Origin of the sequence: Kitasatospora sp. NPDC058190, from assembly GCF_042883685.1 — a bacterium.
Taxonomy (GTDB): Bacteria; Actinomycetota; Actinomycetes; order Streptomycetales; family Streptomycetaceae; genus Kitasatospora.
The window spans coordinates 1-44,333 of the sequence record NZ_JBHVVI010000076.1; the positions used below are offsets into that span (position 1 = coordinate 1).

Consider the following 44,333-nt stretch of genomic DNA (forward strand, 5'->3'; position numbering starts at 1 on the left):
GAACACCCGGCCCTGTCACCGAAGTGACCGATGAGGCCTACCAGGCCACCTTCGACACCAACGTCAAGGGAACACTGCTCTGTCTGAAGCACGAGTTCCGGGTCATGAGGGAACAGGGCGGCGGCAGCATCGTCAACGTCAGCTCCACCCTCGGCCTGATGGGCTACCCCGGGGCGGCCCTGTACGTCGGGAGCAAGCACGCCGTCGTCGGCATCACCAAGTCGGCCGCGCTCGAAGGCGTCGCTCACGGTATCCGGGTCAACGCGGTCGCGCCCGGCTACACCCGGACCGCCATGTACGACCGGTTCACCGGCGACGACACGGCGCGTGCCGCGGTCGATTCGGTGCTGCCCATGCACCGGGCGGGTGCCCCGGAGGAGATCGCCGAGGCCGTCCAGTACCTGGGTTCCGACAAGGCGAGCTACGTCACCGGGCACATCTCCTTGTCGACGGCGGCCTCATGGCGGGTGGCCCCCTGTTCCCGAGCGCGTGAATCGCGAGGTCGGCGCAGGCCGTGTCGGCCTCGGCGACGCGCCCGCTCGACGGGATGTTCCGGTGCTCATCATGCCCAAGCGGGGGCCCGCTGGGGCTCAAGGGGTCGCAGGTTCAAATCCTGTCGTCCCGACGTAAAGTCGCAGGTCAGAGGCTGTTTTTCTCTGACGGTGCGACAGCGTCGATGCTAGCCTCTCACAACTTCTCACAATGGCCTGCACTTGATCTTGTCAAGTGCGGGCCACCTGTGGTTCTGTCGGTTCCAGTGCCGGTTGGGATGAGTGGGGCGAAGTCTGGATGTGCCCTGCGTCCCCACTTCGCATTCTCGCGGGCGAGCTGCAGGATCAACTTCTTGAGTGCCGACCTGATTGGTGGTCGTCCGGTGCGAATGCGCCGCGCGCTGTAGTCCCACTTCGCCGTGACGAGTCTGCGATGCCAGGCCAGCAGAGTACCGGGCGTGATCGCGAAGACCGCGTGCCACCGGGGACGGGGTATCAGGCTGGAGAGCGCGGCCAGCCGGAAGCGGTCCGCGGGCTCGTAGTGGACTGGGTCGGTGATCTGACGACGCAGTGCAGCGTTCGCATGCCGGAGCACGAGTAATTCGGCATCCTTCGCTTGTGTCGCGGCGTGGCAGCACCCTGGGGACGAACAACAGCTTGCGGGCCACCTTGTACAGCATCGAAACGATCAAGCGGACGTGGCGTCAGTCGAAATTGCCCTATCGCTGCCACCTGCAGCGATGACTTTTCGAGCCCAACAGGCTTGACGCATCATCCGAGGTCAGCCGCAGTGAAACCGCTTGGAGCTCTACGGACGGGCAGCAGCTCCGGCACCGCAGACGCCGGCCTGCCACCTGGGTCCTCGCCGTGCCCATACGGCTCACGCGGCCTGGTCGGAGCCGACAGCGCTCAAGGCCCGGCCTCCCCAGCCGTCAGCGAAATCACCAGCCCTGACGTGCCCTGTCCCACCTGGTCGGGGAGGAACACGCCCCCGACTACGCTCAGAACAGCGCCAGGCCCTCGCTGTTGGTGTCCGGAACGACGGGGCGGAACTGCGCTGGGGCGGTGTCATGGCGGCCGGGTCCTGCGGCAGCGGCCACCGCCGGGGCTGTCTCGGCCAGCCAGGTGCGGAATCGGTCGACGGCTTCGCGGTAGGGGACTTGGGCCAGGATGCGGTGCTCCCCGCTGGGACAGTAGTCCACACTCAGGGTGATCATGCAGGAGCGGGGAGCGTTGTGACTGCCTGTCCAGGAGGCGCGCAGTTCACCGCAGGGCTTGCGTCCGCGGGAGCTGTGGGGGGTGCGGTGGGTCGGGCGCAGCGGTTCGCCGACCAGGAGTGCGGTCAGTGCTGCCAGGTGCGGCAATGGCAGCGTGGTGCGGGCGCGGCAGCCGGGGCAGCGGTGCCAGTGTCGCAGCCAGTCCTCGGCGTGGGTATGGAGGAGGGGCGCGTAGCGGCTGGTCACGTAGACGTCGTTGCGGTAGAGGTAGTTCGGTCGTTCCCGCGTGTTGCAGGACTGGCAGAGGGGCGCGCGGACGTAGCCGTGCTCGTGGCAGTGGTCGACCGCGAGGGCAGGTGCTTCCTGGCAGACGGCGCACCTCCACCCGGACACCTCCAACTTGGCGCGCTTCTTGCTGAGCACCGAGTAGACGTGGCCTTCCAGCTCCCCGTTGTACGGGCGCAGCGTGGTTGTGCGGCAGTCGGGGCAGATCGTCTGCCAGCTGCTGCCGGCCGGGATCCGCCACTGCTCGGGCTGGTCCGCCACGGAGCCGCACCTCTGGCAGGTCCGCGCGGCCAGCAACCACCGCTGCTCGGCGTGCTCGGCCGCGTCCAGCACCTTCACCAGCGTGCGAGGTAGCCACCACGTGTCCCCTGCCCCCGCTCCGGTCCGCTCCATCAGAGACCGGCGCCAGTCGATCCCCGCCAGATGCGGCAGATGGTCGCTGTCGCGCAGTAACCGCCCAGGGGCAGCATCGACGCGGGCTCGGGCCCATTCCTGGCCCAGGCGCCGACGCCACTGCAGCGCCGGCGCCTCCCTCTGCCCCGCTTTCAGTGACCCGCGGAAAGGAGCGACACGGACCAGGCCGACCCCGCTCACCGTGACCGCACGCAGCTCCTCGGCCGCCCGGTGCACATCGGCCTCTTGAACATGCCACCGGCCGCCGACTCCCTTCACCGTCGGCACCGCACGTGCGCCAAGCAGCACGTACCCCACCCGCGGATCGGCCGGGGAGCCGGTGAACGCTTGCCCAGCGGCCGGGAACACACTGTCGGCCATCAACTCGGGCCACAAGGCATCGGCGACGGCCAGGGGCAAAAGGTGGCCCGTGCGGCGCGGAGTGGCGCGGTGCGGCATGCCCGGCACGCTATCAGGCACCACGGACACGAAGGTCCGACACTGGTAGTGCTTGCGGCCCTGCGGGCTCGTGAGGTAGCTCGCGAGCCCGCGGCCAACGCCCGCCCAGGCCAGCTCGCTGGCTCGGCGACCCGACCGAGAAAGGCAGCGTGAAGCGGTTCTGGAGCGCTACGCGTTCCAGGCCGCTGGCATCCGTGCTGCACATGCACTGCAACCGGATCTTCGCCTCCGATCCCCGGCGGCTCGAGTTCCTGACCCATGAACCGTGCGAGCGGGCGGGTGGCGGGCCGTGGCGTTCGCCGATTGCGCCACTCGTGTGAAGCCGGTGGCATCGCGGCTGTCGGCGTGGTCAGGGCCGCGGCCGCGGCGGAGCGGCCGTGGGCTGGGGAATCCGGCTGACAACCGAGCCGATCAGCGTGCCGATGGAAACCCCGAACATGGCGGACACGGCTGCGAGCACGGCGTGTGCCCCGTTGGCGACCTCGATCTGTGCGGTGTTGAGCAGGCCGAAGGAGCCGGGCACCACGACCCAGAACGCGGGAAGGTACAGCACCTGCCAGGATGAGCCGCCCCATAGCCAATGCGCGACGGTGGCCGCAGCCGCGGCGGCGACCGCGCCGGCCAGGCCGCCCACTGCCGCGCCGTTGGCGGAGCCCACCGTCACCTGGACGCCGGCCGCCACCGCGATCACCGCGACGATCCACGGGATGGCCGGCGGCGGCGTGTTGACGTTGATCACGAGCCCGGCCACGGCGAGCGCCAGTCCCAGGCAGATCACCCACCAACTGGGTGTGGCCACCTGGGTGTCGGCCAGCGCGGAGACGGGAACACCGGTGACGGTGGCGGCGGCCACCACGCCGGTGAGGAAGAGCGCCAGTTGCACGGAGCCGGACACCAGCCTGGCCGTTCCGGCGCTGGCCGCACCCGCAGCGATCTCCGACAGTCCGGTCACCAGAAGAGCGCCCGGCAGCAGGACCGCCAGGGTGGCGACGATCGTGCGCAGCGGACCGTCCAGCAGTGCGAACCGGGCTGCTCCCAGCACGAGAACGGAGACGAGGAAGCCGGCGGTGACCGGCAGTAGTGGCCGCAGCAGCGGCAGCCGGCGAGCCGTCATGGTGAGGCCCGCCACGAGCAGCGAGCCGATCGCGGCGGCGAGGACGTTCGACGCCACCGGTTGCAGGTAGAGACAGAGCCCCACCCCGACCGGCACCATCCCGAGGTCCGCGACCCAGGCGGGCCAGCGCGCCGGTGCCCGGCGGATCGCGTCCAGGTCGCGCAGCGCCCGGTGCCCTTCGAGTCCGCCCGCGCGCAGCCGGTGCACCACGTCGAGGAGGTCGGCCGTCTGCTCGAACCGCAGTGCGGGGCCGACGGGCTCGAACGCGGTTGCGTCGTCCGCGCTCAGCGCGACGAACAGCCCGGTGGTCAGGGCGGCGACCCGCACATCGGGCGCTCCCAGCGTCCGTCCGAGCCCGCGCAGTTCCTCCTCCACATCGTGGACGGGCAGGCCGCCGCTCAACAGGCCTGCACCGAGTTCGAGCAGGAGGCGGCGCCGCGGGTCGGCCGGGGAGTCGGGACCGCGGTCTGGCGGAACTGTGCTGAACATGGCGCGTACGGTCGTGTGCAACCTTTTTCCGTTTTCTACGTGTACGGGGCCGCCGTGGTGGCGATGCGGCGGCTGTGAAGCATGCGCATCGGTCGCGACTGGCCGATGCGCGACCGGTACGCCCGGGGCAGGGCCACCGGCACCGGTGACTGACCACCAAGACAGGGCGAGAGCCCGACTGCTGTCAGAAGTCCGTCATGAAGATCTCCTCGTGATCCGGGACGCGCTGTGTGCGTCGCTCAGCCTGGATGACGGCCCCGGCCAGGCCGATGTTCAGAGGGAAGCCGCGACGAAGATCACTGCGCCGACGCTGAACCGGGCCTCACTGGCTGCGATCAGTCGCCGTAGGCGTGGTGCGCCCACGCAGTCGGCGGCGGGAGGGCAGCGCCGTCCGTCCCAGTCGTTCGACGGCCTGGTGCAGATCGCGGGTGGGGAAGCCGAGCCGGGTGCGCCACGGGACCAGCAGAGCCGTGGCCCGAGCGGTGCGCAGCATCCCGGTCGCCACCGTCGCGGGCCGGCCGGGCCGGCCGTAGAGGTCGTGGGCCCACGAGGGCATGAGCGAGTAGCCGAGGCGGGAGGCCGCGCTCCAGATGGGGCGCAGCGCGCGGTGCGGCCCGTGCAGTGGTGGGCGGGAGACGAAGCGGTGGATGTCCAGTGCCTCGGCGGAGGCGGTCAGCACGGGCCGCATGCCCGCCAGGTAGTCCTCCAGGTCGGCGACCGACCCGGGGGCATCGTCGGGGGCGAGCCCTACCAGTGCCGCGATGCGCCGCTGTTCGCGGACGTAGTCGTCCGCTTGCCGGGCGCGCAGCGGCAGGCCGCCTCGTTGGACGGCGTGCAGGTTGGACCTGACCAGCGCGCAGTGGACCCACAGCAGGAGGTCCGGGTCGTCAAGCCGGTGCACCGCGCCGCTGCGCGGATCGTGGATGCGCAGCCGCTCGTGCACGGCCCGCACCCGGGCGCCGGCCTGTTCCGCCCGGGCACGGGTGCCCCAGGTGGTGGCGACGATGAAGGAGCCGGTGCCGAAGAGCCGGCCGAAGGGGTCCGTCTCGAACGAGGAGTTCTGGACGATGCCGAGAGCCGCGAGGGGATGCAGCGCCTGCAGGTGGAGTGCGCTGATCCCACCGGCCCACATCGCGGGATCGGCGTGCAGGTGCCAGGTCACCGAGGACGGGCCGAAGAGCCCACAGTCGGCGGTGTCCCGGCTGGTCGGGGTGGCAAGGGTCTTCACGGTCGGCCTTTACTGCTCTGCCCGGGCAGGGATTTCCTGCACCCGCCGTCTTACGGACGTGTGCAGACACTGGTTCACCGCGACGAATCGCCGGTCACCGCAGGGTCGATCTCCTCAGATCAGCAGCAACTCTTCCTCCCCTGGTCAGGTACTTCGGTGCTCGAACGGCTCCGGCCGCGAGAGTGCTCACCTGCCGGCGGCTACGGCACCGAGTCTCTCCGACTCGGTAGCTCCCATCAGGCGGCGTGCGGCAGTCCGCCCGGAGGCCGGCGCCAGTGGGCGGTGGGGTCCGCAGGCCGGCGGCGGCCCTCGGGGAGGGCGGGCGGCTGGTCGGTGCCCACCAGGTCGATCACCCACAGCACCCGCCGGGCGACCCGCAGCACGGCCCGCAGTTCTGACGGATCGATGCCGAGAGCGCGACAGATCCGCTGCTCGCTCCAGCCGGCCCTGACCAAGGTGGCCGCGACGGCGGGCCGGTCCTGGCCCCGGACCCGCACCGGCTCGCCGTGCTGAAGCCGGGCCGGCACCCCGGCGGGCAGGCCGCGGAAGTTCTGCACCTGCTTGAGCAGCCCGCGGCGCTCCTGTCCGGTGAGGCCGCCCCACACGCCGTACAGTTCGCGGTCCCGGACCGCCTGACGCAGGCACCTGCGGCGGACCGGGCAGGCCCGGCAGATCTGCTTGGCCCTGGTCACCCGGGCTTCGGCAGGGGGTCCGCCGCCGCCGCGGTTGTCCGGGAAGAACAGCTCCGGGTCTACGTACCGGCAGGCGGCGTCGGCCATCGGGTCCTCGCCGGCCCGGTCCGCCGGCCAGAGCCCGGCGTGCGTTGGGGCACCGGACATGGAACTCACCCTTTCGAGAGAAGGCGTGGACAGCGGAGGGCACGGTGGCCGGTCAGACGGCGCGCCGCTCCCGGGGCTGCTCAGTAGCCGTAGCCGTTGCCGCTCTGGACGGCGCTGGCGGCGGGTGTGGCTGCGGGGGCCTTCGTGCCGGTGGGCGTGCTCGCGAACCAGGTGCCGCCGACGCCCTGGCCCTTGGTGTCGCCGGGCTTGGCGTCCGAGGCGTAGCGGTAGAGCGGCCAGCCGCCCAGGGTGAGCTGCTTGGTGCCGTCGGTCCGGGTCACGGAGCCGATCAGCGCGCTGTCGACGCCCTGTGCCCGGATGTGCTCCGCGGCGGGTACCGGCGGCCAGGTGGTGGCACAGGCACCGGTGCAGTTCGAGGCGGAGGGATTGGCGGTGTCCTTGTCGAACCGGTAGAGCGTGTTGCCGTCGGCGTCGGTGACGATCGGTCCGAGCGTGTTCGAGCCGGCCGCCACGAGCGCCGGGCCGCCGGAGGCCGCGGCGGAGGAGGCCGGGGCGGAGGCGGGCGAAGCGGTCCCCGAGGTGCCGTCGGACCCGCAGGCGGCGACCAGAGTCAGGGCGGCGACGCCGGCGACGGCGAGCAGGGCGGTACGGCTGAACGTGGGCATGGTGGCCTTCCTGGCTGACAGGTAGTGGGAGGCGCGAGGCGGTCTTCGTCGTCGCCCGCATCCCTCCTTACGGACCGAATGGCGGCGGGTCTCAATTCCGTTCGGAATTTCTTCGCCGAATTCGCGTACCCGTCCGGGAAGAGCGCCGCTACAGCGGCAGGCCGTGCTCCTGGAGCGCCAGGCGCAGGGCGCGGATGGCGTAGAAGCATCGGGACTTGACGGTTCCTTCGGGAACCCCGAGCAACTGCGCGGTCTCGGCGAGCGAGCGGTGGTTGAAGTACAGCTCGGTGAGTACGGTCCGGTGCGCTTCGCTGAGCGACGCCAGGGCCTGGCGGACCGACCAGTTGTTCAGCAGCCGGTCGATCTCGTCGCCGAGCGCGGCCTTCTCCGCGAAGACGGAGAAGTCCGGCGCACCCACCTCGGTCGGCCGGCTGCCGCGGGCCCGCAGGTGGTCGATGAGCAGGTTCCGGGCCACCCGGTAGAGCCACGGAAGCGGCGTGCCGTGGTCCGTGGTGAGGATCTCCGGGTGGCGCCAGGCCCGGACGAAGACCTCCTGGGTGAGGTCCTCCGCCAGCTGGGCGTCGCCGAAGGTGCGCTTGACGATGTAGCTGTACACGGCCGGCTGGTGCGTGGTCAGCAGGGCGTGGAATTCGGCGTCGGTCATCCGCGGCCCGGTCGCGGGAGCGGCCTGAGGCTGGCGGGCGAGCTGGGTCATGAGGGTCCTCTGGTGCGGTGGTGCCTGCTCTCTCTGGCGAGGCATACCGAGCCTCCCGGCCGCCCCGATCGCGCACATCCGCCAACTGGCTCCGCAAGCGCGCGGTCCGCGCCGTTTCGCCGGGGTGACGGCACGTCCGGGGCGCCGGCGTGCGCGACGAACGTCGGATTTCGCGGGTCGAACGGTCGCCCGCTCGTCCCGGTGCTCCGGCGGCCGGGCCGCGATCAGGCCTTCGTCACCGCGCTGACCTGCGACGATGTGCCGGTTGGCGGGGTTTCGTGACAGTTCCGTTCAGCGGGCGGCGCCGCCGCGCCGCGGACGGTGGTCGAAAACGCGAGAACGGCCCGGTCCAGTGGACCGGGCCGTCCCCTTCGTCAGGGGCGGAGCGGGTTCAGACGGGTACCGACACCAGCCGGCGGCCGTCCGCGGCGCGGACCTCGAAGTGGTCGAGCTGCGGCCGGGTCAGCGAGGTGCCGCCGTGGACGACCAGCGGATCGGGGTGACCCGCGACGCCGTACCCGGGCGACGGCACCGACCAGTTGGTCACCGGCTCCCGCTCGCCGCTCTTGGACACCGCCACCAGCGAGCAGACCAGCGGCCCGTCGACGCCGCTCAGCTGGAGCGCGACATGGGTGCCCCAGGCCTTGTCCTCCAGGCCGACCGTCCCCGTGACGCCGGTCACCGCCTCGGTGGCGGTGTGCTGTTCACCGGTCATCATCAGCATCGCGGCCGGGCTGGGCATCGAAGTGACCGGGCCGCCGGCCACCGGCCGACCGGAGTCGGACCACAGCGCGACGAAGGGCAGCGCGACCAGCAGCGCGGCGGCAGTGGTCAGCGCCGCCACGGTCCGCCAGGTCGCGCGGTGCCGCTCCCGGGCGACGTCCCGCAGCAGCTCGTGCAGCAGGTCGTCACCCGGCGGGCCTGCGACCGGCGTGCGGCTCTCGCCGGCGACGGCGGGCTCCAGCGGCTGTCCGACGAGCGGGAGCAACAGGTCGCGCACCGACTGGAAGGATCCGATCTCGCTCAGGCACTGCTCGCAGCCGAGCAGGTGCTCCTCGAACCGGTCGGTCTCCGGCTCGTCCAGTCCGCCGAGTACGTAGGCGCCCAGGTCGGCGCAGGCGGGACCCCGGTTCACCGGGCCGACTCCTGCTCTTCGATCGCGAGGACAAGGCGGTGCAATCCGTAGTACAGACGGGACTTCACCGCCTGAGGCGGAACGCCGAGGGCCTCCGCGGCCTGCTGCACGGTCCGGCCCCTGAGGAAGGTCTCGACCAGGGCGTCCCGGTGCTCGGACGGCAGTCCGGCCAGCGTGTCCGCGATGACCGGCGGCCCGACGGGCGGCCGAGCGGGCTCGGGCTCGGCCGGGGCACCGCGGCGCCTTCGCAGCAGCCCGAACCGCGGGCGGGCGGCGGACCGCCGACGCAGCTCGTCGGCCAGCCGGCCGCCGATGTCGGCACCGGCCGCAGCGGCCGGGCGGCGCAGAGCGCCCATCAGGGCAGCCCGGAGCAGCGAACCGGCCCGCTCCCGGTCACCGTCTGCGAGTGCGAGGGCCTGCGGATAGGCCGCAGCGGCGTGCCGCGCGTACAGCTCGCGCACCAGCCGCTCCTGAGCATGCTTCATCAGCCTGACAATCTTCCGGGGCAGCAGTGGGAGCGCCCGGCCGGGCCGCCTCCCACTCGACGTCCTCTCACCTTACGGACGGGCCGGGCGTCCGGTTCAGCGTGATCCCCGTCACGGTCTCGCCACTTCGCTCGCGCCACCGGTCGGCGGCAGGCGGACGTCCGGCCGGTGTCCAGTACCATCCCCGCGTGAGTCTGACAATCGGTTGAACGGCTCTCTTTTCAGGTCAAGGGCGAACAGACAGGGCAGGGCAGCGGCCAGCATGCGGAAGACCATGACGGAATCCCCCTCGGTGCCGCTGTTCGGACGTGACACGGAGCTGGCCCGGCTCACGGAGCTGCTGCCGCAGGCCCGGCAGGGGTACGGCGAGGCCGTGCTGATCGAGGGCGAGCCCGGGAGCGGCAAGACCACCCTCGTCCAGGCACTGGAGGCGGACGCGCTCGCGGCCGGCTTCACCCTCGTGCGCGGCTGTTGCGACGAGGCCGCCGGCGAGTTCCCGTTGCTGCCCGTGCTCGACGCGCTGGGCGTCCACCGCCGTGGCGAGGACGCCGCCCGCGCGGAGATCCGCCAGTTGCTGCGCACCGGCGCGGGGGCGAACCAGGACGCCATCCCGGCCCTGATCGAGCGTCTGCTGGGCCTGGTCGAGACGGCCTGCGAAGAACGCCCGGTGCTGCTCTTCATCGACGACCTCCAGTGGGTGGACGACGCCACCGCCATCTGGTGGCAGCGGCTCGCCCGGCAGGCCGACCAACTGCCGCTGCTGCTGGTCGGGGCGGTGCGCAGCCGGGCGGTCGGCGCCGCCGTCGACGCCCTGCGCCGCGGCCGCACCCGGCGCCAAGGCCCGCTGTTGCGCCTCGGCCCGCTGGACACCGCCGCGTTGACCGCGCTCGCCGAGCACCACCTCGGCGCACCCCCCGGCCCCAGGCTGACCCAGCTGCTGACGGGCACGGGTGGCAGCCCGCTGTGTGCCGTCGAGTTCCTCGGCCACGTCGGACGCGAGGGCCTCCTGCGGCCCGCCGCGGACGGCAGCCGAGCGGTCGACCTCGCCACCGAGCTGGTCGGTGCCACGCTGGCCGGAGCGGTCCGCAACCGCATCAGCCATCTCGGCCCCGAGGACCGCGAGTTCCTGCAGACCCTCAGCGTGCTCGGACCGGAGTTCGGCACCCAGGAGGCGCTGGCCGTCCTGGACGGCTCGGCCCGGGAGCTGGCGCCGAGGTTCACCGGCGCACAGGCGCTCGGCCTGATCGGCCTCCACGGCAGCACGACCGCCTTCCGCAACCCGCTGCTCCAGGAGCGGCTGTACGAGGACATCCCGCTCGCGCTCAGGGCGTCGCTGCACACCAGGGCCGCCGAGCGGCTGGAAGCCGCGGACGCCCCGCTGGACCGCGTGCTGCGGCAGCTGACCAAGGCCGCCGCTTTGTCGGACTCCTGGGCACCGCGAGGCAGTTGGTCGCGCACCTGGCTGCACGAGCACAGTGAGGCGCTGGTCAACCGGGCTCCCGCCATCGCCGTCGAGCTGCTTTCGCCGCTGCTCGACCCGGCGGCTCCGGACGGCCGGCTGTACCTGGCGGTGGTGAACGCCCTGCATCGGGTCCACCGGCTTGAGCAGGTGCCGGTGCTCTGCCGGCAGCTGCTGGCGTCCGACGCCGACCCCGCGACGGTCGGCGAGGCCAGCTTCCACCTGGCGATCCAACTGCACATTGCGGGGCGCCTCGTGGAGTCGGTCGACGTCATCGAGCAGGCTCTCTCGCGCGGTGACATCCCGCCGAGGTGGCTCGCCACGCTGCACGCCCAGCGCGGACCGATCGAGCACCACCTGGGACGGCCCGAGGCGGCGCAGCACCACCTCGACCGGGCGATCGAACTCGGCCGGTCCTGCGAGGCCTGGTTCGCGGTCGGCCTGGCCAACTGGTTCAGCGCGTTCTTCGCGGAGTCGGTGGACCCGCACCTCGCGCTGCAACGGATCGAGGACGCCATCGACGCGCTGCGCCGGGATCCGTCGGAGCGCTACACGCTGGTCATCGCGCTGTCGGGACGGCTCCGCGCGCTGCGCACCCTGGACCGCACCGCGGACATCGAGGACACCGTCGACTCGCTGCGGCGGACGACCGAGCACAGCGGCGGGGTCACCCCGCTCACCACCACGGTCGACCTGGCGAAGCTCCGCTTCCAGCAGGGCCGTTGGGACGAGGCGACGGCGGAGATCGACCATCTCGTCGACCAGGACACGGCCGAGCACTGGCTGCTCTTCGAGGTGCACGCGATGCTGGCCGCGATCGCGGCCCACCGGGGCGACGACGCGGCGCTGCGGCGCCACCTGGACCTCTGCGCCGACCGGCCGACCGGTGAGTTCGACTTCGACACCCGGCAGTTGCTGGCGCTGGCCAACGCGGTGGCGGCGGACCGGGCGGGCGATCGGAGCCGGGCGACCACAGCCCTGCTGGAGTGCCTGGACCCGGAGCGGATCCGCCAGCAGGGGATGCGCTTCCACTGGCTGCCGTACCTGGTCCGCTTCGCGCTGGCCGCGGGAGACCGTGCCGCCGCCGCCCACGCCGCCGAGGTCTGCCGTGCGGAGGCCGAGCACGCTGCGATCGTCTACTGGCAGCAGGCCGCCGCGCACTGCGAGGCCCTGCTCGCGGGCGACGCCGTCGCGCTGCTGGACGTGGCCGCGTACTACCAGCGCACCGAGCGCCCGCTGGAGCACGCCCAGACCCTGCAGGACGCGGCGCGCGCCTTCACCGCGTCCGGCGACCACCGGCAGGCCGAGGACGCGGCGGGCCGGGCCGCCGCCGAGTGCCGCCGGCTCGGGGTCCCGTACGGGGCGGACGCTCCGAGCGCCCGGCGCGAGTGGGGCTGGGAGTCGCTGACCGCCACCGAGCAGCGGATCGCCCGGATGGCCGCACAGGCGATGTCCAACCCCGGCATCGCGGCGGAACTCAACCTGCCGCGGCGCACGGTGCAGACCCACGTCTCGCGGATCCTCACCAAACTCGGGCTGCGCTCCCGGGTCGAGATCCCGCACCACATCCCGGCGGACCCGGCCGCGTGGTAGCCGGGCACCTCACCCGCCGGTCGGGGACTCCTCCCGGCGCACGAGTGCCTGGGCGATGGCGACCCGCGAGGTGGCGCCGAGCTTGCCCAGGATGCCGGAGACGTGGGTCTGCACCGTCCGCGCGGAGATGCCCAGCCGTTCCGCGATCTGCGGATTGGACAGGCCGCGGCCCGCCAGGTGGGCCACCGTCAGCTCGGTCGGAGTCAGCGCCTCCCAGCCGGCCGCCGCGCGCCCACGGCCCGTCCGGCGCCGGGGCACCGCCTCGACACCCGCCGCGCGCAACCGCTGCTCGGCCCGGCGGGCCTCCGCCAGAGCGCCCAGGTCCCGGTACAGCTGGAGCGCCTCGGCGAGGGTCATGCGGGCCGACGCGGTCTGCCCGGTGGCCGCCCGGAGCGCGGCCAGGTCCTCCAGCACCCAGGCCAGCTGCGTGCGCCGCCCGGCCGACCGGAAGTACTCGGCCACCGCACACAGCCGCGCGTCGTCCGCCGCGACCAGCGCCTCGCACCAGGCCAGCACCCACACCCGGTGCGGGAGCGGCTGCGCGGTCGCCGACTCCCGGGCGAAGCCGACGAACCGCTCGGCAAGTTCGAGGTGGTCGCAGTCCAGCGCGTAGCGCACCGCCCGGGGACACCAGACCAGGCGGTACGCCGCTCCCGGAGCGCGTTCGGCGGTCAGTTCCCCCTCCAAAGCTCGCAGGGCGCGGGCGGAGTCCCCCGCCCGTTCGGCCGCGATCGCCTCGGCGGCCCGCAGCAGCGTCGCGCTACGCCCGACGGCCCGGGCCCCCGCCACCTGCTGCGCCAGCCGCAGCTGCGCCGACGCGCCCTCCGGCGGCGCGCACACCGCCTGCTGGACGGCGTAGGCACAGTGCGCGCTCAGCATGGGCTGCGGCTCGTCAGGGCGGCACAGTTCGGCGAGTTCGCCCCCGGCGAGGTCCCAGGCGCCGTTGCGCAGGTGCAGCGCGAATCCGGCGACCGCCGTCCACTGGGAGTTGTGGGTGCGCGACCGCGCGGCCGACGCATTGGCCCGGGCCTGTGCGGCGTCCGACTGTACCCGCTCGTCCGACTCGCCCAGCAGGTCGGCGAGTTCGGAGAGCACCACCGCGCGCAGCTCCGGCCGGCCGTCCTCAGGGCCGGACAGCACGTCGTCGGCCTGCGACAGCAGCGCGAGCGCCCGCTCGTCGTCGCCCGCCGCCCGCGCGGCGACGGCCCGGCACAGCATCAGCCCGCCCGAGGCCCACGGGTCGCCGGACGCGCGCACCAGGGCGTCGGCGGTGGCCTCGGCGGCGGCGAGCCGGTGCTCGACGGGCTCGCCGAGCACCATGAGCGAGTAGACCAGGCAGGCGGCCAGCCGGGCCCGCAACGCAGGCGGCACGCCGTCCCTGGTCAGCTGCTCCTCGCACAGCCGGCCGGCCTCGGTGTGGCCGCCGACCAGGTGCAGGCTGCGGGCGAGGTCCCACGCCACCTCGGCCGTGAGCACCGGGTCGGCCGTCGAGGCGACGATGTTCCGGGCCAGTTCCAGCGCCTGGTCGTACCTCCGGGCGCGGAGCATCGCCCGGGCGAGCGCGGCCTGCAGCACCTTGGCCCGGTCGTCCAGCTGCCCGTCCCCGGCCGCCGCGCGCAGCACCGGCACGGCGAGCTCGGGGGCCTGCTCGACCAGGACGGAAGCGTGCCGCCGAACCCAGCCGACCGCCCAGCCGTCAAGCACCGGCCCGGCCTGTTCCAGCTGTTCGGCGACCCGCACCGGCTCGGCACCGGACTCGGCGAGCCGGCGCGCCGTGTCCACGTGCATCGACCAGCGCAGCACGTCCGGAACACTCTCCCGGATACCGCGCCACAGCATCGGGTGCCGGAAGGTCAGACCGTCCTCGGACTCGGCCAGCAGCCCTGCCGACACGGCCTCCCGCACCGCGCCCACCAGCTCGGTCGTGGACTGCCCGGTGACCGCCGCGAGATCCGCCATCCGGGCTCGCCGCCCGAGCAGCGCCGCCTCCCGCACGGCCATGGCCGCCCCCGGCGACAGCTCGGCCAGTCGGAGCTCGGCCAGCTCGGTGAAGGCCGGCACCGCCCCGCCCTCGGCCAGCTCCACCGCCGCTCCGCTACGGCGCAGCCCGCCCTGGCGGTCCAGCACGTCGAGGAGTTCCAGCAGGTAGCCGGGGTTGCCGCCGGCCTGCGCCAGCAGCGTGGTCAGGCTCTCGCCGGCCGCCGCGCCCAGCCGATGGCCGGCCAGCGCCAGGACGGCCTGCGACGGCAACGGCCCCAGCTCGATCACGTCGCCGGCCAGTCGGGCGGCCACGACCAGCGACTCGACCGGCCGGGACCACAGCCTGTGTCGTACCCCGGCCACCAGCAGCAGCGGCAGGTCCTCGGCCGCGCGGGCCAGCCGGCGCCAGAGCGCGACGGAAGCGTCGTCCAGCCACTGGGCGTCGTCGATCACCAGTGCCAGCGGGCCCCGGGCGCACTGCTCCTCGACCGCCTCCAGCAGCAGGCCGCTGGTGGCGGCGAGCGACACCGCGCCACCGGCGGTACGAGCCAGCTCGGCCAGGTCGGGGCTGGAGCGGTAGAGCGCGCGGCCGTCCCCGGTACGGCACTCCAGGAAGGGCAGCAGCGGCAACCGTCGCCCGAGCTCGTCCGCCGCGCCGCGCCAGACCGGCACGCCCGTCCGGGCCGGCTCGGCCAGAGCGGACGACACCAGGCTGGTCACGCCGGCACCGACCTCACCGGTGACGAGCACCGCGCCACCGGAACCGGCCAGTGCCCGGTCCACCCGCTTGCGCAGGTCGGCCGTTTCGCGCTCCCGGCCGAACAACACCGAGGCCGTGCGTGCCACGCCCTCGCGGCGCGCCGACTCGATGCCCGGCGGGGTGAGAACGACGTCCAAACGGAACTCCTCAGCGGTACGGCGGAGCCCCGGCGTGGCCGGCCGAACCCGCCCACGCTGCTCCCGGCCCTCATCCTCGGATGAGCGGCACCCGGCCGGCATCCGGGGAAACACGTAATCGGGCCGGACCCGACGGACTACGTGTGCGCCGCCGAGGCCACCACGGTCCGTCAGCCGTCGCGCCGGACCACCCAGACCGCGACCTGGGCCCGCGAGCCGAGGTCCAGCTTGGTCATGATGCGGCTGACGTGGGTCTCCACCGTGCGCTGCGAGAGCACCAGGCGCTCGGCGATCTCCCGGTTGCCGAGGCCCTGCGCGACCAGCCCGGCGACCTCCTGCTCGCGCGGGCTCAGGCCGTTGCCCGAGGTGCGGGCGGCGGGAACCGGCGGCTCGGTGTCGCTCAGGGCGAGCTGGACTGCCTCGTCCTGGTCCAGCCGGGTGCCGGCGTGGAAGGCCTCGGCGAACAGCCGCTCGCCGAGCTGGGCGCGCGAACGCCGTACCGCCTCCTCGTAGTACGCCACCATGTCCTGGAAGCCGAACTCCAGCGCGCCGACGGACTGCCAGATCGGTTCGGTCGACCCCAGAAGCCGGGCGGCGAACTCCGCCTTCCCGCCCGCCGAGGCGATCCACCCGAGGATGTCGACCGCCATCGCCAGGCCCAGCGAGTCGCGGAACGGCGCCCGCAGCCGGACGCTGTGCAGTGCCAGGGCCTTCGCCGAGCCCAGATCGCCCGCGCGCCAGGCCGCGAGGCTCAGCATGTAGAGCGCGTAGGACCTGCACCACTGCTCACCCTGCCCCTCCGCGACCTCCAGGCTCTCCTGCGCCACCGCCGCCGACCGCTGGCCGTCGCCGAGGAAGGAGAGCACCGGGGACCACATGTAGAGGCTCTTGCCGAGCCCCAGCAGGTTGCCGGCCGCGCGGTGCAGCCGCACGGCGTCCTCGATCAGCGCGGACGCCTGTCGGAGGTCGCCGCCGCCGAACATCAGCGCGAGCCCGCGGTACTGGCGGGCCCAGGCGAGCCGCTCCTGGTCGTCCAGTTCGGCCGCCATGTCCTCGCACTCCGTCAGCAGGGCCGTCCCGGTGGGGATGTCGCCCTGCAGCACGGCGAGCGAGCCCGAACTCCACAGCGCGCCGGCCCGGGCGGTGGTCCGGGCCGGACCGGCCGCGAGCATCCGGTCGAGCCACTGGCGGCCCTCGCTCAGGAAGCCGCAGCAGACCCAGTACGGCCACAGGTCCGCCGCCAGTTCCAGCCCGGCGACGTCTCCGGCCGGCCCGACCGTGCACACCTCCAGCGCGCCACGCAGGTTGGCGTGTTCCGCGCGCAGCCGGTTCGCCCAGGTCAGCTGCTCGGCGCCGAACCACTCGGCGGTGGCCCGGGCTGCCAGCGCTCGGTAGTGGTCCCGGTACCGGAGCAACAGAGCCGGTTCGCCGCCGGACTCCGCCAGCCGGGCCCGTCCGAACTCCCGGATGGACTCCAGCATCCGGTACCGCCGGCCACCGCCCGGGCCGGAGCCCTCGGTCAGCAGGACCGACTTGTCGATCAGGGCCGCGACCAGGTCGAGCACCTCGTCCGGTTCGATCCCGTCGCCGGAGCAGACCTCGGCCGCCGCGGTCAGGTCGAAGCTCCCGGCGAACACCGACAGTCGGGACCACAGCAGTTGCTCCTGCGCCGAGCACAACTGGTAGCTCCAGTCCACCAGCGCGCCGAGGGTCTGCTGCCGGGGCAGCCCGGCCCGGTTGCCGCCCTTCAGCAGCGCGAAGCGGTCCTCCAGGCGCTCCAGCAGCTGGTCGACGTCCAGCACCCGCAGCCGGGCGGCGGCGAGCTCGATGGCCAGCGGCAGACCGTCGAGCCGCAGGCAGAGCCGCGCGACGGTGGTGCGGTTCCGCTCGGTCAGCGTGAACTCCGGGTCCACCGCGCGGGCCCGGTCGAGGAACAGGCTCGGGGCCTCCCACTCGGCCAGTTCGGCCGGCGCCGGCAGCTGCTCCAGCGGCGGCGAGGCCAGCGGAGGTACGGGCAGGACGTGCTCGCCGGGGAAGCCGAGCAGGTGCCGGCTGGTCGCCAGGACGTGCGCCTGCGGGCAGGCCCGGAGCAGCTCCAGCACGAAGGCGGCCGCCGCCTCCAGCAGGTGCTCGCAGTTGTCCAGCACGAGCAGGATCCGGCGGTCCTTCAGGTGGTCGATCAGGGCCGGCAGCGGTCCGCGCACCGACTGCGGCAGCCCGAAGACGTCGGCGACGGCCTGGGCCAGCAGCCACGGCTCGGCCAACGCGGCCAGTTCCAGCACCCACACGCCGTCCGGGAACCCGGCCCGCAGCTCCGCCGCCGACCGCAGCGCCAGCCGGGTCTTGCCGACCCCGCCGACACCGGTCAGGGTCACGATCCGAGCGGACGACAGCAGCCGGCGGACCTGGTCGAGCTCACGCCGACGGCCGACGAAGCTGGTGAAATCCTCCGGGAGGTTTCCGCTCATCGGATCCGTGACGTGATTTCGCATACGGCACAGTTACCCCGGTCGGCGATCGTATGTCCAATCTCCACCGGGACCGTCACGAGGCGGTACAGGCGGCCCGGACGGCGGCGCCGCGTGGTGGGCGTGCGTCCTGGTGGAGACGTTCCTCGTGGTGGACGACTACGACGTGGTGAGCACCGGCTCGGCGCAGCAGCTGCCGGCCGGACGGGCTCTGCACATCACCCGGCGCCGGAGTGTCCAGGTGCGGACGGCGCTCGTGCCGACGGAGGAGGGCGACTGAGCAGCGGTGGGTGAACCCGCGGCGGTGCCGGCTCGTCAAGAGTCTGCGTGTGCGGCGGCGCTCGCCCGTACGTTCGTCGGGCGGCCACCGCGCGCACGTGAGAACGACCGACGTGCGCCGGGCTTGCCGAGGCCCGGCCGCCCTCTCCTGAGGAGCCGATTGCCGTGACGACGAAGTCCGCCACCGAGCGCTACCGCGCAGTGCGGGATGTGCTGTTGCAGATGACGGGAGACCACGAGACCGCGCTGGAGGAGTTCCACTGGCCCGCCCTCGAAGGGCGGTTCAACTGGGCGGTCGACTGGTTCGACGTGCTCGCCCGGGGCAACGACGCGACCGCGCTGTGGATCGTGGAGGAAGACGGCAGCGAGGCGAAGTACAGCTTCGACGAGTTGGCCCGGCGCTCCGACCAGGTCGCCCACTGGCTGGCCGGTCAGGGCGTACGCCAGGGCGACCGGGTGCTGCTGATGCTGGGCAACCAGGTCGAGCTGTGGGAGTCCATGCTCGCCGTGATGAAGCTCGGCGCGGTCATCATGCCGACCACCACCGCGCTCGGGCCGGTCGACCTGGCGGACCGGATCGAGCGCGGCGGTGCCCGGCACGTGATCGCCAATGCCGCCGACACCGCCAAGTTCGACGCGGTGCCGGGCGCGTACACCCGCGTCGTGGTCGGCGGGCCGGTGCCGGGCTGGGCGACGTTCGCCGACGCGTACCAGCTCGTCGGGCAGCAGCCGTTCGAGGCGGTGACCTCGGCTGATGATCCGCTGCTGGTCTACTTCACCTCGGGTACGACGAGTCGGCCGAAGATGGTCGAGCACACCCAGACCTCCTACCCGGTCGGGCATCTGACGACCATGTACTGGATAGGGCTGCGTCCGGGCGACGTGCACCTGAACATCAGCTCCCCGGGCTGGGCGAAGCACGCCTGGAGCTGCTTCTTCGCGCCGTGGATCGCCGAGGCGACGATCTTCGTCTACAACTACGCCCGGTTCGACGCCGCGCGGCTGGTGGAGCAACTGCGCCGGGCAGAGGTCACGACCTTCTGCGCCCCGCCGACCGTCTGGCGGATGCTGATCCAGACCGACCTCTCCTCGGGCCCGGGCGCGCTGCGCGAACTCGTGGCTGCGGGCGAGCCGCTCAACCCCGAGGTGATCGCCCAGATCGAACGGGCGTGGGGGCTGACCATCCGGGACGGCTTCGGGCAGACCGAGACCACCCTGCTGGTCGGCAACACGCCCGGCGCCCGGGTGAAGCCCGGTTCGATGGGCCGGCCGCTGCCAGGCGTGCCCGTGGTACTCGTCGACCCGGTCAGCGGTGTGCCCGCTGACGAGGGCGAGCTCTGCCTGGACCTCTCCCGGACTCCCGTCAACCTGATGACCGGCTACCTCGGCGACCCCGAGCGCAATGCCGAGGTGACGGCCGGTGGCTTCTACCGTACGGGCGATGTCGCCGTCCGCGACGCCGAGGGCTGGATCACCTACATCGGCCGCAGCGACGACGTGTTCAAGGCCTCGGACTACAAGGTCTCCCCGTTCGAGCTGGAGAGCGTCCTCATCGAGCACCCGGCCGTGGCCGAGGCCGCCGTGGTGCCCGCGCCCGACCCGGTGCGGCTGGCCGTACCGAAGGCGTATGTCGCGCTCGCGCCCGGCTGGGAGCCCACCCGCGAGACCGCGTTGGCGATCCTGCGGCACGCCCGCGAGCAGCTCCCGCCCTACCTGCGGGTGCGCCGGGTCGAGTTCCACCCGCTGCCCAAGACCATCTCCGGCAAGATCCGCCGTGTCGAGCTCCGCGAGCGCGAGCAGCACACGACGACGAACGAACACGAGTGGCGTGACGAGCAGTTCCCCGAACTCCGGGGCTGATCCGTTGAACGCGGCGGCCGCGGCCCTCGTAACAGGTGCGCCGGAACGGACTACCAACCGAAGGAGACAACCGTGCGGGCAGCGTACATCGAGGCGTACGGAGCCATCGACGACGTCGTACGAGTCGGCGAACGACCCGAGCCGACCGTCGGTGCCACCGAGGTGCTCATCGGCGTCCGCCGCGCGAGCGTGAACCCGATCGACCACATCGTCGCGTCCGGGGCCCTGCAGGCCGTGAACCCGGTCGCGATGCCGCTGGTGCTCGGCAACGACGCGGCCGGGGTGGTCGTCGCGACGGGCGAGGCGGTGACCCGGTTCGAGATCGGCGACGAGGTCTACTCCCGAGTCCACCCGACCACCTCCGGCGCCTTCGCCGACTACGTGGCCGTCGAGCAGGACCTCGTCGCGCTCAAGCCGGCGAGCCTCGACTTCGACGAGGCGGCGTCGCTGCCGCTGGTCGCGCTGACGGCCTGGCAGGGCCTGGTCGAGCGGGCCGGCCTGAGCGCCGGGCAGCGGGTGCTGATCCACGCGGGGTCGGGCGGCGTAGGCTCGATCGCCATCCAACTGGCCCGGCACCTGGGTGCCCAGATCACCACCACGGTCTCCGCCGACGCGGCGGAGCAGGCCCGCGAGCACGGCGCTCACCAGGTCGTCGACTACCGGACGCGGAAGTTCGAGGAGGTCGACGGCGAATTCGACGTGGTGCTGGACACCCTCGGCGGCGAGACGCAGGAGCGCTCCTACGGCGTGCTGAAGCGCGGCGGCGTGCTCGTCTCCACCGTGTTCGTCCCGAAGGCCCAGGAGATGGCCGCGCGCCACGGCATCCGGGTCGAGCCGTTCTTCATGCGGCCGAGCGGTGAGCAGTTGGAGAGGCTCGCCGCCCTGGTCGACGCCGGCGCCGTGCGGCCGTATCTCGACCGGTCGTACGACCTGGACGAGACCATGGACGCGCTGCGCTACAGCGCCTCGAAGCGTGCCAAGGGGAAGATCGTGATCAACGTCTCCTGATCAGCTTCCCCCACCCCCACCCGACCGCCCGGCTCGCGCCGGGCGGTCGTCGTTTTCGTGCCCGGACCAACACCGGGCAGTCGGTACCTCCACGGCCGGCCGGGAGCCGAGCGGTCGGCGTTCAACGCCCGGCCCATGCCCGACGGACGGCCTCTCACGGCCGGTGCCCGGCCCGAACTGCGGCGGGACGTCAGCCGGTTCCCGCGCGCCCGAATCACAGCAAGACGCCGCCGGTTCTCCGAGGAGAACCGGCGGGCGTCGGGACTTCGGGGCCTTGTGCCCCGGCTTTCAGTCAGTCGCCGAACCGGATCGAGGCGATCTTCTTGTCGAAGCCGATCTTGGAAAGGTCCGGAATGCTGCTGGTCACCACGGCCGAGGCGCCGGTGCAGTCGCAGCCGGTCCAGATCTTGACCGGGCCGCCGCTGAGGTCCAGGGACAGCGCCAGGTCACCGCGGCCGGTGTTCTTGCAGCCCGGGCCGGCAACGTTCTCGGAGGCGTCGGGCTCGGTGAAGTTGAGGCCGCTGTCCAGGGTGACCACGCCGTTTCCGAGGGCCACCGGGGAGGCAACCGGGCTGGACGGCGCGGTGGCGCTCGGCGTACCGGCGGGAGCGCTCGCCGGCGAGGAGGCTGCGCCCGCCGGCGAGGAGGCGGACGCGGAGGCGCCGGCGCTCGGCGCGGCGGAGGAGGTGGCGCCCGTACCCTCCGTCGGGCGCAGGACCTTCCCGCCGTGCGGGGAGACCGCGAACCAGGTACCGCCGACACCTTCACCGTTGGTCTGTCCTGCGGCGGTGTCCTTGCTGAAGCGATAGACCGGCCAACCCCCGATGGTGACCTGACGGGTTCCGTCGGTGCGGTCCACGATTCCGATCTCCGAGGTGGGCACGCCGTCGACGAAGATCCGCGAACCGGGCTGCACCAGGACCGGCGGCCAGGTGGCGGCGCAGGCGTCGTTGCAGTTGGACTTGGACGGCTTCGCGGTGTCCTTGTCGAACCGGTACAGCGTGAAGCCCGCGCCGTCGTGCACGATCGGGCTGAGCCCACCGGCCGAACCGGCCGTCAGCTGCACCCACTTCATCGCCTCGGGGCTGTTGCGCGGCCCGTTGTACATGTCACCGGTGTTCGGCGGCGCGTCGTGCTGCTTGGCGGTGCCGTTCTGGTAGTCCAGCTGGGTGTTGGTGTCCGTACCCTGCGGGGACTGGCCGGCCTTGCCGCCCTCCGGCGTCACGGCGAACCAAGTGCCGCCCACGCCTTGGCCGTTGGCCTGGCCGGGCGCGGTGTCGTTGCTGAAGCGGTACACCGGCCAGCCGCCGATCGTGATCTGGAGGGCGCCGTCGTCCCGCTTGACGAAGCCGATGTCCGCCCGGGACACGCCGTCCAGGAAGATCCGCGAGCCCGGCTGGACGAGGACCGGCGGCCAGGTGGTGGCGCAGGCGTCGTTGCAGTTGGACTTGGACGGCTTCGTGGTGTCCTTGTCGAACCGGTAGAGCGTGAAGCCGGTGGCGTTGTGGACGACCGGGTTGAGCACGCCCGCCGCCCCGGCGCCGAGCTGCACCCACTTCATCGCGGCCGGCGAGTTCGCGGGGCCGTCGGCGAAGTCGCCAGTGCCGGCGGGGGCGTTGTTCTCCCGCGCCGTACCCGGCACGTAGTCGACGGGGCTGGACGCCGTCGCGCTGTCGGCGGGCTTGGGCTTCGCGGCCGGTCCGCTCGGCGAACAGCCCGTCACTGCCGCCGCGCCCACTGCCAGGGCTGCCGCGAGTACCGCTGCGCGTGCTCGGATCATGTCGTTCCCTCGGTAGTCCGTCGGCCGCCTGTTGTGGTGGCAGCCGTCCGGCGATGTGACGGAACCGGTCCGCGAATTCCTCAACCGCGCCCCAACTCCGGCATGTGAGGTAGGTCACCCAGAGGCTCGGCCAACTGCCGTGGGAAGGAACGCCGTTGGGGCGCGGTCTCGCTCGGGGTGAGCCTGCTGGTCGCCGGGCTCGCCGTGGTCGTCCCGCGCGGGCGTCGGTGCGGTTGGCGGCCTGGACGGCTCCCGGGCAATGAGCTCCTCCACTGCCTGAACCCGAGCCGGTGCACCGCCGTAAGGGTGGGCATGCGCCGGCCGGGAGAGCCCGACCGAGTGGATGCCGGATCAGAAACACGGAGGCTGCACAGATGTCAACGGAAGTCCGTCGAACCAGCGGGGAAGAGGTGTCGCGCAGCCTGCCGCCGGTGACACCGGAACGGGTGCTCGCCGGGCTGGCCCTGGCCGTGCCGGTGGTCACGGTGCTGTGGGTCTCCTCCTACGCCAAGCTGACGCCGGCGTTCGGCGGGATGCCGTTCTTCTACTGGTACCAGATTCTGTGGATTCCGGTGTCGGCCGTGTTCACCGGTGCGGCGTACCTGCTGCTCGGGCGGGACGAGAAGCAGCGCAAGGCTGTCCGGGGCGGTGATGTGTGATGAGCAATCACGTCAATGTGCCGGCCCTCGTGGTGTTCGTGCTGTTCTTCCTGCTGGTGACGGCGCTCGGCTTCCTCGCCGCGCGCTGGCGCAAGGCGGACAACGCGCTGCACCTGCACGAGTGGGGCCTGGGCGGGCGTTCCTTCGGGACGTGGGTCACCTGGTTCCTGCTCGGCGGTGACCTGTACACCGCGTACACCTTCATAGCCGTCCCGGCGGCGATCTACGGCACGGGTGCGGCGGGCTTCTTCGCGGTGCCGTACACGATCATCGCGTACCCGCTCGTGTTCCTGTTCCTGCCCCGGCTGTGGTCGGTGGCCCGGGTGCACGGCTATGTGACCCCGGCGGACTTCGTGCGCGGGCGGTACGGCTCCAAGGCGCTGTCGCTGGCGGTGGCGGTGACCGGCATCCTGGCGACCATGCCGTACATCGCGCTCCAACTGGTCGGCATCCAGGCGGTGCTGGACGTGCTCGGGGTCGGCGGCAGCGGGAACTGGTTCATGAAGGACCTGCCGCTGTTCCTCGCCTTCGCCGTCCTCGCCGCGTACACTTACTCCTCGGGTCTGCGGGCGCCGGCGCTGATCGCCTTCGTCAAGGACACCCTGGTGTACATCGTGATCATCGTCGCGGTGGTCTACCTCCCGATGAAGCTGGGCGGCTACGGGCACATCTTCGACGCGGCGGCGACCAAGTTCAGCACGGTCAGCCCCGTCACCCACAAGCCGACCGGCTCGATGGTGACCGGCCCGAACGCCCAGTGGGCGTATGCCACGCTGGCGCTCGGCTCCGCGATGGCGCTGTTCATGTACCCGCACACCGTCACCGGCGTGCTGGCCGCCAAGTCGCGCAAGACCGTGCGCCGGAACATGGCGCTCCTGCCCGCCTACTCGCTGATGCTCGGCTTGCTGGCGCTGCTCGGCTTCATGGCGATCGCGGCCGGCGTGGGCAAGGACGTCAAGGGCTACAACGCCCAGCTCGCGGTGCCGCAGCTGTTCGACCAGCTGTTCCCGGGCTGGTTCACCGGCGTGGCCTTCGCGGCGATCGGCATCGGCGCGCTGGTCCCGGCGGCGATCATGTCGATCGCCGCGGCCAACCTGTTCACCCGGAACATCTACAAGGAGTTCCTGAAGCCGAACGCCACGCCCGAGCAGGAGACCAAGGTCGCCAAGATCGCCTCGCTGCTGGTCAAGGTCGGCGCGCTGGCCTTTGTGCTCGGCATGGACAAGCAGTTCGCGATCAACCTCCAGCTGCTGGGCGGCCTGTGGATCCTGCAGACCCTGCCGGCTGTCGCCGTGGGCCTGTTCACCCGGTGGTTCCACCGCTGGGCGCTGCTGGCCGGCTGGGCGGTCGGCATGGCTTACGGCACCTGGCAGGCGTACGGGATCGCCACGCCCGCCACCAAGCACTTCGGCGGCAGCACCACGCTGATCCCGCTGATCGGCCAGAACGGCTACATCGGCCTGACCGCCTTCGTGCTCAACCTCCTGGTCGCCGCCGTGCTCACCGTCCTGTTCCGCCTCGCGCGGACTCCGCAGGGCACCGACGAGACCAGCCCGGAGGACTACCGGGCCGAAGCGGAGACTCCCGAGCCGACGCCGGGTCCGGCCCCGGCCATGGCCGACTGACCCGCTGCGGCGGGCCGGGTGCGGTGCCCGCACGGCGCCACCCCCCGGCCCGCCGGACTCGGCAGAACCCGGTCCGGACGCGATTGAACTTCCGTGCCACCGCACCCGTCATGCGGGTCGGCGACACCCCGAAAGCGAAGAGAGACCATGTCCGCGACCCCGGCCCAGCGCGCCGTGCCCACCGAGAAGTGCCCCCACCGCTCCGGCGCGGCCGACGGGCCGCAGCTCACCGACCTGCTCGAGGACCCGCGCGGCTTCGTGGCCGCCGTCCGCTCCGCCGAGGAGGTCGTCGCGGTCCGCCTCGGGTCTCGGAAGCTGCACCTCGTCACCTCCCCGGACCTGGTCGAACAGATCCTGGTGGACGAGGCCACGAAGTTCGACGCCGGGTCGGCTCCTGACGGACCGGGCCCGGCTTTCGGCCACGGGCTCGCGGCGTGCCCCGGATCCGTCCGCGCGGCCCGCCGCCGGGTGATCGAGCCGGCCTTCCACTGGTCCCGGCTCGCCGACCATGCGCGGATCGCCGCCGATACAGCGGCGGAGGCGGCGGGCTCCTGGACCGACCGGAGCGAGCTGGACATCCCGCGCGAGATGACGCACCTCTCGCTGGCCACCATCACCCGGTCGCTCGTCGCCGGGCCGGCCGGGCTCGAACTGACCCGGGCACTGCGCGAAACACTCCCGGCCATGCTCGACGACCTCCCCGGGCTCGCCTCCGCCGAGCCGCCGCTCCGGCCGACGCCCGACGCGGTCCGCACGGCCCTCGCCGAAGCACTCGACCACCGCCGCAGCTCTCCTGAGCACCACACCGACGCACTGTCCCTGCTGCTCGCCGCTCAGGGCGAGTCAGCCCTGACGGACGACGAGATCACCGAGGAACTGACCGGCCTCGTCCTGGCCGGCACGGAGGCGCCGGCCGCCGTGCTGTCCTGGGTGCTCCACGAGGTGTCGCGCCGGCCTGACATCGAGGAACGGATCCTTGCCGAGATCGCCGAGGTGCTGGGCGACCGGCCGCCCACCGCCGCCGACTTCACGGCCCTGCTGTACACCAGGCAGGTGGTCGGCGAGGCACTGCGCTGCTACGCGCGGCCGTTCCTGCTCCGCCGCGCGTCCGAACCGGTGCTGCTCGGCGATCGGCGACTGGCGCCCGGCGACGAGATCCTCATCAGCCCGTACGCACTGCACCACGACCCGGGCCTGTTCCCCGACCCGGACCGCTTCGACCCGTACCGGTACAACGGCCCCGCCGCACGGCGCATGTTGATCCCGTTCGGCTCGGACGACCACGGGTGCGTCGGCGCGGGGTCCGCCTGGCAGGGGACGACCATCGCACTGGTCGCCCTGCTCTCCCGCTGGCACTTCCTGCCGGTGTCGGACCAGCCGGTACGGCCGGTGCTCGGCCGCACCGTCCGCCCGAACCGGCTCGTACTGGCCGTCAGCTGCAGGCCCGGCCAGCCCTCTTCCGGCGCCGGTGCGGTGGTGTACGCCCCGCAGTAGGCCCGCCGCATCCATGCCCGGTGTCTCGGAGGGAGGATCCCTTCTCAGCCTTGAGCCGGGCTTCGACCGGCCACTGGCCGGCGGCCGGACAATGTCAGTGCGCGGTCGGACGCAGGCACCTCGGCGGCGACCGGGACGGGCTCCGCGAAGCCGCCGTACTGGCGGAATGCGTCGGCCCACTGCTCGACCTGGCCGAGCACGGCAGCAGCCGTCGTCCCGTCAAGCTGGTAGACCTGGCCGGAGCCCTGTGCGGCCTCCCGGCCGTGCAGGGCGTGGTCGAGCAGGATCCATCCCGGCAATCGCCGTCGCCGGGGCCGCCGAGTCGCCCAGCGGCATGTCCCGCCGCCAGACCGCCGGTTCGGACCACGCGCCAAGCGCCTTGTCGACCTGCTCGGCATAGGCAGCGGTCCAGTCGGGCTCGGCGGTGAAGTCACGTTGGTACCACTCGGCCGGAACCTCGCCGCCCTCGGCGCGCAGCGCGAAGTTGTGGGCGGTTCACAGGATCACGTGGTTCACGACCGTGCGCAGGTCCCACCCGGCCGAGGGGGTCGGGGCGCCAAGCACGGCCGGGGCGTCCTCGATGCCTTGGACGACGCGGACGGTCTCGGCGGCGGCGTTGCACAGCGAGGTGTACAGGTCGGGCAGCTCGGGCCTGGCGCAGACAGGTCCGCGGGCCGGACGGCGGGGTTTGCACCCGCCGCCTGGTCGGGGCGGGCCAGGTGCACGGGGTCACGTTCCTCCCGGGCGGCTTCCGCGCCTTCGCCGCAGGTTCGGCTGCCCTCACGCTACTGCCGCGGCGAGAGGGGATCCGCCCGTGGCGCATCGCCCAGCCATCTGCGCTCGCGCCTGGGAGGCCGGTGGGCGCGCGGTGCGACCCGGGGGTTGACGAGGTAGTCGCTCCATACGTGGGCGGCAGTGCGGAAGGACGCCGCGGTCCAGGCCTTGTCGAGCGCGACCTCGGCCGTGAGGAACGGCCATCGGGGGCTTCACGCGAATATCCGAACCGCTATCGACGCGGACCCGCCGAGCGCGTACACGAGGGCGCAGTAGGTGGTGAACGGGAACTTCCGGTACTGCCGACGGACCTTCAGGAAGAACGCGCTTGCGATCAAAAACATCCCGGCGGAGTACACCAGGCCGACGGGGGCCCGGTCGAACCCGGCGTACGCCAGGACGGTCACCGCGTACACCGCCGCGTTGACCACGAGGGCTGCCTGGGAGCTCCTGGCAGACGACTCGTCCGGATTCCTGCTCTCGGTGATCAGCAGGCTCGTGTTCATCAGCAGGGCGCCGACGAAGAACATCGCGTTGCCGGTGTAGAAGTCGTTGAAGAACAGGCCGCCGCAGAGATCGCCGGTGAAGGCGTTGGGATCGCAGTACTCGCTGAAGGTGGCCGAGGCGACTTCGTGCAGGCCGTTTCCGGTGGCATAGAAGTACACGCCGGTGACGAAGAGGAGGAAGAGCCATTTCCCCTCCCTCGACCGCAGGGCCGAGAAGTCGCGGGAGACCTCTCGGAACATCAGCGCCGGAATGCCCACCGTGACGAGGATCAATGTGGTCATCTGCAGCAGCTCGTGCAGGCGCAGGAATCCGTAAGGCCGCAGCAGGACTTTGGTGGTGAAGGAGAAGCGCTCGACGGCGACGAGCACGACGGACAGGGAGGTGAGCGTGAACAGCAGATTCATCCTGCTCATGGCGCGCACGGCATCGAGACCTTCCGGGCTGGGGAGGCGACTTCGGGGTTCGCGCAGGCTTACGTACCGCTGAGGCCTCCCGTTCAGTCACCCGTCGACGCGACACGGCCGGGTGCGTAGTCGTGTCGACGGTCATGTGACGCATGCCTGTGCGTAAGGCTCCCTGCCACAGTGAGGTGCATGAGGCCGCCTGCGGCGGCGTGTCCTGATGCTGGGAACGGCCGAACGCCTTGCCCGCCGTCGCACCTGCTCGCGACCGAGCGGTCGATGCGGTGCCGGCCTCGACCGCGCGATGGATGCGCGGGCTGCTGCTTTCCGGGTCGCGATTCGACGGGAGAAAATCGATGACGACGATGTCCTGGCATATCCAGGCCGTCTCCCCGACGCCTCTGAGGGATGATGAGTTCCTCCATCTGGCACTGGCGGTCGACGATTCGGCGGTGATCACCAGCGATGGTGACGAGATCCCCTTGAAGGCGGGCGACCTCGTTTTCTGTAATCCGGTCCGGCCTCGCTCCCCGAGGTTCGCCGACGACGGCCGGGTCACTGTGCTTCGTCTGCCCCGTCGCCTGCTGGAGCTGTCGGAAGCGGACTGCGACCGCCTCATGGGAATGATCTCGGAAGGCGGTGGCGGCTTGGGTGCACTGGTGTCGAGTTGTCTGGCCGAGCTCACCACCGGCGTGCGGGATCACAGTCCGGAGACCATTTACCGGCTCACCCGCACCACCGTGGATCTGCTCGTCGTCCTTGTCATGGAACTTCTCCAGACGGAGCGAGAAGACCTTTCGACGGTTGCCCGTGGCGAACTGATCGCGCAGATCCAGAACTACATCGAGAATCACCTGACGGATCCGGACCTGTCGCCGTATTCGATCGCCCGTGCCAACCACATATCGGTCCGCTACCTCCACAAGATTTTCCAGCACGAGGGCATCACGGTGGGTCAGTGGCTGCGGCAGCGCCGGCTGGAATCCTGCAGGAACGACCTGAGGCGCACACCGAACCGCAGGATCGCCGTCTCGGCGGTGGCGAACCGTTGGGGCTTCGTCAGCGCGTCGCACTTCAGCCGCATTTTCCGGGAGGAGTACGGCATGAGCCCCAGTGAATGGCAGGCCCTGCCGTGATCGAGGATTCGGCTTCCGCGCTGTGGGGACATCGGTGTGCACTCCTGGCACAGTGCCCCGCGTCGGGCGACATAGCGTGGTAACAACGTACGCATCTCACGTGCAGCATGGGAGAACCCACCACATGCCTGGTGCCGTCGAGCCGGTCCAACCGGTGCTCGAACCGGCGGCGGCCGCCTTCGCGGAGGCCACCGCCCGCCCGCCGTACCTGTTCGAGCTGCCTCCGGCGGAAGGGCGCAGGGCCGTCGAGGAGATGCAGGGCTGTGGGATCGCCAAGGCCGCGATCGAGGAGGAGTGGATCACCGTACCGGGCGGTCCGACCGGCAGCGTTCGCGTGCGGATCGTGAAGCCCGCGTGTACCGAGGGCACCCTCCCCGTCATCCTCTACCTGCACGGTGCGGGATGGGTGTTCGACGGTGCCCGGACACACGACCGTCTGGTCCGTGAACTGGCCGTCGGTGTCGAGGCCGCCGTGGTGTTCCCCGACTATGCTCTCTCACCCGAGGCCCGCTATCCGGTCGCCATCGAGCAGAACTACGCCGTCGCCCAGTGGGTCGTGCGGCAGGGCACGGCGAAGGGGATGGACGGCACGCGGATCGCGGTCGCCGGTGACTCGGCCGGCGGGAACATGGCCATCGCGCTGACGCTGATGGCCAACGAGCGCGGTGATGTTCCGCTGGTGTACCAGCTGTTGTTCTCGCCGGTGACCGACGCCGCCTTCGACACCGGCTCCTACCACCAGTTCGCCACCGGGTACTTCCTGCGGCGCGACGGCATGCGGTGGTTCTGGGACCAGTACACGACCGACGAGGCCGAACGCGCCCGGATCACCGCCTCCCCGCTGCGCGCTTCCACCGAGCAACTCATCGGGCTGCCGCCGGCCCTGATCATCACCGCCGAGGCCGATGTCCTGCGCGACGAGGGCGAGGCCTACGCGGGCAAACTCCGCGCGGCCGGTGTCCCGGTGGTCTCCGTGCGGTTCACGGGCGCCATCCACGACTTCGTGGTGCTCGACGCCCTGCGCGGGACCTGCGCGGCAGAGGCGGCCATCACGCTGGCCGCCGACACTCTTCGCGCCGCCCTCTACAGCGCCTGACGGGGTCGCTATTCGCCGCCGAGGTCGGCCAGGTGCAGCTGGCCGCGGGAGGTGATGTCGAGCTTCTGGAAGATGCGGCGCAGGTGCTGGCCCACCGTGCGGTGGGAGATGAAAAGGCGGGTTCCGATCTCGCGGTTGGTTATCCCGGTCGCCGCCATCCTGGCGATCTGGAGTTCCTGCGGGGTGAGGGTGTCCGCGGTGGACGGTGTGGCCCTGCGGACGGCTTCGCCCGCCGCGCGCAGTTCGGACCGCGCGTCCTGGGCGAAGACGGTGGCGCCCAGCGCGTCGAAGCTCTCGACGGCCGCCCGCAGGGGTCGGCGGGCCTCCAGGATGCGGCGCTGGCGGCGCAGCCACCGGCCGTAGGACAGCTGCAACTGTGCTCGGTGGAAAGGCCAGTTGACCAGCAGCCTGTCGTCAAGGGCCTGCACGTAGGAGGCCTCCGTCCGGTCGGGGGCGACGATCAGGGGGCGGGTGCGGGTGGCCATGGCCTTCAGGAGCGGGGCGGTCGTCTTCTCGGCCAGCGCACTGAGCCGGGCGTGATGGTGCGCCGCCTCGTCGGTGCGATCGGTGCGGACCGCGGCCTCGATGAGGTCCGCGGCGCCGAAGACGCCCAGGACCGGGTGGTAGGTGATGTCGGCCGGATCCAGCACCCGCGTCAACTGCTCGTAGGCGTCGTTGTACAGCTTGTTGGCCATGGCGTGACGCCCCTTGGCGAACTGGGCGAATCCGAGCATCGAGTGCGCTCCGGCGGAGAGCAGTTCCGCCTCGGCCCTCCGGATGAGTTCGTCCGCGGTGTCGGACTCCCCGCGTTCGCTCGCCAGGGTGGCCAGTACCAGGTCGGCGGCGCATGCCCACAGGGATCGGCCGGTGTCGCGGGAGAGCCGCCGGGACTCGTCCGCCGCGGTGTGCGCCAGCCGGTGTTTGCCGAGGTGGAGCGCGGCCCACGCCTGGCACACGAGGGCTTCGCCGAGCAGTCCCAGGCGTCCCTGCCGGCGCAGGCCGTCGACGGCGGCACAATGGTAGGGCCAGGACAGGTCGAGCGCCCAGATCCCGGTGAGCGAGGAGCCCAGGGCGTGCTGTTCGGCCGGGTCGTCCACGGCCCCCGGGGCGATCCGGGTGGTCGTGTCGATGATCCGGGCCGCTTGACCGACGGGGTCGCCCAGGGCGGCGACGGACAGGGCCATCGGGTCGCTGTCGTGCCGCTGCAGCCGCCGTGCCGCCTGGACGAAGAGGTCGCGGGTCTCCTGCGTCGGGTTGTCGTGCCAGCACCTGATGGACAGGGGCCACAGCGCGTTGAGCGCGAGTACGGCGCCCGCGCTGTCGGCACCGGCCAGCTGGTCCGCCACGTCGGCGAACGCCCTCACCCGCTCGGGGCTGAGCCAGCTCTCGTGGTTCAGCACCTCGCTCCACAGGGTGAGGCGCAGTCTCTCCTCGGTCCGGAGTTCCGCGGACTGTGCCTCGGCGAGCTGCTGGCGTGCCGTGGCGGTCTCGCCGAGTTCGAAGTTGATCTCTGCCGTGCGCAGGAGGAGCCGGCCCCTGTGCGTGTGGGGGAGGCTGCGGAGGGCCGCCTGCAGCAGCGCCTCGGCCGCGGCTCGTGGGGCACCTCGGCTCAGTGCTCTGAGGGCGGCTTGTTCGAGGTCGAGCGCCACGTCGTCGTCCGCCCCGGGGGTCGCGGCCGCACGGTGCCAGGCCCTGCGTTCGGGCTGTCCGGCCAGCGTCTTCGCCAGTGCCGCGTGCGTGCTCAGCCGACGGGAGGGGCCGGCCGCGTGGTAGATGGACGAGCGGACCAGGGGGTGGCGGAAGTGCACCTCGGGCCCGCGGATCTCGAGCAGCCCCGCGTCGACGGCGGGCTCCAGGGCGGCGACCGAGAGGTCGCCGCCGACCAGGCCCTTCGCGGTCTCGATGATCTCCGCGAGGTCGGCGCCGTCGTCGGCGGCGGCGACCAGCAGGACGGTCTGGGTGAGTTCGGGCAGGTCCGAGGCGCGTGCGAGGAAGGACCGCTCCAGGCGGCGGGTGGTCGGCACCAGGGGCAGCAGCGCCGACGGGACGCTTCCGTCCCCGCGCAGCACCGTCGGCAGTTCGACCAGTGCCAGCGGATTGCCGGCGGCCTCGGCCAGGATCCGTTGACCGAGGGAAGGGTCGAGCCCGGGCGTGCGCGCCTGCAGGAGCGCCGCCGCCGCGTCGTCATCGAGCCGGTGGAGCTGCATCTCGGCCAGGCCGGCGTCGTTCAGCACGCTCTCGTGACCCTCGCGGACGGCTGTGAGCAGGGCGACCCGCTCGCCTTCGAGCCGTCGGGCGACGAAGGCGAGCACCTCGCTGCTCGCCCGGTCGATCCACTGCACGTCGTCGATCAGCAGGACGACGGGGGCTTCGTCGGCCAGGCTGCTGATCAGCTCCAACGAGGCCAGCCCTACGGAGAACGTCCCTGGCGCGGCGCCGTCGTTCATGCCGAAGGCCGCGTACAGGGCCTGCCGCTGGGGCTCCAGGAGGGACGGAGCGTGGTCGGGCAGGACCGGAGCGAGCAGCTGGTGCAGCCCGGCGTAGGGAACGGAGGCTTCGGACTGCACGCCGAGCGCCGACAGGACCCGGCCGCCACGTGCGAGGGCGGCTTCCCGGGCTGCGCCGAGGAGGGCGGTCTTCCCGATGCCGGCCTCACCATGCAGCAGCAGGGCGTCGCCGGCCCCGTCGAAGCAGCGGGAGAGAAAGCCGGACAGGAACCGCAGTTCGCCATCACGCCCGTACAACACGTCCCCCGTCCGAAGTCACCACCGCGAGAGCGTCGGCTCGCTCGGGTGGGGATGATTTCACCCCTGGGACCTGCGTCCCGACACACCTTCACTCGGCTGAGAACAACCCTCGCCTCACGGCCCGAACGTAACATAACCCCAGGTCAAGGAAGGAGCCGTTCCCCGGCGGGGCGGCGGAGGGTCATCGTGCCTGGTTGCCGCTGATCTGCCAGTCCCTGGGGGGCATGCCGTAGGCGGCGCGGAAGGCGCGGCTGAAGTGGCTGGAGTTGGCGAAGCCCCAGCGGCGGGCGATGCCCGCTATGCCGAGTTCCGCGGCGACCGGGCGGAGGAGGTCGCGGCTGCAGCGTTCCAGGCGTTGGGCGCGGATCCAGCTGCTGACCGTGGTGTTTTCGAGGTGGAAGAGCTTGTGGAGGAATCGGACCGACATGAAGTTGGCCTCCGCGATCGTGGACGGGCAGAGGTCCGGGTCGCGGAGGTTGCGCAGGATGTGGTCCTTGACACGTTCCAGGGAGGCTGCGTTCTGTGGGGCCCGTTGGCGGGAGCGGCCGGAGCGGTCGTCGACCAGTAGGGCCAGCAGGTCGAGGGCGGTGCTTGCGGCCCGGCGGCCGACGGCCTCGTCCAGGACCTGCGCCTCGCGCGCCATCCGGGAGAGGTAGGTGGCGACCAGGGCGGCACTGCCCTCGGCTCCGCTGAAGGGGGTGGCGGTCAGGGCTCGGAGGTCCCGCTCGGGGACGTCCAACTCGGCGCGGGGGAAGTGGAAGGAGGTGAAGACGAATCCCTCCTCGATCTTCTTGCGGAAGACCCGGGAGGTGTCGGTGATGGAGAACTCGCCCGGCCGGATGACCGACTCCCTGCCGTCCTGCTCCTTGAGCGCGGTGCCGCGCTCCTGCAGGCTGAGGATCAGCGACGGGGGGCCGTCGTCGGCGATCATGCGCCGGGTGCGCGTCACCACCTGCGGTCCCGCCTGGACCCGCAATATCCGGACCGGGCCGAGTTGGTGGCCGACGATCGTCCCGGGCGACGGCACCTCCTCCAGGAGGTCCACGGCCATCGGCACGAAGGCGTGGGACACCGCCTCGTGCCAGCTCTCCGCCCGGTCGAAGGCGGACAGTCGCGCGGTGGAGAGAGATGTGGGCACCGGGTTCCTCTCGGGTCGGTCGGCCACCGGTGGCCCCGTCCACCGCTGTGCCTTCCGGACCACCATGCCAGCGGGCCCGGGGCGGGACATCGCGTGAACCTAGTAGATCGGGGGTGACCCTCACTTGACGGCTGCACCGGTGGCGGCGCTGGTGACGTGGCGCTGGGCGACGACGAGCAGGACGGCGGCGGGTACGGAGGCCAGGACGGCAGTGGCCATGACGGCGTTCCAGTGGTTGGTGTGGGCGCCGAGGTACTGGTAGACGCCCAGGGTGATCGGCCGGACGGTGTCCGTGGTGGTCAGGGTGAGGGCGAAGAGGAAGTCGCTCCAGGCGAGGAGGAAGGTGAAGACGCCGGCTGTGATCAGTGCGTTCCGGCTCAACGGGAGCACCACGGAACGGAAGACGCGCAGTCGGCCGGCGCCGTCCATCCGCGCGGCCTCGATGACCTCCTCGGGGATGCTCCGCATGAACGAGTGCAGGACGACGATCGCGAAGGGGACGCCGGCGGTGGAGTCGGCGAGGACCAGCCCGAGGTGGGAGTTCAGGAGCCCCAGGTCGTTGTAGGCGCCGTAGAGCGCGTTGGCCACCACGATGCTCGGCACCGCCTGGGTGGTCAGGATGCCGAGGAGTACGACCTTGGTGCCGCGCAGGCGGAACCGGGCCAGCGCGTGGGCCGCCGGTGCGGCGAGAGCCAGGCTGAGCAGCGCGCTGCCGAGAGCCACCGCGAGGCTGGTGACGAGGTTGCGCCCCTGGTCGCGCAGCGCGGTGGCGTATCCGCTGAGGTCCGGGTGGAGCGGGAACCATCCTCCGCGCAGGGTGTTGCCGGCCGGCTGGAGGGAGGCGTTCACCATCCAGTAGACGGGGAACAGCATCAGCGCGAGCAGGACGATCCCGACGAGGGTGGACAGCGGGCCGCCGCGGCCGGGTGGGCGTTTCACGGGAGCGCCTCTCAGACGGTCAGACGGTCCGGGCACGTCGGTCGGCGCGCAGGTGGAGGACTGCGAACACCAGCGAGAGGACGATGAGCAGGTTGCTCATCGCGGCGCCGCGCCCGAAGTCGAACTGCCGGAAGGACAGTTCGTAGGACTGGGTGGCGATGGTCTCGGTGGCCCCGGCCGGCCCTCCGCCCGTGACCACCAGGATGACGTCCAGCACCTTGACGGTGTAGACCACGCCCAGCACGAGCACCACGCTGACCACCGGCCGCAGCAGTGGCCAGGTGATGTGGCGGAACGAGGCCAGTGGGCCGGCGCCGTCCAGCTTCGCCGCCTCGTACAGGTGCGGGGGGATGTCCTGCAGACCGCCGTACAGGATCGCGGTGTTGAAGGGGACGCCGACCCAGATGTTGACCAGGACCACCGACAGCAGGGCCTGGGAGGTGCCGGTGAGCCAGGGAACGCCGGATGACGTGAGGTGGAGGCCGCGCAGCACCGCGTTGACGACTCCGGTGTCGGGGTCGAGCATCCACTTCCAGGTGGTTCCGGAGGCGACCAGCGGCAGCAGCCACGGCAGCAGCAGGAGTGACCGCAGCACGCCGCCGAGCGGGAAACGGCGTCGGAAGAACAGGGCGAAGGCCAGGCCGAGGGCGAACTGCCCCAGGACCGAGCCGGCCGTGAACACGGCCGTGGTCAGCAGGGTCCGGGGGAATGCGGAGGACGAGAGGACCGCCGCGTAGTTCCGCAGGCCGGCGAACGGGGCGTCACCGGTGTAGAAGCTCGTGACGGTGTACTGCTGGAAGCTCATCACGACGTTGTCGGCGATCGGGTAGCCGAAGAACAGCAGCAGGTACGCCGCGGCGGGCGCGACGAACAGCCACCGGGTCCAGCGGTCCCCGCGTCGGACCGGCGACGGGTCAGCGGCCTGTGGCGGTCTGCTGCGCATGGCTGAGGGCTTCCTCCGGCGTCTGTTCGCCCGTCAGCGCGGACTGGATCGCGGTGTAGATCCCCGTCGCCGCCTTGGGCCACTCGACGCCGAGCTCGCTGGTACGGGCGCGCGCCACCGCCACGCTCTGGGCGAAGGCGGCCATCGACGGGTTCGCCTCAACGTGCTGGGCGGCCACTGCGGTGCGGGAGGGCACGGTGTGGTGCTCCTGGGCCAGGGTGAGCATGTTCGAGGGGGAGTTCAGGCAAGCGAGGACCTGGGCGGCCTTCTGCTGCCGGGCTTTGGAAGGGCTCTGCGGGACGGTCCACACCTCGCCGCCGAGCGGGGTGACCGGGGACTGCCCCAGCCGGGGGACGGGGACGGGGGCCACTCCCCAGTGCAGGTTGGCGTCCTGCTCCAGGGCCGGGATGCGCCACGGGCCGTTGATCATCATGGCCGTCCGTCCGGCGACGAACTGGTCGTGGACGTCGGCCTGGGTCCAGTTCAGCACCGACTTCGACATGGAGCCGCTGTTCACCAGGTCGACCCAGAGCTGGAGCGCCTGCGCGGCCTGGGGGGTGTCCAACTGCCGTTCGTCGCCGCCGTTGGACCACAGGAAGGGCAGGAACTGCCAGGTGCCCTCGAAGGTGGCGTTCGCGTCGACCGCCATGCCGTAGCGCCCGGGACGGGTCAACGTAGCCGCGGCCGCCTTCAGTTCGTCCCAGGTCCTCGGGACGGCGACGCCGGCCTCGGCGAGCATGTCCTTGTTGTAGATCAGGGCGACGGTGCTGACGTTGGGGGCCAGCCCGTACAGCTTGCCCTGGTAGGTGCCCGCCGACGCGATGCCCGGGGCGAAGCCGTCGGCGTCGATGCCGTAGCCGTCCAGCGGGGCCAGTGCGCCGGTCCGGGCGATCTGCTGCAGGTCGGGGTTGTCGAGCATCAGCAGGTCGGGGAGGGTCCGTGAGGACGCCTGCTGGAGGACCTTGGGGATCAGGGACGCCCCCGGGACGCTCGTCTGCTCGACCCGCACCCCGACCGTCCGCCCGCACGCGGTGAGCAGGTCGCCCCACTGGGCGTGTTCGGCCTGGTCGGTGTAGTAGTCGAGCGCGGTGATGGCGGTGACCTCGCCCCCGGCCCGCCCGGAACCGGTGCGGTGACCGCACCCGGTGGCGGCCGGCGCCAGGAGGAGGAGCCCGGTCAGGAGGGCGGCGATCCGCCGGGCCGACGATCTGGCCGGTGAGATCATGCTGGTGCCTTTGCCGGGTGCCTGGGGGTCGGGGTCCGATCGGACTCGTCCGTTCGAACGCACATTAAACACCCCCCGGAGTACGCGTGGCGTGCCCGGTGGCCTCCAGGATCATCGCCACCACGGCTTCGGGCCGCGAGAGCGGGACGGCGTGCGAGGCGTCCAGCACGTACTCGGTGGCCGCCATGCGTTGGGCCATGAAGCGCTGGGCAACGGGGTTGAGCATCCGGTCGGCGGTCGCGATGGCGTACCAGGACGGCTTGTCCGCCCAGGCCGGCGAGCCCGATCTGTCGGTCAGCGCGCCGCAGGCTATCGGGCGTTGTGCCGCGGCAAGCGCCTGCCCTGCCGCGGGTGACAGGTCGTCGGCGTACAGCTGCCGGAACCGTTCCGCGTGGATGTACACCTCGCTGTCGGGGCCGGAGGGGAGGGCGGTGGTGACGGTGGCGTCGGCCAGTGGGGAGGGGGCGAAGCGGTTGGTGATGTCCAGCAGGCACTCGCCGGCGTCGAGGGCGAACGCGGCGACGTAGCACAGGGCCACCACCTGGTCGGTGTCGTCGGTCGCCTGGGTGATGACCGCGCCGCCGTATCCGTGGCCGACCAGGACGACGGGCGTGTCGAGCCCGCGCACCAGGCTCCGGACGCACGCGGCGTCGTGCGCCAGGCCGCGCAGCGGGTTCGCGGGGGCGTGCACCGTCAAACCGGCGGCGCGCAGCGGGCCGATGACCTCAGACCAGGACGAGGCGTCGGTGAATGCCCCGTGCACCAGCACGACGGTCGGTGGAACGGGGGTGGGTGTGTGCATGCCGGCGGCCTTCGACTGGGCGGGGGAGTGGGGATGGGGCGATGTCCCACGGAGGGCGATGTCCCAGCCAAGCCGGTCCGGCCGTGGCGGGCATCGCGTGAACGTACCAACGAGCCCGCTCAGGCCTCGGGGAGGGAGGCGACCAGGTTGGCGAGCTGGACCCGGGAGCCGATCGACAGCTTGCGGAACACGGACGTCAGATGGGTGTTGACGGTGTGCGGGGACACCACCAGTACGTCGGCGGCCGACTTGTTGGTGTGGCCCTGGGCGATGAGGCGGGCGACCTTCTCCTCCGAGGCCGTGAGGGCACCCCAGCCCTGGACGGGGCGCTGCACGGTCGTCGTCCGGCGGGTGTCGGTCCCGGTGCCCTCCAGGACGCGTTGGACCTGTGCCGCCGCGGCGTGGGCGCCCGACTCGGCGAACGTGTCCCGCGCGTGCGCCAGCGCGGCCGCCGCCCGGCGTCGTCGCCCCGCGCCCAGCAGGGCCCGGCCGAGATCGGCGTGGGCGGCGGCCCGGGTCAGCGGGCGGGGGCTCGCCCCGAGCAGGTCCACGGCCTGTTCGAGCACGGCGGGGTCGTTCCGTACGAGCCCACGGGCCTGCGCCGCGATGCCGGTGGCGGTCGGCACGGACGGGTTGCGTCCGGCGTGGGCCTCGGCCTGCGCGGCCAGGTCTTCGGCGAGCTGCCGCTCCCCGCCGCGCAGGGACATCCGGACCGCGGCGTCGACCCAGTCGCGCAGCAGGCGCCACCGCATGAAGGGCCCCTGCTGCTGAACTCGGCGGATCCGGTCGACGGCGAGTGCGACGTCCCCGTCGGCCTCGGCGTGGACGGCCTCCAGGAAGCGCACCGCGGCCGTGTTACCGGGGTTCGGTTTGACGGCGAGTTGTTCCCGGGCGGCGAGCAGGTGCTCCCGGGCCGCCTCGCGGTCGCCGCGCAGCAGGGCGATCCGGGAGCGGATCACCCGACCGTTCACCTGCTGGACGGGCACCCGCACCTCGTCCTCCAGGCGTTCCATGGTCACGAAGTCGGCCTCGGCGTCGTCGAGTCGGCCGAGCCCCAGGTCGTGCTGGCCCTGGGCCCACAGCAGCATGGCCTGACGCACCGTACCGCCCCGGTCCGCCGCCCGCAGGAGCAGGCGCTCACCGGAAGCGAAGTCGTCCACATGCACGTGCGCGACGACCTCCTCGGGGAGGAAGGCGGAGTCGATGGCGCTCAGCGCGGCGAAGCGCTCCAGCGCGACCGCGTTCTCCCCCGCGTTCAGCGCGATCTCGCCCAGCCCCGACAGGGCCAGCACATGGGCCTCCCGGTCGCCGATCGCGGTGGCGGTCCGCAGCGCGGTCTCGCCGGCCTCCCTCGCCGTGGCCAGGTCACGGCCCCGGGACAGGGCCAGGGCGCGCAGGGCGGCCAGCCGGGCGCAGATCTCCGGGGCGGAGCCGCCCGCGGCGAGCGCGGCCTCGGCCCGGCGGCGCAGTTCCTCGGCGAGGTCCATGGTCCACAGCGCCCCGCCCAGGGCGGACTGAATCCGGCCGAAGGTGTCCAGCGGAGGCCGGTCGGCCAAGAGCCGGTCGCCGGTCTCCAGCGCCTCGTGGTTGCGGCCGGCCCGGGCCAGGCAGAGGATCGTCTGCTCGCCCACCTCGAACTTCAACTTTCCTGCTGCTGGCGTCAGTTCGAGGGCGCGCAACATCAGGTCGGCCGCCGGGCCGGGGGTGACCGCCAGCACGTCGTCAGCCGCTCGCCACAGCAGCGCCACGGCCTCCTCGTCCCCGGGCACGGCGCCCCGGAGGATGTGCGGCACGGCGTCGGTCGGCTGCCGGCCCGTGGTGACCAGGCGGCGGGCGGCCTCGCGGTGAAGGGCCTTGCGGGCCGACGGCGGGATGTCGGCGTAGACCGCCTGGCGCAGCAGATCGTGCCGGAAGACCAGCTGGTCGCCGTCGTCGTCCAGGAGCCCGGCGCACACCGCTTCCTCAAGCGCCGGGAGCAGGGCGGCGGCCGGGCGGTCGCAGAGCGCGGCGGCGTCCTCGAAGCCGAACCGGCGGCCCAGCACCGCGCCCATCTGGAGGAAGCGCAGCGTGCCGGGCCGCAGGGACCGGAGCCTGCCGCGCACGCCGACCACCAGCCGGGAGGGCACGGTCTCCCGCGAGGCGTCGGCGGTCCGTACCCCGGCCAGCATCTCGACCGCCAGGAACGGGTTCCCGCCGGCGCCGTCGAGCAGCTCCCGCACCCATGCGTCGACCGCCGGCCCGAGCGTGTCGTCGGCCAGTTGACCGACGGCCGCGTCGGACAGCGGCCCCAGGGACACCGTGACCGTCGGAAGGTTGCCGGCGGCGGCCGCCACGATCTCCTCCGCCGGGCCCGTGGGCTCCCGGCGCCCGGTCAGCATCCACAGGACCGGCGAGGTCCGCAGGCGGGTCGGCAACTGCTGCAGGGCGAACCGGCTCAGCGCGTCGGCCCACTGCACGTCGTCCAGACCGATCAGCACCGGTGCGTCGGTGGCCCGGGCCTCGATCGCCTCCGCCAGGCGCTCCACGAGCCAGATCCGCTGGTCGTGGTTGCGGGCGAGATCGGCGAGGTCGTCGCCGGACAGCAGCGGCCGGTCGCCGTGCAGGATGCTGGCCGCCAACGACGAGAGCGGCACGATGTGGTGGAGCTCATCGGCCTTGCCGAGGCCCACGGAGAACCCCGCCGCGGCGGCCCGGGTGGCGGCCTCGGCGAGCAGGGTGGTCTTGCCGATGCCAGGTTCCCCCTGGATCAGAGCCAGTCCGCCGCTCCCGGTGCCGACCACCGAGGTGATCAGCGCCTGGAGCTGTGCGAGTTCGGCCTCCCGGCCGCGCAGACCGCGATGGGACAGCGGACCGCCTGACCCTGCCATTCGAGCTTCTTCCCGTCCACCCACGCCGACCGGAGTCGGGCTCCGGCCGTGCCGTTGTCCCAGGCTTCCAGAGGGTACGCGGTGGTGGTCGGCCGCTGCACCGCAGGTGGCGGCAGCAGCGCCCTCAGCCGGTGCGGCCGGGCAGCACGGCGTCCCAGTCGATCGCGTCGGCTTCGGTACCCGGGGGGACGAGGGCGAAGGTGTCCCGGCGGAGCCAGCGGCGCACCTGGCGGGACGGGAGGTCGATCAGGACGACGTCGTCGCGGTTGCGGAGCATGACGCGCAGGGCCGCCCGGCCGTGGCAGGTGCAGGGGGGCCAGATCCGGACGTCGCCGTGGCCGGCCGGCCGCTGCAGTCCCTCCCAGAGGAGGTCGCGGGAGAACTGCCAGACGCCCGCCTCGGCGGCCGGCCCGAGGAACTCGAGCGCGACGGCGATCGGGTCGTCGCTGCGGTAGCCCAGGCGCACGGGGACGTCGAGGGACTCGTGCTCGCCCAGGACGAGTCGGGCGTCGAGGAGGATCTCCGTGCAGGCGGCCTCCGGGCGGGGCTGGGAGGAACTGGGCAGCGACTGGTGGGCAGGCATGGATTCTCCTGGGTCGGTATCGGGGTCGTTGTCGGGGCGGGTGCCGGCGCCGGTGCGCGAGAGGTGGGGTGGGGCCGGGCGGGGCGGCGCAGTGGTCCCGCCTCGGCCCCGGGAACTGCCGTGGGCACGGGGGCGGCGGATCCGCCGTTCAGGCTAGGAAAGGGGGTCGGCGGGGATGTTCCGGTGGTGCACGGCGACGTGACGGCCCGTGCACCTTCCCGGCCGCCGGGCCGGCCGGGAAGCGGGTTCGTCGTGGCCGTGCCCGTTGTCGGGGAGCGGTGCGGTCGGGCGGTCCCACCGATCGTCGTCGCTCCGGTGTCGGTGGCCGAACTTCGCTGTCCCGCAAGCTCTTTGGTCTTCCGCCCGCAGTGCCGTCAAGGCCTTCTCCGAGGAGTGGACGCCACTCGGGATGAGCGCCGTCCGGGTCGGGTGGAGCCGCTGGAACCTCGGTTTGTTGAATGTTTGTCCAGCCGTTCCACTCCTTGTATGAATGGCGCCAGAAGAACGTCCCCTCCTGAGCGCCCCGTTGCCGGCGCCGCCGCCCCGCCGTGCGGCGAGCCGCCCTCGCCAGCATCCGCACAGCACCACTTCCAACCGGTCGGAGTCCCCCGTGAACCAGTCGGCTCCCTCGCCCATGCTCGAAACCCCCGCGCCCGAAGCCGAGACCCACCTGCTCGACCAGGCCGCCCGCGGCGGCGGCAACGGCTGCATCGACATCCTCTCGCCGCCGCCCGGAACCGATCCCGAGGACTGCCTCTACGTCGCCCTGCACGTCCACGGTGCGGCCTCCGTTCGACGCGGCGGTGCCAGCACCATGCTGGCCCCGGGGGACCTGCTGATCAGCGCCACCCCGCACCCGGCGGGCCTGTTGCAGGACTCCGAGTGCCGGATGGTCCGCTTCCGCGTCCCCTGCTTCTACCTGGGCGTCCGGCGGGGCGATGTCCGGCGCGCGGGCGGGCTGATGGCGCGGGGGAACGAGGGGATCGGCTCGCTCGCCTTCCAGTTCCTCCGCACCCTGGCCACCCAGACGCGGGCTCACCGGGCCCGGCCAGGCCACCACCTCGCGCTCAGTGCCTCCGACATCGTCGCCATCCTGGTGACCGAGCTGCTCGACCGGGAGCACCCGGAACACCCCAACGGCGCGACCGAGTTGCTGTCCCGGATCCGCGTCCACATCGAGCAGAACCTCGCCGACCCGAACCTCTCGCCCAGATCGATCGCCCGCTCGCAGCACATCTCGGTGCGCTACCTCCACAAGCTCTTCCAGCAGGACGGGATGACCGTGGGCCAGTGGGTGCGACGGCGTCGGCTGGACGCCTGCCGTCGGGAGCTGGGGCGCCCGTCCCGTCGGCAGGCCAGTGTGTCCGCCGTCGCGCATCGCTGGGGCTTCGTCAGCCACTCCCACTTCAGCCGGGCGTTCCGCGACGCCTTCGGCGTCTCGCCCCGTGAGTGGCAGGCCTACGCCACCCGGACCGAGGGCGACCACCCCGCCTCCTGATCGCGAAGCCGTGCACATGGCGCTGCACCGCCCGTCCTCACCAGGACGGGCGGTGCAGCGCCGGGCGTGGTCCGAGGGTCAGCGGCCGGCGTGGATCTCCGCGACGTAGCCGCCCGGGAACCGGACCATCGCGCTCTCCCGGCCGCCCGCGCGGACCGGCCCCGACAGCACGGTGGCGCCGGCCGCCCTGGCCCGGTCCAGGGTCGCGCCGAGGTCCGGCACGCCGTAGCCGGTGGTCTCCAGACCGAACGGGTGCGGCAGGTGGCCGTCCGTCACCGCGACGGTGGTGGCGCCGAAGCCGGAGGTGAGCCGGATCGACCGGTACGTCGTCCCGGGCAGGCCGATGGCGGCGCCGTCGGCCCGCCGCTCGTCGGAGACGACGCGGCCCCGGGTGAAGGCGAGGTAGCTGTCCAGGAAGGCGCCCACGGAGTCCGGCGACAGGTAGAGCCGGTTCTCCGGCACGCTGACCGGGGCGGGGTAGGACGGCGCGGTCGTGTGGACGTACAGCTGGGCGTTGACCCCGCCGGGGAACTGGACGACGGCGTCCCGGCCGATCGGGTCGGCGAACGGCGCCACGGTCACGGCCGCGCCGTCGGCGCGGGCGGCCCGGACCGCCTGGTCGAGGTCGGTCACCAGCCAGCCGGTGCGCTCGGTGCCGAACGGGTACGGCACGGGCGTGGTGTAGTCGAACACCGACAGCGTGCCGACCGGCGAGACGATCAGTTCGGACAGCGTCCGGCTGGGTGTCGGGGTCACCTGGGTGGAGACCGGGCCGATCGTGGTGCCGCCGAAGGTGGCCGTCCAACTGGTCACGAAGGCCTGCTCGGTGCCCGGCGACACGTACACGTGGGTGGTGTCGTACTGCGGGCCGACGGCGAAGTTCAGGTGCGTGCCCGGCGGCTTCGCCGGGCTGCTCTGGGTGGCCGAGGCGGTGGGGACCGCCGCCAGCGCGGCGACCGCCGTCACCAACGGGACCACGCGTCGGGCGAATCGAAGCTTCACGGGACCTCCTGGTCGTGGTGCGCGCCCGGCGCCCGCGGGGAACGGGCGCCGGGCGCGGGTCAGTGGTCGGTACCGCCGTCGCCGACTGGGCCTGGGG

At 72.3% G+C, this 44,333-nt stretch carries 32 protein-coding genes, 1 tRNA gene and 1 pseudogene; 12 read left to right on the forward strand and 22 right to left on the reverse strand.

Features of this window, described 5'->3' with window-relative positions:
* Together ACFVWU_RS29420 and ACFVWU_RS29425 are read left to right on the forward strand one after the other, a co-directional pair.
* A pseudogene (locus ACFVWU_RS29420) lies at window positions 1-428 on the forward strand (SDR family NAD(P)-dependent oxidoreductase); the annotation flags it as partial.
* 80 nt (window positions 429-508) lie between these two features.
* A tRNA-OTHER gene (locus tag ACFVWU_RS29425) sits at window positions 509-625 on the forward strand.
* Window positions 626-1,492: 867 nt separating this feature from the next.
* Here the strand turns inward: ACFVWU_RS29425 and ACFVWU_RS29430 are convergent.
* From ACFVWU_RS29430 to ACFVWU_RS29465, 8 genes are all read right to left on the reverse strand, one after another.
* On the reverse strand, window positions 1,493-2,332 hold the full coding sequence (locus tag ACFVWU_RS29430; protein ID WP_387626571.1) for an endonuclease domain-containing protein: 840 nt from the start codon (window positions 2,330-2,332) through the stop codon (window positions 1,493-1,495).
* 862 nt (window positions 2,333-3,194) lie between these two features.
* Entirely contained in the window at window positions 3,195-4,448 is a 1,254-nt protein-coding gene (locus ACFVWU_RS29435) for a threonine/serine exporter family protein (protein WP_387626573.1), read from the reverse strand.
* A gap of 322 nt (window positions 4,449-4,770) precedes the next feature.
* The gene (locus ACFVWU_RS29440; RefSeq protein ID WP_387626575.1) at window positions 4,771-5,676 is read right to left on the reverse strand and encodes an oxygenase MpaB family protein; all 906 of its coding nucleotides are present in this window, start codon (window positions 5,674-5,676) and stop codon (window positions 4,771-4,773) included.
* A 236-nt stretch (window positions 5,677-5,912) separates the two neighbouring features.
* Entirely contained in the window at window positions 5,913-6,515 is a 603-nt protein-coding gene (locus tag ACFVWU_RS29445; protein ID WP_380610051.1) for a WhiB family transcriptional regulator, read from the reverse strand.
* Between the two features lie 80 nt (window positions 6,516-6,595).
* Window positions 6,596-7,141 (reverse strand): hypothetical protein, encoded by a 546-nt coding sequence (locus tag ACFVWU_RS29450; RefSeq protein ID WP_387626577.1) that lies wholly within the window; start codon window positions 7,139-7,141, stop codon window positions 6,596-6,598.
* A 148-nt stretch (window positions 7,142-7,289) separates the two neighbouring features.
* Window positions 7,290-7,856 (reverse strand): sigma-70 family RNA polymerase sigma factor, encoded by a 567-nt coding sequence (locus ACFVWU_RS29455; protein WP_387626579.1) that lies wholly within the window; start codon window positions 7,854-7,856, stop codon window positions 7,290-7,292.
* A 391-nt stretch (window positions 7,857-8,247) separates the two neighbouring features.
* Window positions 8,248-8,991 (reverse strand): anti-sigma factor family protein, encoded by a 744-nt coding sequence (locus ACFVWU_RS29460; RefSeq protein ID WP_387626581.1) that lies wholly within the window; start codon window positions 8,989-8,991, stop codon window positions 8,248-8,250.
* Window positions 8,988-9,476 (reverse strand): sigma factor-like helix-turn-helix DNA-binding protein, encoded by a 489-nt coding sequence (locus tag ACFVWU_RS29465; RefSeq protein WP_387626583.1) that lies wholly within the window; start codon window positions 9,474-9,476, stop codon window positions 8,988-8,990. Before ACFVWU_RS29465 ends, ACFVWU_RS29460 begins: the two co-directional genes overlap by 4 nt.
* Window positions 9,477-9,750: 274 nt before the next feature.
* On the opposite strand from ACFVWU_RS29465, the gene ACFVWU_RS29470 reads away from it, so the two are divergent.
* Window positions 9,751-12,528 carry an ATP-binding protein gene (locus ACFVWU_RS29470; protein ID WP_387626585.1) on the forward strand — a complete coding sequence of 926 codons (2,778 nt, stop codon included), beginning with the start codon at window positions 9,751-9,753 and terminating at the stop codon, window positions 12,526-12,528.
* Between the two features lie 9 nt (window positions 12,529-12,537).
* Here ACFVWU_RS29470 and ACFVWU_RS29475 read toward each other — a convergent pair whose 3' ends face one another.
* The gene (locus tag ACFVWU_RS29475) at window positions 12,538-15,405 is read right to left on the reverse strand and encodes an AAA family ATPase (RefSeq protein WP_387626587.1); all 2,868 of its coding nucleotides are present in this window, start codon (window positions 15,403-15,405) and stop codon (window positions 12,538-12,540) included.
* Between the two features lie 170 nt (window positions 15,406-15,575).
* A complete protein-coding gene (locus tag ACFVWU_RS29480) occupies window positions 15,576-17,873 on the reverse strand; it encodes an ATP-binding protein (protein WP_387626589.1) in 2,298 nt (765 codons plus the stop codon).
* A 133-nt stretch (window positions 17,874-18,006) separates the two neighbouring features.
* Between ACFVWU_RS29480 and ACFVWU_RS29485 the strand changes: the two genes are divergently transcribed.
* From ACFVWU_RS29485 to ACFVWU_RS29495, 3 genes are all read left to right on the forward strand, one after another.
* Entirely contained in the window at window positions 18,007-18,153 is a 147-nt protein-coding gene (locus ACFVWU_RS29485; RefSeq protein WP_387626591.1) for a hypothetical protein, read from the forward strand.
* A gap of 221 nt (window positions 18,154-18,374) precedes the next feature.
* Window positions 18,375-20,012: an AMP-binding protein gene (locus tag ACFVWU_RS29490; protein WP_387626631.1), complete on the forward strand. Its 1,638-nt coding sequence runs from the start codon at window positions 18,375-18,377 to the stop codon at window positions 20,010-20,012.
* Between the two features lie 72 nt (window positions 20,013-20,084).
* Window positions 20,085-21,020 (forward strand): NADP-dependent oxidoreductase, encoded by a 936-nt coding sequence (locus ACFVWU_RS29495; protein WP_387626593.1) that lies wholly within the window; start codon window positions 20,085-20,087, stop codon window positions 21,018-21,020.
* A gap of 292 nt (window positions 21,021-21,312) precedes the next feature.
* Here the strand turns inward: ACFVWU_RS29495 and ACFVWU_RS29500 are convergent, their stop codons facing one another.
* Entirely contained in the window at window positions 21,313-22,800 is a 1,488-nt protein-coding gene (locus ACFVWU_RS29500) for a hypothetical protein (protein ID WP_387626595.1), read from the reverse strand.
* Window positions 22,801-23,231: 431 nt separating this feature from the next.
* Between ACFVWU_RS29500 and ACFVWU_RS29505 the strand changes: the two genes are divergently transcribed.
* From ACFVWU_RS29505 to ACFVWU_RS29515, 3 genes are all read left to right on the forward strand, one after another.
* Window positions 23,232-23,459, forward strand: coding sequence for a DUF3311 domain-containing protein (locus tag ACFVWU_RS29505; RefSeq protein ID WP_387626597.1), 228 nt, complete (start codon window positions 23,232-23,234; stop codon window positions 23,457-23,459).
* A complete protein-coding gene (mctP, locus tag ACFVWU_RS29510) occupies window positions 23,459-25,084 on the forward strand; it encodes a monocarboxylate uptake permease MctP (protein WP_387626599.1) in 1,626 nt (541 codons plus the stop codon). Before ACFVWU_RS29505 ends, mctP begins: the two co-directional genes overlap by 1 nt.
* A gap of 147 nt (window positions 25,085-25,231) precedes the next feature.
* Window positions 25,232-26,578 (forward strand): cytochrome P450, encoded by a 1,347-nt coding sequence (locus ACFVWU_RS29515; RefSeq protein ID WP_387626601.1) that lies wholly within the window; start codon window positions 25,232-25,234, stop codon window positions 26,576-26,578.
* 44 nt (window positions 26,579-26,622) lie between these two features.
* Here ACFVWU_RS29515 and ACFVWU_RS29520 read toward each other — a convergent pair whose 3' ends face one another.
* Window positions 26,623-26,877 carry a hypothetical protein gene (locus ACFVWU_RS29520; RefSeq protein WP_387626603.1) on the reverse strand — a complete coding sequence of 85 codons (255 nt, stop codon included), beginning with the start codon at window positions 26,875-26,877 and terminating at the stop codon, window positions 26,623-26,625.
* Between the two features lie 687 nt (window positions 26,878-27,564).
* The gene (locus tag ACFVWU_RS29525; RefSeq protein WP_387626605.1) at window positions 27,565-28,272 is read right to left on the reverse strand and encodes a hypothetical protein; all 708 of its coding nucleotides are present in this window, start codon (window positions 28,270-28,272) and stop codon (window positions 27,565-27,567) included.
* A gap of 296 nt (window positions 28,273-28,568) precedes the next feature.
* Here ACFVWU_RS29525 and ACFVWU_RS29530 point away from each other — a divergent pair, with 296 nt between their 5' ends.
* Together ACFVWU_RS29530 and ACFVWU_RS29535 are read left to right on the forward strand one after the other, a co-directional pair.
* Complete coding sequence (locus tag ACFVWU_RS29530; RefSeq protein ID WP_387626607.1) at window positions 28,569-29,396, forward strand: helix-turn-helix transcriptional regulator; 828 nt, start codon at window positions 28,569-28,571, stop codon at window positions 29,394-29,396.
* 124 nt (window positions 29,397-29,520) lie between these two features.
* Complete coding sequence (locus ACFVWU_RS29535) at window positions 29,521-30,492, forward strand: alpha/beta hydrolase (protein WP_387626609.1); 972 nt, start codon at window positions 29,521-29,523, stop codon at window positions 30,490-30,492.
* Window positions 30,493-30,500: 8 nt separating this feature from the next.
* Here ACFVWU_RS29535 and ACFVWU_RS29540 read toward each other — a convergent pair whose 3' ends face one another.
* The 8 genes from ACFVWU_RS29540 to ACFVWU_RS29575 form a co-directional block, all read right to left on the reverse strand.
* Window positions 30,501-33,236: an AAA family ATPase gene (locus ACFVWU_RS29540; RefSeq protein WP_387626611.1), complete on the reverse strand. Its 2,736-nt coding sequence runs from the start codon at window positions 33,234-33,236 to the stop codon at window positions 30,501-30,503.
* A gap of 184 nt (window positions 33,237-33,420) precedes the next feature.
* Window positions 33,421-34,377: a helix-turn-helix domain-containing protein gene (locus ACFVWU_RS29545; protein ID WP_387626613.1), complete on the reverse strand. Its 957-nt coding sequence runs from the start codon at window positions 34,375-34,377 to the stop codon at window positions 33,421-33,423.
* 120 nt (window positions 34,378-34,497) lie between these two features.
* Window positions 34,498-35,316: a carbohydrate ABC transporter permease gene (locus ACFVWU_RS29550; RefSeq protein ID WP_387626615.1), complete on the reverse strand. Its 819-nt coding sequence runs from the start codon at window positions 35,314-35,316 to the stop codon at window positions 34,498-34,500.
* 19 nt (window positions 35,317-35,335) lie between these two features.
* Complete coding sequence (locus ACFVWU_RS29555) at window positions 35,336-36,259, reverse strand: carbohydrate ABC transporter permease (protein WP_387626617.1); 924 nt, start codon at window positions 36,257-36,259, stop codon at window positions 35,336-35,338.
* Entirely contained in the window at window positions 36,231-37,484 is a 1,254-nt protein-coding gene (locus ACFVWU_RS29560) for an extracellular solute-binding protein (protein WP_387626619.1), read from the reverse strand. Before ACFVWU_RS29560 ends, ACFVWU_RS29555 begins: the two co-directional genes overlap by 29 nt.
* A 64-nt stretch (window positions 37,485-37,548) precedes the next feature.
* The gene (locus tag ACFVWU_RS29565; protein ID WP_387626621.1) at window positions 37,549-38,286 is read right to left on the reverse strand and encodes an alpha/beta fold hydrolase; all 738 of its coding nucleotides are present in this window, start codon (window positions 38,284-38,286) and stop codon (window positions 37,549-37,551) included.
* A 119-nt stretch (window positions 38,287-38,405) separates the two neighbouring features.
* The gene (locus ACFVWU_RS29570; RefSeq protein ID WP_387626623.1) at window positions 38,406-41,153 is read right to left on the reverse strand and encodes an AAA family ATPase; all 2,748 of its coding nucleotides are present in this window, start codon (window positions 41,151-41,153) and stop codon (window positions 38,406-38,408) included.
* 124 nt (window positions 41,154-41,277) lie between these two features.
* Window positions 41,278-41,736 (reverse strand): SsgA family sporulation/cell division regulator, encoded by a 459-nt coding sequence (locus ACFVWU_RS29575; protein WP_387626625.1) that lies wholly within the window; start codon window positions 41,734-41,736, stop codon window positions 41,278-41,280.
* A 634-nt stretch (window positions 41,737-42,370) separates the two neighbouring features.
* On the opposite strand from ACFVWU_RS29575, the gene ACFVWU_RS29580 reads away from it, so the two are divergent.
* Window positions 42,371-43,234 carry a helix-turn-helix domain-containing protein gene (locus tag ACFVWU_RS29580; RefSeq protein WP_387626627.1) on the forward strand — a complete coding sequence of 288 codons (864 nt, stop codon included), beginning with the start codon at window positions 42,371-42,373 and terminating at the stop codon, window positions 43,232-43,234.
* Between the two features lie 78 nt (window positions 43,235-43,312).
* On the opposite strand, the gene ACFVWU_RS29585 is transcribed toward ACFVWU_RS29580, so the two are convergent.
* Entirely contained in the window at window positions 43,313-44,236 is a 924-nt protein-coding gene (locus ACFVWU_RS29585; protein WP_387626629.1) for a VOC family protein, read from the reverse strand.
* Window positions 44,237-44,333 lie beyond the last annotated feature (97 nt).

Excerpts from the sequence above, each read along its gene's own strand:
- ACFVWU_RS29565 (WP_387626621.1), bottom strand. The coding sequence starts at position 38,286 with ATGCACACACCCACCCCCGTTCCACCGACCGTCGTGCTGGTGCACGGG.
- ACFVWU_RS29470 (WP_387626585.1), top strand. The coding sequence starts at position 9,751 with ATGACGGAATCCCCCTCGGTGCCGCTGTTCGGACGTGACACGGAGCTG.
- ACFVWU_RS29480 (WP_387626589.1), bottom strand. The coding sequence starts at position 17,873 with ATGAGCGGAAACCTCCCGGAGGATTTCACCAGCTTCGTCGGCCGTCGG.
- ACFVWU_RS29570 (WP_387626623.1), bottom strand. The coding sequence starts at position 41,153 with ATGGCAGGGTCAGGCGGTCCGCTGTCCCATCGCGGTCTGCGCGGCCGG.
- ACFVWU_RS29445 (WP_380610051.1), bottom strand. The coding sequence starts at position 6,515 with ATGTCCGGTGCCCCAACGCACGCCGGGCTCTGGCCGGCGGACCGGGCC.
- ACFVWU_RS29555 (WP_387626617.1), bottom strand. The coding sequence starts at position 36,259 with ATGCGCAGCAGACCGCCACAGGCCGCTGACCCGTCGCCGGTCCGACGC.
- ACFVWU_RS29435 (WP_387626573.1), bottom strand. The coding sequence starts at position 4,448 with ATGTTCAGCACAGTTCCGCCAGACCGCGGTCCCGACTCCCCGGCCGAC.
- ACFVWU_RS29560 (WP_387626619.1), bottom strand. The coding sequence starts at position 37,484 with ATGATCTCACCGGCCAGATCGTCGGCCCGGCGGATCGCCGCCCTCCTG.
- ACFVWU_RS29455 (WP_387626579.1), bottom strand. The coding sequence starts at position 7,856 with ATGACCCAGCTCGCCCGCCAGCCTCAGGCCGCTCCCGCGACCGGGCCG.
- ACFVWU_RS29580 (WP_387626627.1), top strand. The coding sequence starts at position 42,371 with ATGCTCGAAACCCCCGCGCCCGAAGCCGAGACCCACCTGCTCGACCAG.
- ACFVWU_RS29525 (WP_387626605.1), bottom strand. The coding sequence starts at position 28,272 with ATGAGCAGGATGAATCTGCTGTTCACGCTCACCTCCCTGTCCGTCGTG.
- ACFVWU_RS29535 (WP_387626609.1), top strand. The coding sequence starts at position 29,521 with ATGCCTGGTGCCGTCGAGCCGGTCCAACCGGTGCTCGAACCGGCGGCG.
- ACFVWU_RS29450 (WP_387626577.1), bottom strand. The coding sequence starts at position 7,141 with ATGCCCACGTTCAGCCGTACCGCCCTGCTCGCCGTCGCCGGCGTCGCC.
- ACFVWU_RS29575 (WP_387626625.1), bottom strand. The coding sequence starts at position 41,736 with ATGCCTGCCCACCAGTCGCTGCCCAGTTCCTCCCAGCCCCGCCCGGAG.
- ACFVWU_RS29490 (WP_387626631.1), top strand. The coding sequence starts at position 18,375 with ATGACGGGAGACCACGAGACCGCGCTGGAGGAGTTCCACTGGCCCGCC.
- ACFVWU_RS29465 (WP_387626583.1), bottom strand. The coding sequence starts at position 9,476 with ATGAAGCATGCTCAGGAGCGGCTGGTGCGCGAGCTGTACGCGCGGCAC.
- mctP (WP_387626599.1), top strand. The coding sequence starts at position 23,459 with ATGAGCAATCACGTCAATGTGCCGGCCCTCGTGGTGTTCGTGCTGTTC.
- ACFVWU_RS29530 (WP_387626607.1), top strand. The coding sequence starts at position 28,569 with ATGCGCGGGCTGCTGCTTTCCGGGTCGCGATTCGACGGGAGAAAATCG.
- ACFVWU_RS29515 (WP_387626601.1), top strand. The coding sequence starts at position 25,232 with ATGTCCGCGACCCCGGCCCAGCGCGCCGTGCCCACCGAGAAGTGCCCC.
- ACFVWU_RS29500 (WP_387626595.1), bottom strand. The coding sequence starts at position 22,800 with ATGATCCGAGCACGCGCAGCGGTACTCGCGGCAGCCCTGGCAGTGGGC.